This is a genomic window from Mycobacterium sp. 1245805.9, from assembly GCF_001672915.1.
Classification (GTDB): domain Bacteria; phylum Actinomycetota; class Actinomycetes; order Mycobacteriales; family Mycobacteriaceae; genus Mycobacterium.
The window spans coordinates 1-57,671 of sequence record NZ_LZKR01000117.1 but is presented as its reverse complement, the minus strand read 5'-3'; the positions used below and the strand labels follow the sequence as shown (position 1 = coordinate 57,671).

At 67.7% G+C, this 57,671-nt stretch carries 47 protein-coding genes, 2 tRNA genes and 1 pseudogene (1 of these 50 running past the window's edge); 31 read left to right on the top strand and 19 right to left on the bottom strand.

From position 1 onward, the window contains the following. The 3 genes and pseudogenes from A9X00_RS16305 to A9X00_RS16295 all read left to right on the top strand — a co-directional run. Positions 1-1,934 carry the final stretch of a type I polyketide synthase gene (locus A9X00_RS16305; protein ID WP_067155316.1) on the top strand. It extends 7,297 nt beyond the left edge of the window, so 1,934 of the gene's 9,231 nt are visible here — the last part of the coding sequence; the start codon falls outside the window, past its left edge; it ends in the stop codon at positions 1,932-1,934. A gap of 28 nt (positions 1,935-1,962) precedes the next feature. Continuing rightward, a complete protein-coding gene (locus A9X00_RS16300; RefSeq protein ID WP_067155313.1) occupies positions 1,963-2,355 on the top strand; it encodes a holo-ACP synthase in 393 nt (130 codons plus the stop codon). Between the two features lie 30 nt (positions 2,356-2,385). Then, positions 2,386-3,782: pseudogene (locus tag A9X00_RS16295) on the top strand (dipeptidase). A gap of 4 nt (positions 3,783-3,786) precedes the next feature. Here A9X00_RS16295 and A9X00_RS16290 read toward each other — a convergent pair. After that, positions 3,787-4,320, bottom strand: coding sequence for a DUF3060 domain-containing protein (locus A9X00_RS16290; protein WP_067155307.1), 534 nt, complete (start codon positions 4,318-4,320; stop codon positions 3,787-3,789). Positions 4,321-4,480: 160 nt separating this feature from the next. On the opposite strand from A9X00_RS16290, the gene A9X00_RS16285 reads away from it, so the two are divergent. Beyond that, positions 4,481-4,840, top strand: a complete 360-nt coding sequence (locus A9X00_RS16285) for an MmpS family transport accessory protein (RefSeq protein ID WP_156772124.1) — start codon at positions 4,481-4,483, stop codon at positions 4,838-4,840. 34 nt (positions 4,841-4,874) lie between these two features. Here the strand turns inward: A9X00_RS16285 and A9X00_RS16280 are convergent, their stop codons facing one another. Continuing rightward, the gene (locus A9X00_RS16280; RefSeq protein ID WP_067155301.1) at positions 4,875-5,660 is read right to left on the bottom strand and encodes a DUF4239 domain-containing protein; all 786 of its coding nucleotides are present in this window, start codon (positions 5,658-5,660) and stop codon (positions 4,875-4,877) included. A 123-nt stretch (positions 5,661-5,783) separates the two neighbouring features. Beyond that, entirely contained in the window at positions 5,784-6,257 is a 474-nt protein-coding gene (bcp, locus tag A9X00_RS16275; protein WP_067155298.1) for a thioredoxin-dependent thiol peroxidase, read from the bottom strand. A 104-nt stretch (positions 6,258-6,361) separates the two neighbouring features. Between bcp and A9X00_RS16270 the strand changes: the two genes are divergently transcribed. Beyond that, complete coding sequence (locus A9X00_RS16270) at positions 6,362-6,589, top strand: DUF3618 domain-containing protein (RefSeq protein WP_067155295.1); 228 nt, start codon at positions 6,362-6,364, stop codon at positions 6,587-6,589. Positions 6,590-6,632: 43 nt separating this feature from the next. On the opposite strand, the gene A9X00_RS29970 is transcribed toward A9X00_RS16270, so the two are convergent. Continuing rightward, positions 6,633-6,857 (bottom strand): ferric uptake regulation protein, encoded by a 225-nt coding sequence (locus A9X00_RS29970; protein WP_082975332.1) that lies wholly within the window; start codon positions 6,855-6,857, stop codon positions 6,633-6,635. A gap of 484 nt (positions 6,858-7,341) precedes the next feature. Between A9X00_RS29970 and A9X00_RS16265 the strand changes: the two genes are divergently transcribed. Together A9X00_RS16265 and A9X00_RS16260 are read left to right on the top strand one after the other, a co-directional pair. Then, positions 7,342-7,764, top strand: a complete 423-nt coding sequence (locus tag A9X00_RS16265; protein ID WP_193376413.1) for an MmpS family transport accessory protein — start codon at positions 7,342-7,344, stop codon at positions 7,762-7,764. Then, a complete protein-coding gene (locus A9X00_RS16260) occupies positions 7,761-10,718 on the top strand; it encodes an RND family transporter (protein WP_067155290.1) in 2,958 nt (985 codons plus the stop codon). Before A9X00_RS16265 ends, A9X00_RS16260 begins: the two co-directional genes overlap by 4 nt. Positions 10,719-10,746: 28 nt before the next feature. Here A9X00_RS16260 and A9X00_RS16255 read toward each other — a convergent pair. Then, positions 10,747-10,819, bottom strand: a tRNA-Lys gene (locus A9X00_RS16255). A gap of 145 nt (positions 10,820-10,964) precedes the next feature. Beyond that, on the bottom strand, positions 10,965-12,203 hold the full coding sequence (locus A9X00_RS16250; protein ID WP_067155287.1) for a GNAT family N-acetyltransferase: 1,239 nt from the start codon (positions 12,201-12,203) through the stop codon (positions 10,965-10,967). A gap of 150 nt (positions 12,204-12,353) precedes the next feature. Here A9X00_RS16250 and A9X00_RS16245 point away from each other — a divergent pair, with 150 nt between their 5' ends. The 4 genes from A9X00_RS16245 (at position 12,354) to A9X00_RS16230 (ending at position 17,320) form a co-directional block, all read left to right on the top strand. Next, entirely contained in the window at positions 12,354-14,714 is a 2,361-nt protein-coding gene (locus tag A9X00_RS16245; RefSeq protein WP_067155284.1) for an MMPL family transporter, read from the top strand. Then, the gene (locus tag A9X00_RS16240; protein WP_067155281.1) at positions 14,707-15,600 is read left to right on the top strand and encodes a DMT family transporter; all 894 of its coding nucleotides are present in this window, start codon (positions 14,707-14,709) and stop codon (positions 15,598-15,600) included. The genes A9X00_RS16245 and A9X00_RS16240 overlap by 8 nt, the downstream gene beginning before the upstream one ends. A 118-nt stretch (positions 15,601-15,718) precedes the next feature. Continuing rightward, the gene (locus A9X00_RS16235) at positions 15,719-16,942 is read left to right on the top strand and encodes an Ig-like domain-containing protein (protein WP_156772123.1); all 1,224 of its coding nucleotides are present in this window, start codon (positions 15,719-15,721) and stop codon (positions 16,940-16,942) included. Between the two features lie 87 nt (positions 16,943-17,029). Next, complete coding sequence (locus A9X00_RS16230; protein ID WP_067155278.1) at positions 17,030-17,320, top strand: hypothetical protein; 291 nt, start codon at positions 17,030-17,032, stop codon at positions 17,318-17,320. Positions 17,321-17,367: 47 nt separating this feature from the next. Here the strand turns inward: A9X00_RS16230 and A9X00_RS16225 are convergent. Together A9X00_RS16225 and orn are read right to left on the bottom strand one after the other, a co-directional pair. Further along, positions 17,368-17,443: transfer RNA gene (locus A9X00_RS16225), tRNA-His, on the bottom strand. 53 nt (positions 17,444-17,496) lie between these two features. Next, a complete protein-coding gene (gene orn / locus A9X00_RS16220; RefSeq protein ID WP_067155274.1) occupies positions 17,497-18,144 on the bottom strand; it encodes an oligoribonuclease in 648 nt (215 codons plus the stop codon). Between the two features lie 100 nt (positions 18,145-18,244). Between orn and A9X00_RS16215 the strand changes: the two genes are divergently transcribed. Further along, complete coding sequence (locus A9X00_RS16215) at positions 18,245-19,807, top strand: helicase HerA-like domain-containing protein (RefSeq protein WP_067155272.1); 1,563 nt, start codon at positions 18,245-18,247, stop codon at positions 19,805-19,807. 113 nt (positions 19,808-19,920) lie between these two features. Here the strand turns inward: A9X00_RS16215 and A9X00_RS16210 are convergent, their stop codons facing one another. From A9X00_RS16210 to cmrA, 3 genes are all read right to left on the bottom strand, one after another. Continuing rightward, on the bottom strand, positions 19,921-21,030 hold the full coding sequence (locus tag A9X00_RS16210; protein ID WP_067155269.1) for a hypothetical protein: 1,110 nt from the start codon (positions 21,028-21,030) through the stop codon (positions 19,921-19,923). Positions 21,031-21,155: 125 nt separating this feature from the next. Beyond that, positions 21,156-22,514 carry a helix-turn-helix domain-containing protein gene (locus A9X00_RS29965; protein ID WP_197515187.1) on the bottom strand — a complete coding sequence of 453 codons (1,359 nt, stop codon included), beginning with the start codon at positions 22,512-22,514 and terminating at the stop codon, positions 21,156-21,158. Between the two features lie 286 nt (positions 22,515-22,800). Then, on the bottom strand, positions 22,801-23,607 hold the full coding sequence (gene cmrA / locus A9X00_RS16200) for a mycolate reductase (RefSeq protein ID WP_067155392.1): 807 nt from the start codon (positions 23,605-23,607) through the stop codon (positions 22,801-22,803). Positions 23,608-23,650: 43 nt separating this feature from the next. Between cmrA and A9X00_RS16195 the strand changes: the two genes are divergently transcribed. Continuing rightward, complete coding sequence (locus A9X00_RS16195; RefSeq protein WP_067155263.1) at positions 23,651-24,976, top strand: MFS transporter; 1,326 nt, start codon at positions 23,651-23,653, stop codon at positions 24,974-24,976. On the opposite strand, the gene A9X00_RS16190 is transcribed toward A9X00_RS16195, so the two are convergent. Both A9X00_RS16190 and A9X00_RS16185 read right to left on the bottom strand, forming a co-directional pair. Continuing rightward, positions 24,973-25,758, bottom strand: a complete 786-nt coding sequence (locus A9X00_RS16190) for an MmpS family transport accessory protein (RefSeq protein ID WP_067155389.1) — start codon at positions 25,756-25,758, stop codon at positions 24,973-24,975. The two genes, A9X00_RS16195 and A9X00_RS16190, sit on opposite strands and share 4 nt — an antisense overlap. 67 nt (positions 25,759-25,825) lie before the next feature. Next, the gene (locus A9X00_RS16185; RefSeq protein ID WP_082975329.1) at positions 25,826-26,473 is read right to left on the bottom strand and encodes a TetR/AcrR family transcriptional regulator; all 648 of its coding nucleotides are present in this window, start codon (positions 26,471-26,473) and stop codon (positions 25,826-25,828) included. Positions 26,474-26,546: 73 nt separating this feature from the next. On the opposite strand from A9X00_RS16185, the gene A9X00_RS16180 reads away from it, so the two are divergent. The 12 genes from A9X00_RS16180 (at position 26,547) to A9X00_RS29960 (ending at position 39,735) form a co-directional block, all read left to right on the top strand. Beyond that, entirely contained in the window at positions 26,547-28,214 is a 1,668-nt protein-coding gene (locus tag A9X00_RS16180; RefSeq protein WP_067155258.1) for an AMP-binding protein, read from the top strand. Positions 28,215-28,308: 94 nt separating this feature from the next. Next, positions 28,309-29,064, top strand: coding sequence for a CoA transferase subunit A (locus A9X00_RS16175; RefSeq protein ID WP_067155255.1), 756 nt, complete (start codon positions 28,309-28,311; stop codon positions 29,062-29,064). A 49-nt stretch (positions 29,065-29,113) separates the two neighbouring features. Beyond that, positions 29,114-29,764: a CoA transferase subunit B gene (locus A9X00_RS16170; protein ID WP_067155252.1), complete on the top strand. Its 651-nt coding sequence runs from the start codon at positions 29,114-29,116 to the stop codon at positions 29,762-29,764. After that, positions 29,761-31,347, top strand: a complete 1,587-nt coding sequence (locus A9X00_RS16165; protein WP_067155249.1) for a carboxyl transferase domain-containing protein — start codon at positions 29,761-29,763, stop codon at positions 31,345-31,347. Before A9X00_RS16170 ends, A9X00_RS16165 begins: the two co-directional genes overlap by 4 nt. 6 nt (positions 31,348-31,353) lie before the next feature. Further along, positions 31,354-33,327, top strand: coding sequence for an acetyl/propionyl/methylcrotonyl-CoA carboxylase subunit alpha (locus tag A9X00_RS16160; protein WP_067155247.1), 1,974 nt, complete (start codon positions 31,354-31,356; stop codon positions 33,325-33,327). Beyond that, complete coding sequence (locus A9X00_RS16155; protein WP_067155244.1) at positions 33,324-34,490, top strand: acyl-CoA dehydrogenase family protein; 1,167 nt, start codon at positions 33,324-33,326, stop codon at positions 34,488-34,490. The genes A9X00_RS16160 and A9X00_RS16155 overlap by 4 nt, the downstream gene beginning before the upstream one ends. Continuing rightward, positions 34,472-34,981, top strand: a complete 510-nt coding sequence (locus A9X00_RS16150; protein WP_369830759.1) for a MaoC family dehydratase — start codon at positions 34,472-34,474, stop codon at positions 34,979-34,981. The genes A9X00_RS16155 and A9X00_RS16150 overlap by 19 nt, the downstream gene beginning before the upstream one ends. After that, positions 34,981-35,802, top strand: coding sequence for a CoA ester lyase (locus A9X00_RS16145; RefSeq protein ID WP_067155235.1), 822 nt, complete (start codon positions 34,981-34,983; stop codon positions 35,800-35,802). Before A9X00_RS16150 ends, A9X00_RS16145 begins: the two co-directional genes overlap by 1 nt. Positions 35,803-35,930: 128 nt before the next feature. Beyond that, positions 35,931-37,022, top strand: coding sequence for a pyruvate dehydrogenase (acetyl-transferring) E1 component subunit alpha (gene pdhA / locus A9X00_RS16140; RefSeq protein ID WP_067155232.1), 1,092 nt, complete (start codon positions 35,931-35,933; stop codon positions 37,020-37,022). Continuing rightward, positions 37,019-38,050, top strand: a complete 1,032-nt coding sequence (bkdB, locus tag A9X00_RS16135; RefSeq protein ID WP_067155229.1) for a 3-methyl-2-oxobutanoate dehydrogenase subunit beta — start codon at positions 37,019-37,021, stop codon at positions 38,048-38,050. The genes pdhA and bkdB overlap by 4 nt, the downstream gene beginning before the upstream one ends. Continuing rightward, entirely contained in the window at positions 38,047-39,207 is a 1,161-nt protein-coding gene (locus tag A9X00_RS16130) for a dihydrolipoamide acetyltransferase family protein (protein ID WP_067155226.1), read from the top strand. The genes bkdB and A9X00_RS16130 overlap by 4 nt, the downstream gene beginning before the upstream one ends. Positions 39,208-39,357: 150 nt before the next feature. Next, positions 39,358-39,735, top strand: a complete 378-nt coding sequence (locus A9X00_RS29960) for a DUF4189 domain-containing protein (protein WP_082975328.1) — start codon at positions 39,358-39,360, stop codon at positions 39,733-39,735. An 81-nt stretch (positions 39,736-39,816) separates the two neighbouring features. Here A9X00_RS29960 and A9X00_RS16120 read toward each other — a convergent pair whose 3' ends face one another. Next, a complete protein-coding gene (locus A9X00_RS16120) occupies positions 39,817-40,587 on the bottom strand; it encodes an enoyl-CoA hydratase (RefSeq protein ID WP_067155220.1) in 771 nt (256 codons plus the stop codon). A gap of 131 nt (positions 40,588-40,718) precedes the next feature. Here A9X00_RS16120 and A9X00_RS16115 point away from each other — a divergent pair, with 131 nt between their 5' ends. After that, positions 40,719-40,967 (top strand): hypothetical protein, encoded by a 249-nt coding sequence (locus A9X00_RS16115; protein ID WP_067155217.1) that lies wholly within the window; start codon positions 40,719-40,721, stop codon positions 40,965-40,967. Positions 40,968-40,970: 3 nt separating this feature from the next. Here the strand turns inward: A9X00_RS16115 and A9X00_RS16110 are convergent, their stop codons facing one another. Then, entirely contained in the window at positions 40,971-41,396 is a 426-nt protein-coding gene (locus A9X00_RS16110; RefSeq protein ID WP_067155214.1) for a nitroreductase/quinone reductase family protein, read from the bottom strand. Between the two features lie 65 nt (positions 41,397-41,461). Here A9X00_RS16110 and A9X00_RS16105 point away from each other — a divergent pair, with 65 nt between their 5' ends. From A9X00_RS16105 to A9X00_RS16095, 3 genes are all read left to right on the top strand, one after another. Then, complete coding sequence (locus A9X00_RS16105; protein ID WP_067155211.1) at positions 41,462-42,025, top strand: TetR/AcrR family transcriptional regulator; 564 nt, start codon at positions 41,462-41,464, stop codon at positions 42,023-42,025. 108 nt (positions 42,026-42,133) lie between these two features. Further along, a complete protein-coding gene (locus A9X00_RS16100) occupies positions 42,134-51,754 on the top strand; it encodes a type I polyketide synthase (RefSeq protein ID WP_067155208.1) in 9,621 nt (3,206 codons plus the stop codon). Between the two features lie 342 nt (positions 51,755-52,096). Further along, positions 52,097-52,846: a DUF732 domain-containing protein gene (locus tag A9X00_RS16095; protein WP_369830758.1), complete on the top strand. Its 750-nt coding sequence runs from the start codon at positions 52,097-52,099 to the stop codon at positions 52,844-52,846. A 20-nt stretch (positions 52,847-52,866) separates the two neighbouring features. On the opposite strand, the gene A9X00_RS16090 is transcribed toward A9X00_RS16095, so the two are convergent. The 4 genes from A9X00_RS16090 to A9X00_RS16075 form a co-directional block, all read right to left on the bottom strand. Then, positions 52,867-53,553 (bottom strand): cutinase family protein, encoded by a 687-nt coding sequence (locus A9X00_RS16090; protein WP_197515186.1) that lies wholly within the window; start codon positions 53,551-53,553, stop codon positions 52,867-52,869. A 97-nt stretch (positions 53,554-53,650) separates the two neighbouring features. Beyond that, positions 53,651-54,082, bottom strand: a complete 432-nt coding sequence (locus A9X00_RS16085) for an Hsp20/alpha crystallin family protein (protein WP_067155199.1) — start codon at positions 54,080-54,082, stop codon at positions 53,651-53,653. Positions 54,083-54,254: 172 nt separating this feature from the next. Further along, positions 54,255-54,557 carry a hypothetical protein gene (locus tag A9X00_RS16080; protein WP_067155196.1) on the bottom strand — a complete coding sequence of 101 codons (303 nt, stop codon included), beginning with the start codon at positions 54,555-54,557 and terminating at the stop codon, positions 54,255-54,257. 204 nt (positions 54,558-54,761) lie between these two features. Continuing rightward, positions 54,762-55,049: a hypothetical protein gene (locus A9X00_RS16075; RefSeq protein ID WP_067155193.1), complete on the bottom strand. Its 288-nt coding sequence runs from the start codon at positions 55,047-55,049 to the stop codon at positions 54,762-54,764. Between the two features lie 191 nt (positions 55,050-55,240). Here A9X00_RS16075 and A9X00_RS16070 point away from each other — a divergent pair, with 191 nt between their 5' ends. Together A9X00_RS16070 and A9X00_RS30805 are read left to right on the top strand one after the other, a co-directional pair. Continuing rightward, on the top strand, positions 55,241-55,549 hold the full coding sequence (locus A9X00_RS16070) for a hypothetical protein (protein ID WP_067155190.1): 309 nt from the start codon (positions 55,241-55,243) through the stop codon (positions 55,547-55,549). 239 nt (positions 55,550-55,788) lie between these two features. Beyond that, positions 55,789-57,671: PE family protein (locus A9X00_RS30805; protein WP_156772121.1), on the top strand; the 1,883-nt coding region annotated here is incomplete at its 3' end.

The following is a 57,671-nucleotide window of genomic DNA, read 5'->3' as shown; positions in this document are numbered from 1 at the left end:
AATGGGCCGACCTCGACGTCGACCCCGCCGAGCTGGTGGTGATCGTCGGCGGCGCCGAGCTCGGACCGTACGGCTCGTCGCGCACCCGGTTCGAGATGGAGGTCGACAACGAGCTGTCGGCGGCCGGTGTGCTCGAGCTGGCCTGGACCACCGGGCTGATCCGTTGGGAAGACGACCCCCAACCCGGTTGGTACGACACCGAATCCGGCGACCTGGTCGACGAGTCCGAGCTGGTCGAGCGCTACCACGACACCGTGGTGGAACGATGCGGCATCCGTGAGTTCGTCGACGACGGCGCCATCGATCCCGATCACGCGTCCCCGCTGCTGGTTTCGGTGTTCCTGGAGAAGGACTTCGCGTTCGTGGTGTCCTCGGAAGCCGACGCGCGCGCCTTCGCCGAGTTCGACCCGGAGCACACGATCATCCGCCCGGTGCCCGACTCGAGTGACTGGCAGGTCATCCGCAAGGCCGGCACCGAGATCCGGGTGCCGCGCAAGACCAAGCTGTCCCGGGTCGTCGGCGGCCAGGTGCCGACCGGGTTCGACCCGACGGTGTGGGGTATCAGCCCCGACATGGCGAGTTCCATTGACCGGCTTGCCGTGTGGAACATCGTGGCGACCGTCGACGCGTTCCTGTCCGCCGGCTTCAGCCCGGCCGAGGTGATGCGCTACGTGCACCCGAGCATGGTGGCCAACACCATGGGTACCGGCATGGGCGGTGGCACGTCGATGCAGACGATGTACCACGGCAACCTGTTGGGCCGTAACAAGCCGAACGACATCTTCCAAGAGGTGCTGCCCAATATCGTTGCCGCACACGTGGTTCAGTCCTACATCGGCAGCTACGGCGCGATGATCCACCCCGTCGCCGCTTGCGCGACCGCCGCCGTGTCGATGGAGGAGGGCCTCGACAAGATCCGGCTGGGCAAGGCCGAGATGGTGGTCGCCGGCGGCATCGACGACCTGACGCTCGAGGGCATCATCGGCTTCGGCGACATGGCCGCGACCGCGGATACCGGCATGATGCGCGGCCGCGGGATCCACGACTCGAAGTTCTCCCGGCCCAACGACCGGCGCCGGCTGGGCTTCGTCGAGGCGCAGGGTGGCGGCACCATCCTGATGGCGCGCGGCGACCTGGCGCTGAAGATGGGCCTGCCGGTCCTCGCCGTGGTCGCGTTCGCGCAGTCGTTCGGCGACGGCGTGCACACCTCGATCCCGGCCCCGGGCCTGGGTGCGCTGGGCGCGGGCCGCGGCGGCAAGGACTCGCCGCTGGCGCGGGCGCTGGCCAAGCTGGGCGTCGGCGCCGACGACATCGCCGTGATCTCCAAGCACGACACGTCGACGCTGGCCAACGATCCCAACGAGACCGAGCTGCACGAGCGGCTGGCCGACTCGCTGGGCCGCTCGCCGGGCGCCCCGTTGTTCGTGGTATCGCAGAAGAGCCTCACCGGCCACGCCAAGGGCGGTGCCGCGGTCTTCCAGACGATGGGCCTGTGCCAGATGCTGCGCGACGGGGTCATCCCGCCCAACCGCAGCCTGGATTGCGTCGACGACGAACTGGCGGGCTCCTCGCACTTCGTCTGGGTGCGCGACACGCTGCGGCTCGGTGAGAAATTCCCGCTCAAGGCGGGGATGCTGACCAGCCTCGGGTTCGGCCACGTGTCCGGGCTCGTCGCGCTGGTGCACCCCCAGGCGTTCATCGCCGCGCTGGACCCGGATCAGCGCGCCGACTACCAGCGGCGTGCGGACGCCCGCCTGCTGGCCGGCCAGCGCCGACTCGTGTCGGCCATCGCCGGTGGCCCGCCGATGTACCAGCGGCCCCCGGACCGTCGCTTCGACCACGAGGTGGCGGAGAAGCGGCAGGAGGCGGCGATGCTGTTGAATCCGGCCGCCCGTCTGGGCGACGACGACGCCTACCAGGTCCCTGCCGGGTGACGCCGTCCATCGGTTAACCTGGCCAGCCATGGGCATTGTCGGTGTGGGGATCGATCTCGTCTCCATCCCTGATTTCGCCGAGCAGGTCGACCAACCGGGAACGACATTCTCCGAAACGTTCACCCCGGGTGAGCGGCGCGACGCCTCGGACAAGAGTTCGTCGGCGGCGCGCCACCTGGCGGCCCGCTGGGCGGCGAAGGAGGCGGTGATCAAGGCCTGGTCGGTGTCGCGGTTCGCGCAGCGGCCCGTGTTGCCGGAGGACATCCACCGTGACATCGAGGTGGTCACCGACATGTGGGGCCGACCCCGGGTGCGGCTGACCGGGGACATCGCCAAGCATCTGGCCGACGTGACGATCCACGTGTCGCTGACGCACGAAGGGGATACCGCCGCCGCCGTCGCGATCCTGGAGACTCCTTGAGCGCGAGCCCTCATCCGCGAGCGTGCGTGTTTGTCCGCGACACGCCGCCGGTTGAGGGCATTCTGTGCACGCTCGCGGGATGAAGGGGAGGCATGAGCGATCTGACTGAGCGCGTCCGCGAGGTGTTGCCGTCGGTGCGCCGCGACCTCGAGGACTTGGTGCGGATCGAATCGGTGTGGGCCGACCCGGCCCGGCGCGACGAGGTGCACCGCAGCGCGCAGGCGGTGGCGGACCTGTTGTCGCAGGCCGGTTTTGGCGACGTGCGCATCGTCAGCGAGGGCGGGGCGCCGGCCGTCATCGCGCGGCATCCGGCGCCGCCGGGAGCGCCCACCGTGTTGCTGTACGCGCACCACGACGTGCAGCCCGAGGGCGACCACGGCCAGTGGGTATCGCCGCCCTTCGAGCCCACCGAGCGCGACGGCCGGCTGTACGGCCGCGGCAGCGCCGACGACAAGGCCGGTGTGGCAACGCATTTGGCGGCATTTCGCGCACACGGCGGCCAGCCGCCGGTCGGCGTGACGGTCTTCGTCGAGGGCGAGGAGGAATCCGGCTCGCCGTCGCTGGGCCGACTGCTCCGCGCCGACCGCGACGCGCTGACCGCCGACGTGATCGTCATCGCGGACTCGGACAACTGGAGCACCGACACCCCCGCGCTCACGGTTTCGCTGCGCGGGCTGGTCGACTGCGTGGTCGAGGTGGCCACGCTCGACCACGGGCTGCACTCGGGCCTGTGGGGCGGGGTGGTTCCCGACGCGCTGAGCGCCCTGGTGCGGGTGCTGGCCAGTCTGCACGACGACGACGGCAACGTCGCCGTGGCCGGGCTGCACGAAACCGACATCAGCTCACTGAACTACCCCGACTATCCGCCCGGGCGGGTGCGCGCCGATTCCGGTGTGCTGGACGGGGTGTCCGAGATCGGTTCCGGTTCGGTGCCCCAGCGGCTGTGGGCCAAACCGGCGATCACCGTGATCGGCATCGACACGACACCCGTTGCGGCAGCGTCGAATACGCTCATCCCGCGGGCCGGGGCCAAGGTCAGCATGCGGATAGCTCCCGGCGGCGACGCCGAGGCGCACCTGGACGCGTTGACGTCACATCTGCAGCGGCACGCCCCGTGGGGGGCGCGGGTCAGCGTCACGCGCGGCGACAAGGGCGAGCCCTACGCCATCGACGCCAGCGGCCCGGTTTATGACGCGGCGCGGGCGGCCTTTCGGCAGGCCTGGGGCGCCGAGCCGATCGATATGGGGATGGGTGGCTCGATCCCGTTCATCGCCGAGTTCGCGGCGGCGTTCCCGCAGGCGAAGATCCTCGTCACCGGCGTCGAGGACCCGGCGACCCAGGCGCACAGCATCAACGAAAGCCTGCACCTTGGCGTGCTGGAGCGCGCGGCGATCGCCGAGGCCCTGCTGCTGGCCAACCTGGGCTAGGTTCTCAACGGTTGCTCAGACGTTCGGCGACGATATCGTTGCTTCCCGTCTTGTTGATCGTCGGTGCGCCGGAGTGGTAGATCACCACGTTGTCGTCGCCGATGATCCCGATGGTGTCGGCGCTGTCGACGGTGACTTTATTTGCGCTACCTCGGATGTCGAGCCGCTGGCAGTGGCCGGTGACTGTGTACGTGTTGTTGCCCCCGTCCAGCTCGAGGTTTCCGTTGTTGCAGTCGATCGTGCCCGTCGTACCAGCGTTGATCATGATGAGGTGTCCGTGCACGGTGTCCTTGCTGTAATGCGTCGCCACGTAGCATCCGATGGCGATCAGGGCCGCGACCCCACAGATCAGTAGGAACCTTTTTCGCGGATTCGTCGCCAGCTCGGCCACGCTGGGAAACCGCCGCCGCGAGGCCTCCGCGGGTACCGCCCGACTTCCCGAGTCGGTGCCGAACGGCCGGGGCGGGGTCACCGGCGTCTGGCCGACACCGCTTTCCAGGTCGCGGATGTACTGCTCGGGGTCTTCTTGGTCCCTCATCGTCGACTCCTTACGCGTCTCCATCTAGGCGCGCGAACAGTCTGCCCCATAACGCTTGCGAGATCCTTGTGCGCGACCGGACCGGCGTTGCGTCTACGAGTTGCTGATACGCGCGAGCGGGCGCAAAGTACCCGTGAGCGGGGGCGACAAAGGAGCACTGATGAAGGCACGGTTTGCCCTAGCCCCCGCGCTATCGGTCGGGGTGTTGCTGACAGCGGCGCCGGTCGCGGCCGGCGCGCCGGGCGATGTGGTGGTGTACACCGTGACGTCGGATGCCCCGTTGGCGGCGGTGTCCTATTACGACGCGACCGGTGTCCTGCAGGTTCTGAACAATCAGCCGGTCCCGTGGTCGGTCTCGTTCACCAGCAAGGACACCAGCCCGTCGGCGGTGCTGAGCGTCGCCGCGAATCCGACGGGTCAGAAGACGACGTGCACGATCACCGTCAACGGGACCGTGAAGGACACCCAGTCCAAGACCGAGTCGGGCGAAGCCAACCTGGTGCAGTGCATCTCAACGTAATCGGAACTCACTATTCGAACCCGCTCGACAATCCTCACGTTCCGCGGTCGACCTCGTCAAAAACCGCAACCGCGTGGGCAAATGGTTGCGAGGTGACGCCTAGTGGGCCGAAAGGATGGTCGAGGACGAAGACGAGGAATAGCAGTAAGCCGAGCAGGACGGCGACCGTGCTCGTCAGGACCATGTGACCACGGTTGCTCGTCAGGCGCAAAAAGCCGGTGAGGGTGATCAGCACCAACCCGCCGAAGATCAAAGAACACCACAGCAGCGGCGGTATTCGTGGCTTGGCATCCAGGATGCGGGTGCTGCGTTCGGATGCCAAGGCGGACAGCCGGCCTAGAAAATCTTGGCTGATGGGGCTCGACGCGGCATTGGACTGCTGACCGCCGACGATGCGATACATTGCCGTGATCGCGGCCCGCCCACGATTGCTGATGCGTCCGAAATCCTGCTTGCCCCACTCCGGGCCCTGCGTCCCATCCGCGTACTGGCGCAGCTGTTCGCGGATCTGCGATTGCTCGGGCTGCGGCATGGCGACGGTCTGGCGGTACATCGTCGTCAATGTCGATGCCTCGTTGGAAACATTGACCTCGGCGGACAGGAATTCCTGCCAGCCGACCACAACGGTGAAACCGAGGAGAGCGCCGTAGACCAGTCCCACAACCGTCACGTACGGCGAAAGCGCCGAGTTGTGTTCCGGGCCGGTGTCATCGGAAAGGACCCGGCTGCCCAGCTGGACGGTGCTCACCGCTATCAGTACGGCGCCGACGATGACGACGGCCAACAACAGCCACGCGCCGATTGACCCGAAGTCCCCCATCAATCAATCAGGATGCCAACAAGCGCCAGCCATCCCGCGAAGCGCGACCGACGTGTCGCCGAATAACTTCGCGGGTTGTCCACCAGATGAGTGCTGCTGTCTGGTGGGATCTTCAATCCTCGACTACACCGAGAGGTCGCGCCGCAGCTTGGCGACGTGGCCGGTGGCCTTGACGTTGTACTGCGCGACCGCGATCTTGCCCTTCTCGTCGACCACGAAGGTCGACCGGATCACCCCGGTGACGGTCTTGCCGTACATCTGCTTCTCGCCGTAGGCGCCCCATGCCGTCAGCACCTTGCGGTCGGGATCGGACAGCAGGGGGAACGTCAGCTTCTCGGCGTCGCGGAACTTCGCCAGCTTCTCGGGCTTGTCCGGCGAAATGCCCACCACGTCCAGCCCGGCCTCGTTGAGCTCGCGCAGGTTGTCGCGAAAGTCGCACGCCTGTTTGGTGCATCCCGGCGTCGAGGCGGCCGGATAGAAATAGACGACCACTCGGCGTCCCTTGTAGTCGGCCAGCGACACCGTGTTGCCGTCGGCGTCGGGCAGGCTGAAGGCGGGCGCCTTGTCGCCCGGGGCGAGCCGGGTGGTCTCGGTCAACGTGGGTCCTTTCTCTTCACCGGCGCGATGGGGTTGTCGCCGGCTGATCTAGGGTAGTGCGGGCGGGTGTATCACCTGAAGACTGGGACTTGGAGGACAGACACGTGGCGGACCGGGACCCCGAGGCCATCAAGCGGGACATCGACGTCGCCCGCGACCAGCTGGCGGCCACCGTCGACTCACTCGCCGAGCGCGCCAACCCCCGCCGTCTCGCCGACGACATCAAGGCCCGCGCGGTCGAATTCGTGAAGAAGCCCGTGGTGATCGCCTCGCTGGTGGGGATCTCTTCGGTCGTCGTGATCGTGGTGGTGCGCAGGATCAGGGACCGCTGACCATCGCGGAAAGTGGCGAGTTCGCTATTTGGGGAAGCGTCGTTTATCGCGCGGCTTTGGCGGCTTCGCGACGAGCCTTTTCTTTCGCGCGGGTCGAGCAGCAATGTCCCATATCGCAATGGAACCGGTCGGCGCATTCTTGCGAACAATAAACTGAGGCGGCCGGAAGCCAGTCGGGATCGGACAGGTCATGCGGTCGATCGTTCGGATCGAACGTATGGCCGCAATGTACGCAGGTCTTGAGCTTGACCTTGGCCTTGGTAGCCATGTCGATCAGCGTACGCGCTGTGGCCTTAAAACTGTGCTGGTTTCAACCCGTGACAACAATGGACGTCTTGTAACAAATTTGCGCCGGCGAATCGGCTATTTCCGGACACTGATTTTCGGCACGACCGCGTGGCCATCCCGATGGCAACGACGCCTGAGGCCGACACCATAAATCAGCGCCTCACAGTGAAATCGCTTCTAGCGCAAGATGTTCCACACCCCCGACTCCAACACCGTCGTGCGTGTCCCTTGTTGAGCGTCTCTTGTTGCTGTGCGCGCGCGAGTAGCTCACCCTGCCGTTGGTCGTCGCCCTCCAAACTGGCCGGGTGGAGTGCGACGAGCGGTGCGGTTGCCGCGCGGCTCGGAGGCGGCCGCGCACCACGCAGGAATTAACTCGACCGTCATGGCGTTGGCTAGCGTTTGCGCGGGTGACGAGATGCCTAAACACTGAGCCCGTCGCGCTTTCCTAGTCGGAGGGGACGGTGTTGAGGCTTCTCAAGCGGGCATGGGTTGCGTTGGTCGTTGTCGTGGCGGTGGTCATCGGCGGCGTTGCGGTGCAGCGCCTCAGCGGCGTCTTTCCAGGGCCCGGCCTGCCCAAACCCGACCCGCGCGATGCGACCCCGCCGTATGCGGCCAAGACCGCCATCTACGAAATCCTGGGACCACCCGGGACAACGGGCGTCGTCAACTGGATGGATGCCGACGCGCAACCGCAGAAGGCCAACTTCACCACGTTGCCGTGGTCGCAGACGATCGTCGCGGAAATGCCCGGCATCTTCGCCTACGTCGTCGCTCAGGGCGACGGCCCTTCGATCGGCTGCCGGATCACCGTCGACGGCAAATTGGTCGATCAGCAACAGGTCAACACGCGTGATGCGCAGGTTTCCTGCTTGGACAAATCCGCGTGACCGACAACTCGAGCGACACCGACGAGATACCCGTCGCGCGACCTGCCGAAGTCGAGCACAAGCCGCGTCTGGCGCGCACCGTCCGCGTGCTGGCGTTCCCGATCGTGGTGATCTGGCTGTTGATCGCGGTGGGCGTCAACGTCTTCGTCCCCCAGTTGGAGAAAGTGGCCGAGGACGTCTCGGTGCCGCTCTCGCCATCCGACGCGCCCTCGGTGACCGGGATGAAGCACATCGGGGAGAAGTTCAAGGAATACGACTCGGACAACCTCGTCCTGGTGACCCTGGTCGGTGACCAGCCGCTCGGCCAGGACGCCCACCGCTATTACGACGATCTGGTCAAGAAGCTCAAGCAGGACACCAAGCACGTCGAGCACACGCTCGACTTCTGGGGCCAGCGATTCACGGCATCGGGTGTCGAGAGCTACGACCACAAGTCCGCCTACGTCCAGGTGAACCTGCGCGGTGACCAGGGCGGCGCGGTCGGGGACAAGTCGGTCGACGCGGTTCGCAAGATCGTCGCGGACTCGACGCCCCCGCCGGGGGTGAAGGCCTACGTCGCGGGTCAGGGAGCTTTGACCGACGACACGATCGTCGTGGGTAACGCGAGCCTGTTCAAGATGACGATCATCACCGTCATCATCATCGCGATCATGCTGATGTTCGTCTATCGGTCCATCGGCACCGTGCTGCTGACGATGGTGATCCTGTTCGTCGGACTGGCCACCGGCCGCGGCGTGGTGGCGCTGCTGGGCGACACCGGCATCATGGGGCTGTCGACGTTTGCCGTCAACTTGCTGACGGCACTGGCCATTGCGGCCGGCACCGACTACGCGATCTTCATGGTGGGCCGGTACCAGGAGGGTCGCGAACGGGGACTGGACCGCGAAGCCGCGTATTACGACACCTTCGCCGGGGTCACCAAGGTGGTTTTGGGTTCGGGTTTGACGATCGTCGGGGCGTTGGCCTGTTTGCATTTCACGCGGCTGCCCTACTTCAATTCGCTGGCGTACCCGTGCGCGATCGGTCTGCTGGTGGTGGTGGCCGCCGGGGTGACCCTGACGCCGGCGCTGATCGCGTTCGCAAGCGGCTTCGGCCTTTTCGACCCGAAGCGCAAGTTCAACTACACCCGGTGGCGGCGCCTGGCGACGGCCATCGTGCGGTGGCCGGCGCCCATCCTCGCGACCTCGGTCATCCTGGCGATCGTCGGCGCCATCGGCTTGGCGGGCTTCAACCCGCGCTACAACGACCTGTACTACCTGCCCAAGAGTGCGGCCTCGGTTCAGGCGTACGACGCGGCCGATCGACACTTCACCCAGGCCCGGCTGAATCCGGACCTGCTGATGATCGAATCCGACCACGATCTGCGCAATCCCACCGACATGCTGGTGCTGGACAAGATCGCCGGAGCCATCTTCCGGGTGCCCGGCATCGAACGGGTGCAGAGCATCACCAGACCCCTGGGGCCGCCGATCCAGGATGGGTCCGTCCCGTTCCAGCTCAGCGTGCAAACCGCGCCGATCCGCAGCAACCTGAACTACCTGAAGGACCGCGTCGCCGACATCAAGAAGATCACCGGTTTCCTCGACACCCAGATCGCCCTGCTGGAGCGCCAGTACGAGGTGACCAAGAAGCTCGCGGCCGCCGCGGAGGACAGCTCGAAAACGACGGGGGAGACAGCGGCGATCACGGACGAGATCCGGGACCACATCGCGGATTTCGACGACTTCTGGAGACCGATTCGCAGTTACTTCTACTGGGAGAAGCACTGCTACGACATCCCGATCTGCTGGTCGCTGCGATCGCTGTTCGACGCGCTGGACGGATTCGATCAGCTGGCCGAAAAGTTCCACGCCCTCACCGGCGATCTTTCCGACACGGCTAAGGCCACCCGCGAGCTGCTGGCGATCATTCCGGAGAATATCGCTACCTCGAAGGCGATCAGGGACACCACCCTGACCATCTACAGCACGTTCGACAACCTCGTCGATCAATTCGATCGGCTGACCGACACGAACGCCGTAATGGGCAAGTCCTTCAACGACTCTCAGATTGAGAGCCTGTTCTACCTGCCGCCCGAGATCTTCAAGAACCCGGACTTTCAGCTGGGGTTGAGCTTGATGGTGTCGCCGGACGGGAAGGCCGCTCGCTTCATCATCACCCACGCCGTGGATCCGGCGACGACGAAGGGAATCGCGTCGGTCGAGCAGGAGCGTCAGGCGGCCAAGGAGGCGATCAAACTCACCTCGCTGCAGAACGCCGACATCTATCTAGGCGGTACTGCGGCGACGTTCAACGACATCGCCCATGGCGCCAAGTTCGACCTGATGATCGCCGGGGTGGCCTCGATTGTGCTCATCTTCATCATCATGGTGATCGTCACCCGTGCTCTGGTCGCTGCGGGCGTCATCGTCGGCACGATCGTGTTGTCGCTGGGGGCCGCCTTCGGATTCTCGACACTCATCTGGCAGCACCTCCTTAATTTCGAATTGCACTGGGTGGCAACCGAATTCGCGTTGATCGTGCTCTTGGCGGTGGGGTCGGACTACAACCTGATGCTGGTGTCGCGAATCGAGGAGGAGATCGGAGCAGGCCTGAAAACGGGTCTCATCCGCGGCATGGGTCTCACCGGCCCCGTGGTGACCGCCGCCGGTCTGGTGTTCGCGGTCACCATGGCCACCATGATCACCAGTGACCTCCGGGCGATCGGCCAGTTCGGCACGACGATCGGGCTCGGCCTGATGTTCGACACCTTCGTCGTCCGATCGCTCATCACGCCGTCGATCATGACGGTGATGGGACGCTGGTTCTGGTGGCCGAAGCGGGTACGGGTCCGCCCGGCCAGCCAAATGCTTCGGTCCGTCGGGCCGCGCCCGCTGGTTCGCGCGCTGCTGTACCAGCCGCGGCACGCGGATGTGCAGAGTAGCTCCCGGGAGAGCGCGCCGGTTGGAGGTTGAGGCGCCATTGAGACGCGTCCGGTCAAAGTGCGCCGTCAGGGTTTCGAACCCCGGACCCGCTGATTAAGAGTCAGCTGCTCTACCAACTGAGCTAACGGCGCCGTGTACGGCCGAGACCGCGTAGGCGACAATAACAGGCGTCCTGCCGCCAAGCGAAATCCCGATGTCCCCCAGGATACCGGTTGAGTCGCGAGTGGGCGGTGCCCTGCCCGGTGGCGCAGGAAAGGTCTTGTTCGCCAAGAACTATCAAAACAGCGTCCCGCAATAGGGCGCCCGCTCGGTGCTGAACGCGGCATCCAGCTCGCCGATGGCACCCGGACGCAGTTCGGTGAGGCGGTCGGCACGCACCAGCTCGGAGGGGCGATGCGCCCCCATGTAGATGGTCGATAATTCGGCCAGGCCGATTTCGACGTCGGCCGGCCCCTCGTGTGGCGTGCATTTGCCGGCGCCGTCACGGGTCTGCAGCAGGAATCGGCCTCCGGCGAGGTTGAGCGGGTCTGTGACCTCCAGCACCACGTCGGTGTCGGCGGAGTACTCGCGTGCGCCAAGCACTTCGGGCACGTCGTTGATCCGCACCCACAGGAAATCGCTCATCCCGGTGGTCTGCGCGGTGCGCTGGTCGCGTAGTTTCAGCCGAAGCGGATCATCCACGGGCACGTCGATCTCGATGTTGTCGAACATCTCCAAGACCAGCACTGTCTGCAGCAGCTCGGTGTGAGCTTCGTCGGTGATGGGGCAGAAGTCCTCGACGAGAACGGAGCCGAACGGCGGCCGGAAGGCGTGTTTGCCGGCACCGACGACGCGATACGCCAGGAAGCCGTCCGGATGGATCGTGAAGTTCAGCGCAGATCCGTTGCCCCGCTGCGTCGGCCGGTCCTCCAGGAAGTCGGCCCACCACGCGCTGTCGCGCTCCACCGCCCCATTGGTTGCGGCACACCATCGTTCGTAGATTTCGGGCAATAGGTCCTTCGCCTCGGCGGCGTTGACCTCGCGAGCCCGGCTGCCGTTCGGCGCGTCTCGGAGCTTCGCGAAGCGGCGATCGATCGAGTAGGAGTGGGTGTAGCTGGCCACGCCGGCGCCGAAGCCGTCGTACATCGCGGTCTGGGTCGGAACGCCACACACGATCGGGTAGCCGCGCTCGAGGAGCTTTCCCAGCCCCTGCGCACTGAGCTGCGCCCAAATTCCCGTTCCCTGGTGCGTCGACGCGACCGCGATCATGGTCAGCCACGCGGCCCGCAGGCTGCCGCCACCGGGCACGGTGAGCCGGGCGCGATAGATGATCGATGTCCCTACCAGGGTCGGACGCTTGGGATCCGAGACATCCTCGGCCACCAGGATGTCCTCGAGCTCGACGCGGCGTTTCCAGGCTTCCACGGCGCGCGGGTCCACCGGATCCCCGAAAGTGCGGGCCTGGTTCTCATAGACCTCCTGCCAGTCATTTTCGGTGGGATGCCTGATTATGATGGCGTCGTCGGGTTTGTTCATCGCTCATCCAATCCGCTTTCAGCCCAGCCAAATCGGCGCTCCACATGCCGAATCCATAGGCCTGGGCCCGCTCTCGTTCGATACCCGGGTGTATTGGACCGTCAAACGCCGTGGTGGGTCAGACGGCCTCGTTTGGGTAAGCGATACCCCATGCTGCAAGGAATCACGCGGCTCGCCATTGCCGCGCCGCGTCGCATCATCGCGGCCACCCTCTTGATCCTGGTAGGCGCCGCCGTCTTCGGAATACCGGTGGTCAACCGCCTGTCGGGCGGCGGCTTCCAGGACCCGACGTCGGAGTCGGCGCGGGCGACGGCCCTGCTCAGGGACCGATTCAACCAAACCGATCAGCAGATACTGATCGCGGTGACCGATCCCGCCGGCGCCGAAAGCGGCCCGGCGCGCCAGGTCGCCACCGACATCGTCGACCACCTCGAACGGTCCCCGTGGGTGCTGAACGTGTCCTCGGCGTGGACGTCGCCCCCGCAGGTCGCCACCCAGCTGGTCAGCAAGGACAAGTCGTCCGGGCTGATCGTGGCCGGGCTGAAAGGCGGGGAGAACGACGCACAGAACTACGCCAGCATCCTCACCCGCGAGCTGGTGCACGACCGCGGCGGCGTCACCGTGCGCGCCGGCGGCATGGCCGTGGCGTATGCGCAGATCAACGACCAGAACGCGCGTGACCTGCTGTTGATGGAGTCCATCGCGATCCCGCTGAGCTTCGCGGTGCTGGTCTGGGTGCTCGGCGGCGTGGTCGCCGCGGCGCTGCCGATCGGCGTGGGCGGGCTGGTGATCGTCTGCACGATGTCGGTGTTGCGGCTGATCAGCTTCGCGACCGACGTGTCGACGTACGCCCTGGACCTGAGCATTGCGATGGGTCTCGCCCTGGCGATCGACTACAACCTGCTGATCATCAGCCGTTACCGCGAGGAGCTCGCACGATCCGGCGAACGGGACCGGGCGCTGTTTCGGACGATGGCCACCGCCGGCCGCACCGTGCTCTTCTCGGCGACCACCGTCGGGTTGTCGATGGCGGTGATGGCGCTGTTTCCGATGTACTTCTTGAAATCGTCGGCCTACACCATCGTGGCCACCGCCGCCAGCCCGGCGATCGCCGCGGTCGCGGTGACGCCGGCGGCGATCGCGCTGCTGGGTCCGCGGCTGGACGCGCTCGACGTGCGCCGGTGGTTCGCGCGCCGGGTGCCGTCGCGCGCAAAGTCGTGGCGCGATCACGCGCACAAGCCGGTCTATTCGCTGTTCTGGTACCGGTCGACGAAGTTCGTGTTGCGCCACGCCCTGCCGGTCGGCCTGGCCGTCGTCGCGCTGCTGCTGTTGCTGGGCGCCCCGTTTTTGGGGGTGAAGTGGGGCTTTCCGGATGAGCGCGTGTTGCCCCGTTCGGCCTCGGCGCGCCAGGTGGCGGACATGCTCGACAACGATTTCGGCAACGGGTTGGGGACGTCGGTGTCCGTCGTCCTTCCCGACGCCCGCGGGGTGACGACCGCCGAGCTGGAGGGCTACGCCGCCGCGCTGTCGCGGGTACCCGACGTGTCCGCGGTCACGGCGCCCACCGCGACGTTCGTGGCCGGATCGCCGGCGGGGCCGCCCGCCGCGGCCACCGGCCTGGCCAACGGCAGCGCGTTCCTCACCGTGGCCACCACCGCGCCGCTGTATTCGCAGGCGTCGAACACCCAGCTCGACCGGTTGCACGCGGTTAGCAGGCCGGACGGGCGATCGGTGGAGATGACCGGGCTGGCGCAGATCAACCGCGACAGCGTCGACGTGATCACCCAGCGGCTGCCGGCCGTGCTGGCGCTCATCGCCGCCATCACGTTCGCGCTGCTGTTTCTGCTCACCGGCAGCGTTGTGCTGCCGCTGCAGGCGCTGGTGTGCAATGTGTTGTCGTTGACGGCGGCGTTCGGCGCCATGGTGTGGATCTTCCAGAACGGACACCTCGGCGCATTCGGGACCACACCCAACGGGACGTTGAACGCCAACATCCCAGTGTTGTTGTTCTGCATCGCATTTGGGCTCGCTATGGATTACGAGGTGTTCCTGGTTTCGCGGATCCACGAGTACTGGCTGGCCTCTCCGGTCGCCCGCGAGGAGCGACCGAACCCCGCCGAGGCGCATGCGGTCACGGACGAGAGCACGGCGCTGGGCCTGGCCGGCATCGGCCGGGTCGTCACCACCGCCGCGCTGGTGATGTCGATCTCGTTTGCCGCGCTGATCCCCGCGCACGTCTCGTTCATGCGAATGCTCGGTGTCGGCCTGACGCTCGCCGTGCTGGCCGATGCCACCCTGGTGCGGATGGTCCTGGTTCCGGCCTTCATCCATCTGCTCGGCCGGTGGACGTGGTGGGCGCCCGGGCCGTTGGTTCGGCTGCGCGAACGGTTGGCGACGGGTGAGGCCGACGCCGCCAAGGTTGGTCGGCGCCGTTGGGCCGCCGACGCCCGCGAACCGGGGCAGCCCCGGATCAGGAGGTGGCCCAGCCGGGCCATGACGGAGCGTGGTTAGCGCCGCCGTCCTGGCGTTGAGCTCGGCGCTCTGCATCGCCATCGGCGACGTGCTGCAGCAACGGGCGGCGCACTGCATCGACGACCGGTCGATCGGCAACATCGCGTTGGTCGCCACCCTGCTGCGCGACCTGCGGTGGTGGTGGGGCGCGTTGTTCCTCATCGCGAGCATCGCGTTGCAGGCGGCCGCCCTGGGCAGGGGGTCGGTGCTGCTGGTGCAGGCGTTGCTCATGCTGTCGCTACTGTTCGCGCTGCCCATCAACGCCCGGTTGTGGCACCGCAGGGTGACCGGCGGCGAGTGGATCTGGGGCGGCTTGCTGACCGCCGCGGTGGTCGTGGTCGTTGTCGTTGGCAACCCGCGGGCCGGTCGCTCGAGCGCCCCGCTGGGAACCTGGGCGGCTGTGGCTGTCGTGCTTGCGCCGCTGCTGGTGGCGTGCGTCGTGGCCGGCCGGATGCGGGGTGGTGCCCTGGCCGCGGCTCTCTTCGCTTTCGTGTCGGGGTCGCTGTGGGGTGTCTTCGGGGTGCTGACCAAGGAGGTCGTCGGCCGGCTCGGCGACGGCGGCTGGGCGGTGGCCCGAACCCCCGAGCTGTATGCCTGCGTCCTGGCCGCGGCGGGCGGCGTGGTCTGGAGTCAGGCGGCGTTTCGGGCCGGGCCCCTGACCGCGTCGATGCCCACCCTGCAGATGTCGCAGCCGGTGGTGGCGGCGGCGCTGGGCGTCGTCGTCCTGGGCGAGACGCTGAGCGCGGGTCGCGCCGGGATAGTCGCCCTGGTGGTCGCGGGCGTGGTGATGACGGCGGCGATCTTCAAGCTGGCGCGAGTCGAGGCCGTCGTGACCCGTGAGCGGGTCGAGGACGGTCACCGACGCCGGCTCCGTCAACCGGCATAATTGCCTGCGCTGCGATCCGCGGGTTGCACAGCGGGAGTGCGCAATCCGTTCGCAAGACGCATTGTGGCCGGCCAAAAACCCATTACAATGCTTCCACTCTGGTCAGCGGTGACCGAATATGCCGATCAAATTGAAAGGTCGCTCGATGACGCCTTTGCGCAGACGTCGATCATGGCTGGCCGCAGCCATGGTGGTGTTTGCTGTCGTCACCGTTGCCTGCAGCACCAGTCACCCCGCCGCGCCGGCGAAGGTCATCTTCGACAAGGGCACACCGTTCGCCGACCTGCTGGTCCCCAAGCTCACCAGCTCGGTGACCGACGGCGCCGTCGGCGTCACCGTGGACGCGCCGGTGACGGTGAGCGTGGCCGACGGCGTCATCGGGTCGGTCACGATGGTCAACGAGAACGGCAAGACGGTCAACGGTCAACTCAGCCCGGACGGGCTCCGCTGGTCGACGACCGACCAGCTCGGCTACAACAGGCGCTACACGCTGAGCGTGAAGGCGATGGGGCTCGGTGGGGCCGCGACCCGCCAGATGACCTTCCAGACCAGTTCACCGGCCCACCTGACGATGCCCTACGTGGCCCCCGGCGACGGCGAGGTGGTCGGCATCGGTGAGCCGGTGGCCATCCGCTTCGACGAGAACATCGCCAACCGCGCCGCGGCGCAGAAGGCGATCGTCATCACCACCAACCCGCCCGTCGAGGGCGCGTTCTACTGGCTGAACAACCGCGAGGTCCGTTGGCGCCCAGAGCATTTCTGGAAGCCGGGCACCGCCATCGATGTGGCGGTCAACACCTACGGTGTCGACCTGGGTGACGGGATGTTCGGCGAGGACAACGTCAAGACTCACTTCACCATCGGCGACGAGGTCATCTCGACGGCGGACGACAACACCAAGATGGTCACCGTGCGCGTCAACGGCGAAGTCGTCAAGACGATGCCGACGTCGATGGGCAAGGACAGCACCCCCACGGCGAACGGCTTTTATATCGTCGGCGGCCGGTACAAGCACATCATCATGGACTCCTCGACCTACGGCGTTCCGGTCAACTCGCCCAACGGGTATCGCACCGATGTCGACTGGGCCACCCAGATTTCGTATAGCGGTGTCTTCGTGCATTCCGCGCCGTGGTCGGTCGGCGCGCAGGGCCACACGAACACCAGCCATGGCTGTCTGAACGTGAGCCCGAGCAACGCCGAGTGGTTCTACGACCACAGCAAGAGCGGCGACATCGTCGAGGTGGTGCACACCGTGGGGTCGACGCTGCCGGGCACCGAGGGGCTGGGCGATTGGAACGTTCCGTGGCCGGTGTGGCAGGCCGGTAACGCCAACACCTAGCCCGGCGGCGGGGTTCGGCTGCTCGGCAATGCGTCTTTCACGTTTCATTCATTCGTCTGCGACCTGAACGTTGTAGGGTGCCGGGCCATGAGCACCCCTTCCCCCGGGCCCGGTTGGTGGCTGGCGTCGGACGGCAATTGGTACCCGCAGCGCTGGGAGACCACCTTCGTCCATTACACGAATGAGTCTCTGGACGCCGTGATCGAAGAGGCGGCGCGCCAGTCGAAGGTCTACGGCGAACAGGGCTGGGAGATCGTGGGCTCGTCGGTGCAACGCGTTCAGGTCGCCCGCCACTTCAGCGACTACGACAAGGGCGGCGACCACTATTTCGAGTGGAGCATCGTCTGCACGCTGAAACGGCCGCTGGCGCCGGGATAACCGCACCCTTGCAAAAAGGCCGGAGGGCGAAATGCCCTCCGGCCTGTTGGGGTGGCTGACGGGACTCGAACCCGCGACACCCAGGATCACAACCTGGTGCTCTACCAACTGAACTACAGCCACCATGGCCGCGAGCCGGCATCCATACCTGGGCCAACCAGCGGCGACCCTCGATACTAGCCGCTCGGTGGCTCGGTCTCCGAATCGATTGTTTGAGTTGGGTTCTCTCCGTCCTGGAGATCGGCGACCACCATCTCGATTTCGCTGGTAGACGGCCCCGGCAGGGGCACGAACGCGGTCCGCCGGTAGTACTGCAGCTCGCGGATGGATTCGTGGATGTCGGCCAGCGCCCGGTGCGTGAGCCCCTTGGCGGGCTGACCGTAATAGATGCGCGGATACCACCGCCGGCACAGTTCCTTGATGGAGCTGACGTCGATCATCCGGTAGTGCAGGTAGGAGTCCAGCTTTGGCATGTCGCGGGCGATGAACGAGCGGTCCGTGGCGATCGAGTTGCCCGCCAGTGGCGCCGTCTTGGGCTGCTTGACGTGCGTGGTGATGTAGTCCAGCACCATCGCCTCGGCGGTCGCCAGGTCGACGGTGGACGCCTTCACCTCGTCGATGAGCCCCGAACGCGAATGCATTTCGGCAACCACGTCGATCATCGACGACAGCGCGGCGTCGTCGGCGTGGATCACCACGTCGACCCCGTCGCCCAGGACGTTCAGCTCGGCGTCGGTGACCAGCACCGCGATCTCGATCAACTTGTCCGAGGCCAGGTCGAGCCCGGTCATCTCGCAGTCGATCCACACCAATTCGTCGCGCACAGCGCTCAGCGTATGCGCATTTGAGCTCTGCCTCTGCCGGGGCCTGGGAAGTAGTGTGAGTGTGCCGGCTGGGGGCGACTCGGGAAGAGGGGCGAGGACGATGACCACCGAATCAGCGGCGACACCCGCGCAGCGGATCGCCAGCGGCTATGCCGTCCACGGCCAGGCTTTGGAATTGGGCACGGTCGTCGTCGACGGGGCGGCGGATCCGACCGCGCAGATCCGCATCCCGCTGGCCACCATCAACCGTCACGGCCTGGTGGCCGGGGCGACGGGAACCGGCAAAACCAAGACGCTGCAACTGATCGCCGAACAGCTCAGCGCCGCGGGGGTGCCCGTGCTGATGGCCGATGTGAAGGGCGACCTGTCCGGGCTGTCTCGGCCCGGGGAAGCCAACGACAAGACCGCCGCGCGTGCGAAAGACACCGGCGACAACTGGGCGGGGACGGCCTACCCGGTGGAGTTCCTGTCGTTGGGCACCAAGGGAATCGGTGTGCCGATACGCGCGACGGTCGACAGCTTCGGCCCCGTGCTGTTGTCAAAGGTGTTGGGGCTCAATGCTACCCAGGAGTCCACGCTCGGGTTGATCTTCCATTGGGCGAAGGGCCGAGACTGGCGGCTGGTCACCACCGACGATCTGCGCGGCGCCATCAGCTACTTGACCAGTGACGCGGGCAAGGAAGACCTGAAATCCCTGGGCGGCGTGTCGGCGACGACGGCGGGCGTCATCCTTCGGGCGCTGGTGAACCTCGACGCGGAGGGTGGCGACACGTTTTTCGGCGAGCCCAAGCTCGACCCGAACGATCTGCTGCGCGTCGACGACGGGCACGGCATCATCTCGCTGCTGGAGTTCACCGGCCAGTCGGTGCGTCCGGTCATCTTCTCCACCTTCCTCATGTGGCTGCTCGCCGACCTGTACACCAAACTGCCCGAGATCGGCGACGTCGACAGGCCCAAGTTGGTGTTCTTCTTCGACGAGGCGCACCTGCTTTTCGCCGACGCGTCCAAGGCGTTCCTCGAACAGGTCGAACAAACCGTCAAGCTGATCCGCTCCAAGGGTGTCGGCGTCTTCTTCTGCACCCAGCTACCGACGGACATACCCAATGACGTGCTATCTCAGCTGGGTGCTCGGGTGCAGCACGCCCTGCGGGCGTTCACTCCCGACGATCAGCAGGCTCTGTCCAAGACCGTGCGCACCTACCCGAAAACCGATGTCTACGACCTGGAGTCGGCGCTGACGTCGCTGGGCATCGGCGAGGCCGTCGTGACCGTGCTGTCCGAAAAGGGCGCACCGACTCCCGTCGCGTGGACGCGCATGCGGGTGCCCCGCTCGCTGATGGCGTCGATCGGCACCGATGCGATCTCCGCAGCGGCGAAAAATAGTCCGCTGCAAGCGAAGTACGGTCAAACGGTTCAACAATCTCAGCAGCTTCCGCCGACCCCGCAAACCCAGCCCGGGCCGCCGTCGCCGCAAGTCCAGTCCGACCAGCCGCCAGTCCCGGCGAATGAGCCGGTTCCGCCGATGCCGGAGCCCTTCGAGCCAAAGGGCCCGGCGATGTGGGAAGAAGTGCTGCAGAACCCGACGGTGAAAAGCGGCATCAATACGGCGATACGCGAAGCGGTCAAAGCCATCTTCGGGACCAGCGGACGCCGCCGGAAGTAACGGGTTCACGCAGAAACCGCCTGCGCTAGATATGAGGCTCGCCGAGTCGCGCTCACCGTCACTACCCGATGCGCCGCCACTCAGAACAACGACGGCGCTTGCGGGTAGCTCGGTTAGCCTTGTTGGCGAGCCTGAACCCACTTGGTTAACGCATCTTCGAGGGCTGCATCGGTCCCTAACCCGACTGCTGCAGCAGTCTGCTCGAATAGGCTCCTGAGAGCGATCGGCACCTGGCCCTTGACGGAGGTCCGGTTGGGTTTGTCCTTGGGTACCGGGGGCTGTGCGAGTAGATCTAGCTCGGACTGCAGCGCTTTGAACAGCTGTTCGTAGTTCGCTCCCGTTGGGATCATAGAATCGCCCTGTTCAAACCATCTAAGCCGTTTATTCTTTGCTTGCTTCGCTGTTGCCCAGCCCCGATTGTGCACGTAGTCTTGGCGCATTTTGTTCAAGTCAGCGAACAGGTCCGAGGCAACATCGATCTTCTCGCACCCATGCAGCGCAGCAAGATTGGGCCTGTAGTGCTCATCCCAGAGAGTAGTCATGTGTGTGACCCATTGTGCTGCAAAGTATTTAAGAATCGGAGCTCTCTCGGCTTCTGGGTCGCCGTGCAGGTACTCCTCAAGGGTCATCACTCCCGGATCAGCCATGGCTCGAATATCGGAGTAACTCATGGTGCGATAGTTTGAGGTCTCCGTTGCCTCGAGCCTTAGCAGGTCAAGATTTGGCGCGGGTGGAGATTCTTCGCGACGGGCTGCGCGGCCGGCGTCCACGATGCGTCGGTCGATAAGTTGCAAGATGCCGTTATGTCCCAGGCGCGCCACGAGCACCGCGAGCTTGAAATCAAGCTCAAGATCTCGGAGGACACTTTCGAGGGTGAAATTCTCGGGGCCCATCCCCGCTATCCGGTCACGCGCCTGCCGCACCAGCTCGATGTACTCAACAAATTGGCCTAGCTCTGTCGAGGACAGGTTAATCGACTTCGCCGCTGCGTAGGCAGGGCCTATCCATTCCGACAGCTCGGATCCTTTTGGAGGTGGATCGGCATCCCACGCCGCGGTAAGGGGCTCAATCAGCATCAGTGCGGCGACACCGACGGCTTGAGTGTGAGGGAATGGCCGACTGGCCTCGGCGAGCATCCGCACCGCAGACATTGGACTGTCGTACGGAATGAGGATCCGGTCGAACACCTGACCCCACCGCTGCAATTCATTTTCGGTCGCCATGGCGCGAATCGTAACGATTAATCACGACGGCCCGGCGCTGCCAACACGTCATCGCGGTGCGGTCGGCTGCTGCCGAACTGAGACGTCCGGGGTTCCGTTAGCGTTGCATGCAGTGGGTAAGTTCCTCAGTTCGCAACCGTCATATTGTGCGATGAACCCCACCTGTTGAGCACTTCGTTTAGGGGAAAGCTCACATTCTTCACATCGAGTGACCCGTCTGGGCGAAGAATCATCGGTTCCACGATTCCGAACTCGCCTAGGATGTCTGCCGCCAGCGCATGTGATGCAACTACTGCAGCCTCCGGGCTAACTGATGTGAGTTCCTCCAGAGAAGCAGTTAAAGCCGCGGGACGAGTCTGGTTGCCACTTAGGACAAGTGAGTCCTCTGGAGGGTAGTACGTGGTGTCGGTCCTTCCGGCGATGAGGCGTTCCGGGGCGAACACTCTGGTTCGCATCGCCGGATCCGAGCGGCCTGTCTGCTGGGCCAAAAGCTGCTGCGCCTTTAGGAGGCATTCCCCCGAGGCGCCGCAGTCAACCGCATGGTGGCTCAGGAACAATACGAAATCCAACAAGACGAATTCCATCAGGTCTTGTTTGATCTGGTCGGGCCCACCCGTGGCCTTGCGTGTTTCTGGCGCAGGTGATGCGAAGTTGGATGCTGCGAATCCTCCTCCGTCGTAATGCAGTTCAGCATGCGGCTCCGTGGATCTGCCCTGGTACGTTTGCACCTGGGTTGCAATCGCTCGGCGTACGCCGGGTATCAGCCGCGTGTTGCCTTCGCCGAAGGTTGGTTCGGGAGGAGCTAGGTCCAAGTCTGGCCACCGACGGAGGAAGCTCCGCTCGGCCAGTATCGCGGTTGACCCGACACCTCGTTCGCCGGTAATTCGCGGAGCCAGCGAAACCGTGAGCCAGGGCGAAGTCCACGTCGTGATGTGTGACTGACCGTCCCGATGAACCTCTTCCACACGGCTGACAACCTGCGACTGACTGGCATAGCGGTCGCGGTAGCGGGCGGCGACCTCGTACTCACGCAAGTGGTGGGTGACGCGGCCCAATCGGATTGGATAGTGCAGGCCGCTTCCCCTCTGCTGATCCCGAACGGCATGAGGGGCATCCGGGCTGCGCGGCACTACGATCAGCAGATAACCCAAATCATCACCCGCGGGTATCTCGCGGACCTCAATGCCGTGGAGCAATGGGCTGACCCTGCTCCCGAGAATGCTGATAACGCGCTCGGCGGCGCCAGTCGGAACATCGAATGGTCTAGGCTCCGTGGCTCGGCCGGCGCCGTCTTCCCGGACCCCGATGACAATGATGCCGCCGATCGTGTTCGCGAAGGCGGTCACGTCCTTCGCGAGTTCAAAGCCTTCGTTTCTCGGGTAGTCAGCTTCCTTCCAGTCGAGGTCAAGGTCCTCGCTCTCGTTGCGATCAATCGCGGCTTGGATCACCGTTGAGTTGAGGTTAGCCATGTCAGTGCCGAACACTGACGCCAAGCGTGCGAACGGAGGCATGTAACCAGCTTTCCACGGCGCGCACGGCTTCCGTGCGAACAGCTATCAGAACAGTCCTGCGGAACATGGTCCGTGCGGCGAGTAAGGCGGATATCTGAAACCCGCTGCCTCGTCATCGCTGCGTTGCGGGTGATTAGCCTGTCGCCCTTGGCGACAAAACCCTCGAAGGGAGTCAGGCTGGGGAGTAGCAACTGCCCGCCGAGGCTCAACTAACGATTCAGAGCTCCGGCACCATGCCAACGAACTTGAGAGCTAACCCCTACCCGCCGCCGAGCTTCTTGTAGAAGCTGCCCACGATCGGCGCCACGATCGCGCGGGGGGCGTACCCGCTCGCCACCGACATCGCCTTGGACGTCAGGCCCGGCACGACGCGCATCTTGTTGCGCTCCAAGGCATCCAGCGATACCCGGGCCGTGTGCTCCGTCGAGATCCACAGGAAATCGGGCACCAGCCTTTCGACCAGTGACCTTTCGGCCTCGTCGGGCAGGTCGGTGCGGACCGGTCCCGGCGCCAACAGCGTGACGTGCACACCGGTGCGGCGCAGTTCGCCTCGCAGCGATTCGCTGAAGGTGTTGGCGAACGCCTTGGTGGCCGCGTAGGTGGCGTTGTAGGGGATCGGCGAATTGCCCGCCGTCGAACCGGAAATCAGGATGCCGCCGGCCTTGCGTTCGACCATGCCGGGCAGCACCGCCAATGTAAGGTCGTGCACGGCAATGGCATTCAGCTGCACCTGTGCCTTCTCGCCGGCCGGGTCTAGGCCCGCGACCGGACCGAACGTCGCCGTTCCCGCGTTGGCGCACAGGATCGAGATGGCGCGGGCGGCGAGTTCGTCGCACAGTTTCGCCCGTTCCGTCGGGTCGGCCAGGTCGGCGGGGCGCACCTCGACGACGACGCCGTACTTGTCGGTCAGCCGGGCGGCTAAGTCGTTGAGCAGGTCCTCGCGGCGCGCGGTGACGATCAGGTTGTGTCCGCGGGCGGCGAGTTCGGTGGCCAGCGCCGCGCCGATGTTTTGCGAAGCCCCGGTGACAACGGCGCGCGCGTCGGGACTGGGAGCTGGCACCGGCATGCGGCCCATGGTAGACAGCCTCGCACCCAATAGAGTGCCGGGCATGAGTCAGCGAGGGCCGGCCGCCGCCGGGCCCGTGCCGTCGCAAGTGGTGGCGTGGGCCCTGTGGGACTGCGGCTCCCTCGGCATGAACGCGATCGTGGCGACCTTCGTCTTCTCCGTCTACCTGACCGGCAGCGTCGGGGCGGGAATGTCCGGTGGCACCTCACCGGCGAGTTGGCTCGGCCGCTCGCTGGCGGTCGCGGGCTTGACCATCGCGGTGCTGGCGCCGGTGGTGGGGGTATGGGTGGAGGCCCCGCACCGTCGGCGGGTGGTGTTGACGGTCTTGAGCGGTCTCGCCGTCGCGTCGACCAGCTCGATGTTCCTGATCCGCGACGACCCCAGCTATCTGTGGGCGGGCCTGGTGCTGCTGTCGGCCACGGCCGCGTGCGGTGATCTCGCCGGCGTTCCCTACAACGCCATGCTGCGTCAGGTCTCGACGCCGCAGACGGCGGGGCGCATCTCCGGCCTCGGCGCGGCCTCCGGGTTCACCGGCAGCGTGCTCCTGCTGCTACTGGTCTATTTCGGGTTCATCGCCGGGACCGGCCCGACGCGCGGGCTGCTGCACGTGCCCGTCCACGACGGGCTATATGTCCGGGCGGCGATGCTGCTGACCGCGGCGTGGTTCGCCGTGCTGGCACTGCCGCTGCTGTTCGTCGCGCACCGGCTCCCGGACTCCGGCGAAACGTCGCGCCCGACCGGCATGCTGGGCGGCTACCGCAAGCTGTGGGCAGAGGTGCGCACGGAATGGCGCCGCAACCGCAACCTGGTCTATTTCCTGGGGGCCAGCGCGCTGTTCCGGGACGGGCTGGCGGCCATCTTCGGCTTCGGCGCCGTGCTCGGCGTCAACGTGTACGGCCTGTCCCAGGCCGATGTGTTGGTGTTCGGCGTGGCGGCCAGCGTGGTGGCCGCGATCGGCGCGATGACCGGCGGGTTCGTCGACCACCGGATCGGATCCAAACCGGTCATCGTCGGGTCGCTGGTCGCGCTCATCGCCGTGTCGGCCACCATGATGGCGGTCTCCGGCCCGCACGCGTTCTGGCTGTGCGGACTGCTGCTGGCCATGTTCGTGGGTCCTTCGCTGGCGTCGTCGCGCGCCCTGTTGCTGCAGCTGGCGAAGGACGGCGGGGAGGGCGTCGCGTTCGGGCTCTACACGATGACCGGACGGGCCGTCGCGTTCGTGGCGCCATGGCTGTTCTCCGTCTTCGTCGACGTCTTCGGCGCCGTGCGCGCCGGCATCGCCGGGATCTGCCTGGTGCTGACCGCCGGACTGGTGGCGATGCTGGTGGTTCGGGTTCCGGCGCGCGCCGAACAGCCCGCGCAGGCCTAGCCTCGCGCGTCGCAGACCGTCAGGCCCGCCCCTTCGCGCTGGCTCACCTGAACCCCGCCGATGGTCAGCGAGCAGGTGACGTTGTGCCCGAAGTTGACGACCGTGACGTTCGGCGGGTGGGCGGCCGACTTGGACAGGCTGACCTGTTTGCTCCACGGCAGCGCGACGTTGAACTCGGTCTGCAGCATGTCGCCGGTGCCGATGTAGACGATGCTGAGCGCGCGGCCCTCGCCGGTGACGTTGTAGACGACGTCTTGCATCTCGACCGGGCCGGTCGTCTCGGGGGGCGTGCCCGACGCCGTCGGCGGCGGCAACGGCCGGAAGGTGCGCGACGGCGGGGTCGTTCGCGTCGACGGGGTCGGCGTCGGCGTCTCCTCGGTGGACCCGGGCATCGCCGGCAGCGGCGGAACCACCGTCTGGTTCTTGATCGCGTCATTGACCAGCACCAGCGCGATCACCAGCGCGACCGCCAGCAGCACCGCCACACCGGCGCCGATCCACAGCCAGCGCGGCGGCTTCCGGCCCGGCGGCGGGGGTGCGGTCCCGTCGGGCGGCGCCTCACCCGACGGCGGCAGCTCCTGCTGCCAGTAGCCGGGCAACTGCTTGGTGTCGTTCAGACTCGGCGCCCATTGCGGGCCGTACCCGCCGTAGGTGGGCGAGTAGGGCCCCGCCTGGTCGGCGTATGCGGGGTCGACGGGCGGATACGGGTAACCCTGCCGCCCGGTCGGTCCTGACCCCGGTAGAGGGGGACTAAACCGCTCGGATCGACGTGGATCGTTCATGTCCACCTCATGGCTTGCAGGGTACCTGTGCCACGCGGTTCGGCGGTGCGTCTCCGGATTACCCCGCTCAGGGGCAGGAATTGCCGGCGTTCAGCGCGGCGACCGTCATCGCCCGCATGACCGCGCGCGACCGCGTCGCGCGAGCGGGTCGCGACCGCGTATCGTCCGGCGACTTCATGCTGTGCGGTGTCGAGTTCAGCAGGCCGAACACCGCGTGGGCGGTCAGCCGGGCGTCGGCCTCGGCCAGCTTGGGATTGAGCTCGCGCAGCACCCCCACCCAGACCTCGACATATTGGCGCTGCGCCTTGCGGACCTGCTTTTCGGCGGCCTCGGGCAGGTGCGCCAGGTCGCGGTCCTGGATCCGAATCAGGTCGGGTTCACCGAGGGCGAAGTCGAGGTGGAAGTCGATCAGCTCGTCCAACGCGGCCGTCGCTTCGGCGTTGCGGGCTCGCGCGCTCCGGGCGCCGGCGAGCAGCCGGGTGCTGATCCCCACCAACAACTCGACCAGCAGCGACTCCTTGTTGGGGAAGTGGCGATAGATCGCCGGGCCGCTGACGCCCGCGGCGGCGCCGATGTCTTCGAGCCGCACCGCGAGGAAGCCGCGTTCGGCGAAGAGCCGTTCGGCTGCCGACAGGAGTTGCAGGCGCCGGTCGGACTTCAACTGGCTCCGGCGGTTTGGGGCGTCGGCCTGGCCCTCTGGCGCGGATGCTGTCACCGCGGGACTCCGTCCACAACTCGTGCCTTCGGTTAATCGTCACTAACTTAGCACGGGCGTGGCCCCGTTACAGATGTCCGAGAAAGGTTTACCTTTGGTAACCGAACCAGCCGGAGGAGCCGTGGCACACCTTTCATACGACCGGGGGCCCAGCGATCCGCCGTTGCTCGAAACGACGATCGGGGCCAACCTCGCCGCCACGGTCGCCGAGCATCCGCACCGCGACGCACTGGTCGACGTGGCCGCCGGTCGACGCTGGAGCTACGCCGAATTGCTGGCCTCCGTGCGCAGGTTGGCAACGGGATTTGTACGGGCCGGGATCCGCCCGGGCGATCGCGTCGGCATTTGGGCGCCCAACCGGTGGGAGTGGGTGCTCGTCCAGTACGCAACTGCGGAGATCGGCGCGACGCTGGTCACCATCAACCCGGCCTACCAGGCACGCGAATTAGATTATGCGTTAAGGCAATCCGGGGTCGCGATGGTGATCGCCGCCCGGGAATTCAAGGCCACCGACTACGCCGCCATGCTGCGCGAGGTGGCACCACACTGCCCGGACCTGAGCGACGTGGTGCTGCTGGACGGCGAGCGCTGGGACGAGCTGACCGCCGCCGAAACCGACCCGGCAAAGCTCGCGGACATCGCGGCCGCGCTGAATTGCCGCCAGCCGATCAACATCCAATACACCTCCGGCACAACGGGATACCCGAAGGCGGCGACGCTGACCCACCGCAGCATCCTGAACAACGGCTACCTGGTGGGCGAGCTGCTCGAGTACACCACGCGGGATCGGATCTGCATCCCGGTGCCCTTCTATCACTGCTTCGGCATGGTGATGGGCAACCTGGCGGCCACCAGTCACGGCGCGTGCATGGTGATTCCGGCGCCGGGGTTCGACCCCGCCGCCACCCTGCGGGCGGTGCAGGCCGAACGCTGCACCAGCCTTTACGGCGTGCCGACCATGTTCATCGCCGAGCTCGGCCTGCCGGATTTCGACGACTACGAACTGGACAGCCTGCGCACCGGGATCATGGCCGGCTCGCCGTGCCCGGTCGAGGTGATGCGCAAGGTGATCGAGCGCATGCACATGCCGGGCGTCTCCATCTGCTATGGCATGACCGAAACATCGCCGGTGTCAACGCAGACGCGCACCGACGATTCATTGGAGCGCCGGGTCGCGACGGTTGGCCGGGTGGGTCCGCACCTGGAGGTCAAAGTGGTGGACGCGGCGGGCGGGCGCACCGTGCCGCGCGGGAGCGCGGGCGAGTTGTGCACGCGCGGATATTCGGTGATGGCCGGGTATTGGAACGATCCGGAGCGGACCGCCGAGGTCATCGACGCGGACGGCTGGATGCACACCGGGGACCTGGCCGTCATGGACGAATGCGGCTATATCCAGATCACCGGCCGCATCAAGGACCTCATCGTCCGCGGCGGCGAGAACATCTCGCCGCGCGAGATCGAGGAGTTCCTGCACACCCACCCCGACATCGTCGACGCACAGGTCATCGGGGTGCCCGACGAGCGCTATGGCGAGGAGGTCATGGCGGTGGTGATGCTGCGCGCCGGCGCCCCCGCGCTGACCATCGAAGGCCTGCGCGAATTCTGCGCCGGGCGGATCGCGCACTTCAAGATCCCGCGCTACCTCCGGATCGTCGACGAATTCCCCATGACCGTCACCGGCAAGGTGCGCAAGACCGAGATGCGCGAGCAGGCGATCGAGTACCTGCGTGACCAGGGCTGAGCGGCTTCTTGCCTCCCTGGACGCGGCGTGCTCGGCGATGGTATTCTCACGCCAGTTAATGAGGATTAACTGAAATCGGGAGGCTGCGGCGGCGATGGACAAGGTGGTCACCTCACCTACGGCGGCTGCCGACGCCGTGGCCGACATAACCGACGGGTCGTCCCTGGCGGTCGGGGGATTCGGGTTCTGCGGCATCCCGGAGGCGCTGATCTCGGCGCTGCTCGACTCCGGCGTGCGCGAGCTGGAGACGGTGTCCAACAACTGCGGCGGGTACGGAGTCGGGCTGGAAGCGCTGTTGCGGCACAAGCGAATTCGTCGGGCCGTCGCCTCCTACGTCGGTGACAACAAGGAGTTCGCCCGTCAGTTCCTCGCCGGCGAGATCGAGGTCGAGCTGACGCCGCAGGGCACGTTGGCGGAGCGGCTGCGCGCCGGCGGGATGGGAATTCCGGCCTTCTATACGCCCGCGGGGGTCGGCACCGCGGTCGCCGACGGCGGCCTGCCGTGGCGCTACGACGCATCCGGTGGCGTGGCGGTGATATCGCCGCCCAAGGAGACCCGCGAGTTCGACGGCGTCACCTACGTTCTGGAGCGGGCGATCCGCACCGACTTCGCGCTGGTGCATGCCTGGAAGGGCGACCGGCACGGCAATCTCGTCTACCGCGCGGCCGCCGCCAACTTCAACCCGGACTGCGCGACGGCTGGCAGGATCACCATCGCCGAGGTCGAACACCTCGTCGAGCCCGGGGAGATCGACCCCGCCGCGGTGCACACCCCCGGCGTCTTCGTGCACCGGGTCGTCCACGTGCCCGACCCCGCCAAACCGATCGAGAAGGTCACGGTGCGCCCGTGAGCGCGCCGACGACGATGCAGAGCGCAGCGATGAGGAGGAGCGGCGCCATATGACGTGGACGAGGGAGGGTCTGGCCGCGCGGGTGGCCGCCGAATTGGAGGACGGCCAGTACGTCAACCTCGGCATCGGCCTGCCGACCCTGATTCCCAACCACATCCCCGACGGGGTCACCGTCGTCATCCACTCGGAGAACGGGATACTCGGTGTCGGGCCGTACCCCCGGCCCGACGACGTCGACGCGGATCTGATCAACGCGGGCAAGGAAACGGTCACCACGATGCCGGGCGCGGCGTTTTTCGGCTCCTCGACATCGTTCGGCATCATCCGCGGCGGGCACCTCGACGTCGCGGTGCTCGGCGCCATGCAGGTTTCGGCGACCGGCGACCTGGCCAACTGGATGATTCCGGGAAAGCTGGTCAAGGGCATGGGCGGCGCGATGGACCTGGTGCACGGCGCCCGCAAGGTGATCGTGATGATGGAACACACCGCCAGGGACGGCAGCCCGAAAGTCGTTGAGCGGTGCACCCTTCCGCTGACTGGTGTGGGCTGCGTCGACCGCATCATCACCGACCTCGCCGTCATCGACGTGCACGACGACGGCCTGCACCTCGTCGAGACCGCCCCCGAGGTCGCGGTCGACGAGGTGATCGCCAAAACCGAACCGCCCCTTATGCTGGCGACTACCGGGAGGCCCACATGAGCACCGCCGTCACCACCGCGCCGTCGTTCGCCGACGAACATCGGCGACTGGTAGACGAATTGAACGCCAAGTTGGCGGCCGCGGCGCTGGGCGGCAACGAACGCGCGCGGGAACGCCACATCAGCCGCGGCAAGCTGCTGCCCCGCGAAAGGGTGGACCGCCTGCTCGATCCGGGCAGCCCGTTTTTGGAGCTGGCCCCGCTGGCGGCCGGCGGCATGTACGACGACGAGTCGCCGGGAGCGGGGATCATCACCGGGATCGGCCGGGTGTCCGAGCGCGAGTGCGTGATCGTCGCCAACGACGCGACCGTCAAGGGCGGCACCTACTACCCGATGACAGTCAAGAAGCACCTGCGCGCACAGGAAGTCGCGTTGCAGAACCGGCTGCCGTGCATCTACCTGGTCGACTCCGGCGGGGCGTTCCTGCCGCGCCAGGACGAGGTCTTTCCCGACCGCGAGCACTTCGGCCGGATCTTCTACAACCAGGCGACCATGAGCGCCAAGGGGATTCCGCAGGTGGCCGCCGTGTTGGGGTCCTGCACGGCGGGCGGCGCCTACGTGCCGGCGATGAGCGACGAGGCCGTCATCGTGCGTGAGCAGGGCACCATCTTTCTCGGCGGGCCGCCGCTGGTCAAAGCCGCCACGGGCGAGATCGTCTCGGCCGAGGAACTCGGCGGCGGCGACCTGCATTCGCGGGTCTCCGGCGTCACCGACCACCTCGCCGACGACGACGAACACGCGCTGCGCATCGTCCGCGAAATCGCGGCGACGTTCGGTCCGCGCGAGCCCGCCCAGTGGGAGGTGCAACCGTCGGTCGAGCCCAAGCACGCGCAAACGGAGCTCTACGACGCAGTGCCCCCGGATCCCCGCGTGCCCTACGACGTGCACGAGGTCATCGTGCGCCTCGTCGATGGCAGCGAATTCAGCGAGTTCAAGGCCAATTACGGCAAGACGCTGGTGACGGCGTTCGCACGCATCCAGGGTCACCCCGTCGGGATCGTCGCCAACAACGGGGTGTTGTTCAGCGAATCGGCTTTGAAGGGCGCGCATTTCATCGAGCTGTGCGACAAGCGCAGGATTCCGCTGCTGTTTCTGCAGAACATCGCCGGGTTCATGGTCGGCCGCGACTACGAGGCCGGCGGCATCGCCAAGCACGGCGCCAAGATGGTCACGGCCGTGGCCTGCGCCCGGGTGCCCAAGCTGACCGTCGTCATCGGCGGGTCCTACGGGGCGGGCAACTACTCGATGTGCGGGCGCGCGTATTCGCCCCGTTTCCTGTGGATGTGGCCCAACGCCCGCATCTCGGTGATGGGCGGCGAGCAGGCCGCGTCGGTGCTCGCGACCGTGCGCGGCGAACAGCTCAGCGCGGCGGGCACGCCGTGGTCGGCCGACGACGAGGAGGCGTTCAAGGCGCCGATCCGGGCGCAGTACGAGGATCAGGGCAACCCGTACTACTCCACGGCGCGATTGTGGGACGACGGCATCATCGACCCGGCCGACACCAGAACGGTTCTTGGGCTTGCCCTTTCGGCGTGTGCCCATGCGCCGCTGGAACCGGTCTCCTACGGCGTCTTTCGGATGTGACCTGCAATGTTTGACACCGTACTTGTGGCCAACCGCGGCGAGATCGCTGTGCGGGTGATCCGCACGTTGCGCCGGCTGGACATCCGGTCGGTCGCCGTGTACAGCGACCCGGACGCCGCCGCGCGGCACGTGCTCGAGGCGGACACGGCCGTGCGCCTGGGCCCCGCTGCGGCGCGCGAAAGTTACCTGGACATCGAGAAGGTCGTCGACGCCGCGGTGCGCACCGGGTCCCAGGCGATCCATCCGGGCTACGGGTTCCTCTCGGAGAACGCGCATTTCGCCGCGGCCTGCGAACGCGCCGGCGTGGTCTTCCTGGGCCCGCCGCCGCGCGCGATCGAGGTAATGGGCGACAAGATCACCGCGAAGAACGCCGTGGCCGCGTTCGACGTTCCGGTGGTGCCGGGCGTCGCGAAGCCGGGCCTGACCGATGACGAGCTCGTCGCCGCCGCCGACGAGATCGGCTACCCGGTGTTGATCAAGCCGTCGGCCGGCGGCGGCGGCAAGGGCATGCGGCTGGTCGAGGACCCCGCGCGGCTGCGCGAGGCGCTCGTGGGCGCGCGACGGGAGGCCGCCTCCTCGTTCGGCGACGACACGCTGTTCCTGGAGCGGTTTGTGTTGCGGCCCAGGCATATCGAGGTGCAGGTGCTCGCCGACACGCACGGCAACGTGGTCCATCTGGGCGAGCGCGAGTGCAGCCTGCAGCGGCGCCACCAGAAGGTCATCGAGGAGGCGCCCTCGCCGCTGCTGGATCCCGCGACGCGGGCGCGAATCGGCGCCGCGGCCTGCAACACCGCCCGCAGCGTGGATTACGTCGGCGCCGGGACGGTGGAGTTCATCGTCTCCGCGGATCGTCCCGACGAGTTCTTCTTCATGGAGATGAACACCCGCCTGCAGGTGGAGCACCCGGTCACCGAGGCGGTCACCGGCCTGGACCTGGTGGAGTGGCAGCTGCGGGTGGCCGCCGGCGAGAAGCTGGGGTTCGCGCAGGACGACATCGAATTGCGCGGGCACGCGATCGAGGCCCGCGTGTACGCGGAAGACCCGGCGCGCGGGTTCCTGCCCACGGGCGGCGAGGTGCTGGCGGTGTCCGAACCGTCGGGTGCCGGCGTGCGGGTGGACTCGTCGCTGCGGGCCGGCACGCTGGTCGGCAGCGACTACGACCCGATGCTGAGCAAGGTGATCGCCCACGGCGACGACCGCGAGGAGGCGCTCGCGAAACTCGATCGGGCACTGGGGCAAACCGTGATCCTCGGCGTGCAGACCAACGTCGAGTTCCTCCGCTTCCTGCTGGCCGACGAGCGCGTGCGTGCCGGTGATCTGGACACCGCGCTGCTCGACGAGCGGCTGGCGGACTTCGCGCCGGCGCCGGCGCCCGACGACGTGCTCGCCGCCGGCGGGCTCTACCGCCAGTGGGTTCTGGCGCGCCGCGGCCGGGGCAACCCGTGGGCGGTGCCGACGGGCTGGCGGGTCGGCGGTGGCGCCGCGCCCGTACGCACCGCGATGCGCACCCCGCTGCGCAGCGAGACTGTGTCGGTGTGGGGAACCCCCGAGGCCGCCCGGGTTCAGGTCGGCGACGGCGAGATCGTGCCCGCCAGTGCGGAACTCGACGGTGCGCGGATGAGCGCGACGCTGGCAGGGCAGCGCCGCGACTACTGGTGGGCCGAGGCCGACCGGCACCTGTGGATCGCCGACGAGCGCGGAACCTGGCACCTGCGCGAGGCCGAGGAGCACAAGATTCACCGCGCGGTGGGCGAGCGGCCGGCCGAGGTCGTCAGCCCAATGCCCGGCAACGTGATCGCCGTGCAGGTCGGCTCCGGCGACGAGGTCTCCGAGGGCGACGTGATCGTCGTCGTCGAGGCGATGAAAATGGAACATTCTCTGCCCGCGCCGGTTTCGGGTCGAGCGGAGCTGATGGTGGCGGTCGGCGATCAGGTGAAAGTCGATCAGGTGCTGGCTCGGATCAAGGATCAGGAATCATGACGACAACAATTACCGCGGGAACGTTACCCAAGGAATACGAGGACCTTCGCGACACCGTCGCCGACTTCGCGCGGACCGTGGTCGCGCCGGTGTCGGCCAAACACGATGAGGAACACAGCTTCCCGTACGAGGTCGTCGCCAAGATGGCCGAGATGGGCCTGTTCGGGCTGCCCTTCCCCGAGGAGTACGGCGGCATGGGCGGCGACTACTTCGCGCTGGCGCTGGCCCTCGAGGAACTCGGCAAGGTCGACCAGTCGGTGGCCATCACGCTGGAGGCCGGTGTTGGGCTCGGCGCGATGCCGATCTACCGGTTCGGCACCGAGGAGCAGAAGCAGAAATGGCTGCCGGACCTGACCGCCGGCCTGCCGGTGGCCGGCTTCGGGCTCACCGAGCCCGGCGCCGGCTCCGACGCGGGCGCCACCCGCACCACCGCCCGCCTCGACGACGGCGAGTGGGTCATCAACGGCAGCAAGCAATTCATCACCAACTCCGGCACCGATATCACGTCGCTGGTGACCGTCACCGCGGTCACCGGAACACTTGCGGGCGATAAGAAGGAGATCTCGACGATCATCGTGCCCAGCGGCACACCGGGATTCACCGTCGAACCGGTCTACAACAAGGTCGGCTGGAACGCGTCGGACACCCACCCGCTGAGCTTCGCCGACGCCCGCGTCCCGGAGGAGAACCTGTTGGGCGCCCGCGGAACCGGCTACGCGAACTTCCTGTCCATCCTGGACGAGGGCCGCATCGCGATCGCCGCGCTGGCAACCGGGGTCGCGCAGGGGTGCGTCGACGAAAGCGTCAAGTACGCCAAGGAACGCCAGTCGTTCGGCCAGCCGATCGGGTCGTATCAGGCGATCAGCTTCAAGATCGCGCGGATGGAGGCGCGCGCGCATGTGGCCCGCACGGCATACTACGAGGCCGCCGCGAAGATGTTGGCGGGCAAGCCCTTCAAGAAGGAGGCGGCGATCGCGAAGATGGTCTCCTCCGAGGCCGCAATGGACAACGCCCGCGACGCCACCCAGATCCACGGCGGCTACGGCTTCATGAACGAGTATCCGGTGGCGCGCCATTACCGCGACAGCAAGATCCTCGAGATCGGTGAAGGGACCACCGAGGTGCAGCTGATGCTCATCGCGCGATCGCTGGGGCTGTCGTGAGCGAAGGTAAGTCAGTTATCCAGCGGGGCTTGTGGTTTGAGGAGTTCGAGGTCGGCACGACGTACCTGCACCGGCCCGGCCGCACCGTCACCGAGGCGGACAACGTGTTGTTCACCACGCTGACGATGAACACCCAGTCGCTGCACCTGGACGCGGCGTGGGCCGCCGAACAGCAGGGCTTCCGCGGCGAGCGGCTGGTGAACTCGATGTTCACCCTCTCCACGCTGGTCGGGCTGTCGGTGGCGCAGCTGACGCTCGGCACCATCGTCGCCAACCTCGGCTTCTCCGAGGTGTCGTTCCCCAAGCCCGTCTTCCACGGCGACACCCTGTACGCCGAGACCGTGTGCACCGACAAGCGCGAGTCGAAGAGCCGGCCCGGCGAGGGCATCGTCACCCTCGAGCACACCGGTCGCAACCAGCACGGCGACGTCGTGGCGCGGGCGGTGCGCACCACCTTGGTACAAAAGCGGCCAGACACAGAGGAGTCGTGATGGACCTGCGCGCCGCCGGCCCGGCCTGGTTGTTCTGCCCGGCCGACCGTCCCGAGCGTTTCGCCAAGGCCGCCGCCGCGGCCGACGTGGTGATCCTCGACCTCGAGGACGGCGTGGCCGAAGCCGACAAGCCCAGCGCCCGCAAGACGCTGCGGGAAACCCCGCTAGACCCCGAGCGCACCGTGGTGCGGATCAACGCCGCCGGCACCGACGAGTACGCCCGCGACCTGGAGGCCCTGGCCGAGACCGCCTATACGACGGTGATGCTGTCCAAGACTGAATCGGCCGCGCAGGTGACCGCGCTGGCGCCGCGCGAGGTGGTCGCGCTGATCGAGACGCCGCGCGGCGCGGTGTTCGTCGCCGAAATCGCCGCGGCCGAGGGCACCGCCGCCGTGATGTGGGGTGCCGAGGACCTGGTCGCCACCCTCGGCGGCAGCTCCAGCCGGCTGGCCGACGGCACCTATCGCGACGTCGCCCGGCACGTACGCTCGGCGGCCCTGCTCGCGGCGTCCGCGTTCGGCCGGATCGCGCTCGACGCCGTCCATTTGGACATCCGCGACCTCGAGGGCCTGCGGGCCGAGGCCGACGACGCCGTCGCCGTCGGTTTCGACGCGACCGTCTGCATCCACCCCAGCCAGGTCGCGGTCGTGCGGGAGGCCTACCGACCCAGCGAGGAGAAGCTCGACTGGGCGCGGCGGGTGACGGCAGCGGCGCGCTCCGAGCGCGGCGTGTTCGCCTTCGAAGGACAGATGGTCGACTCGCCGGTGCTCAAGCACGCGGCGATGTTGCTGCGCCGGGCCGGAGAGCCCGCGCCCAGCTAGGCCGCGACACGTTTGCGCCTCGGCCGTGATCAACGCGGCGTCTTCGTATTTGGGCGCATAATGGGGGATACGCCAGTCTCGCGGCGAGCGGAGACCTTCGGGTAGCTGGCGGTCGCCAAGGAGGCGGTATGGCGGATAAGTCTCAGACGCCGATGACCGTCGACCTCGAGCCGGTGCAACTCATTGCCGCGGACGGCACGCCGACGGCCGAACGGCGCTACGGCCGCGAGCTTCCGCCGGAGACGCTGTGCTGGCTCTACGAGATGATGGTCGTCACCCGCGAGCTGGACACCGAGTTCGTCAACCTGAAGCGCCAAGGGCAACTGGCGCTGTTCGCGTCCTGCCGCGGTCAGGAAGCCGCCCAGGTCGGCGCCGCGGCGTGCCTGCGCAAGACCGACTGGCTGTTTCCGCAATACCGTGAGCTCGGCGCCTACCTGGTGCGCGGCATCCCACCCGGGCACGTGGGAGCGGCGTGGCGGGGAACGTGGCATGGCGGCCTGGATTTCACCAAGAAATGCTGCGCCCCAATGTCGATCGCGATCGGCACCCAGACCCTGCACGCCGTCGGCGCGGCGATGGCCGCGCAACGCCTGGGGGAGGATTCGGTGACGGTGGCCTTCCTCGGCGACGGCGCCACCAGCGAGGGCGACGTGCACGAGGCGCTGAACTTCGCCGCCGTCTTCGCGACACCCTGCGTGTTCTACGTGCAGAACAACCAGTGGGCGATCTCGGTGCCGGTCTCCAAGCAGACGGCCGCACCTTCCATCGCGCACAAGGCAATTGGCTACGGAATGCCCGGGATCCGGGTGGACGGCAACGACGTCCTGGCGTGCTATGCGGTGACGGCCGAGGCCGCCGCCCGGGCCCGGACCGGTGGCGGCCCCACATTGATCGAGGCGGTCACGTACCGGCTCGGCCCGCACACCACCTCCGACGACCCGAGTCGATACCGCACCCAGGACGAAGTGGACCGCTGGGCGGCGCTGGACCCGATCCCGCGCTACCGCACGTACTTACAGGGCCAGAACCTGTGGTCGCAACGGCTGGAGGAGCGGGTCGCCGCGCGTGGAAAGCGGATGCGGTCCGAACTGCGCGACGCGGTGTTCGACGCGCCCGACATCGACGTCGACGAGGTGTTCACCACGGTGTACGCCGAGATCACGCCGGGACTGGAGGCGCAGCGCCAACAGCTGCGGGCCGAACTGGGGAGGCTCGAATGACGCAGCTCGCCGAGCCTCGAGGCCTGCCCGCCCTTGATGCGGCGATCGGCGCGCAACTGACCATGGTCCAGGCGCTCAACCGCGCGCTGCACGACGCGATGGCCGCCGACGATCGCGTCCTGGTGTTCGGCGAGGACGTCTCCGTCGAGGGCGGGGTCTTCCGGGTGACCGAGGGGCTCGCCGAAACCTTCGGCGAGAACCGGTGTTTCGACACGCCGCTGGCGGAGTCGGCCATCATCGGGATAGCGGTCGGCTTGGCGCTGCGCGGCTTTGTCCCGGTGCCGGAGATCCAGTTCGACGGGTTCTCCTACCCGGCCTTCGATCAGGTGGTCAGCCACCTGGCCAAGTACCGCACGCGCACCCGCGGCGAGATCAACATGCCGGTCACCGTCCGGATCCCGTCGTTCGGCGGAATCGGTGCGGCCGAGCATCATTCGGATTCCACCGAGTCCTACTGGGCGCACACCGCCGGGTTGAAGGTGGTGGTGCCGTCCAGTCCGGCCGACGCCTACTGGCTGCTTCGCCATGCCATCGCCTGCCCGGACCCGGTGATGTACCTGGAGCCGAAGCGGCGCTACCAGGGCCGCGGCGCGGTCGACCTGAGCCGGCCGGAACCGCCCATCGGGCGGGCCATGGTGCGCCGCCCGGGCCGCGACGTGACCGTCGTAACCTACGGCAGCCTGGTGAGCACCGCCGTGGCCACCGCGGAAGATGCCCAGCGCCAACGCGGTTGGAGCATGGAGGTCATCGATCTGCGGTCACTGGTCCCGCTGGACTTCGACACCATCGCCGCATCGACCCATCGGACGGGCCGGTGCGTGGTGCTCCACGAAGGACCGCGAAGCCTGGGCTACGGGGCCGGTCTGGCCGCCCGCATCCAGGAGGAGATGTTCTACGAGCTGGAGGCACCGGTGTTGCGCGCCTGTGGTTTTGACACGCCCTATCCGCCGGCGCGCTTGGAAAGGCTGTGGTTGCCCGGCCCCGACCGGCTGCTGGACTGCGTCGAGCGCGCGCTGGGCCTGCCGTGAGCACCGACGAGCGCGTCAAGCCGTTCCGGGTTCCCGACCTCGGCGAGGGGCTGGAAGAGGTGACGGTGTCGTGCTGGTACGTCGCGGCCGGCGACGAGGTCGAGCTCAACCAGGTCTTGTGTTCGGTGGAGACCGCCAAGGCCGAGGTGGAAATCCCGAGCCCGTACGCCGGGCGAATCGTCGAGACCAACGGGGCCGAGGGCGATGTACTCAAGGTCGGCGCCGTCCTCGTCCGCATCGACACCGCTCCGAGTGCCGACGCCAACGGCGAGGCCGCGGTGCCCACGCTGGTCGGCTACGGCGCCGACGCGGCCATCGACACCAGCCGGCGGGCCGGCCGACCGCTCGCCGCCCCGCCCGTGCGCAAACTGGCCAAGGAACTCTCGGTCGACCTCGCCTCGATCCGGCACGACGCGGGTGAGATCATCACCCGCGCCGACGTGCTGGCGGCCGCCCAGGGGACGGGGACCGACATTCGGCCGGTCCGCGGCGTGCAGGCCAGGATGGCCGAGAAGATGGCGCTGTCCCACCAGGAAATCCCGGCCGCCAAGGTCAGCGTCGACGTGGACTGCAGCGCGCTGCTCCGGCTGCGCGACCGCTGCCGGGCCGCGCACCCGGAGATCACCCCGTTCGTGCTGACGCTGCGGCTTCTCGTTATCGCCTTGGGCCGCAACATGATTCTCAACTCGACCTGGGTCGACTCGCCCGAAGGCCCCCAGGTGCAGGTCCATCGCGGCGTGCACCTCGGGTTCGGCGTGGCCACCGAGCGCGGGCTGCTGGTCCCGGTGATCACCGATGCGCAGAACAAGACGACGCGTGAATTGGCCAGCCGGACGGCGGAATTGATCGCGGGTGCGCGCGAGGGCAGCCTGATGCCCGCCGAACTGTTGGGATCGACGTTCACCGTCTCGAACTTCGGGGCCCTCGGCGTGGACGACGGAGTGCCGGTGATCAACCATCCCGAGGCGGCCATCCTGGGCATGGGAGCGATCAGGCCACGCCCGGTGGTCATCGGCGACGAGCTTGCCGTCCGGTCAACGATGAGCCTGACATGCGTGTTCGATCACCGCGTCGCGGACGGCGCCCAGGTGGCGCGGTTCCTCTGCGAGCTGAGGGACCTTATCGAGTCGCCCGAGACCGCCCTGCTCGACCTGTAGCGGGTCCTCGGCTCCACGCGGCAAACGCGCAGGTCAGCGCGGCGGTCGAGTGCCTGCTCTCGCGCCGGAGGCCGCGACGGGGGAGAATCGTTTACTCGCGTTTACCTGCGTCACTTCGGCGCAACGCAACGGACAAGGGCGGGGAGCGCCATGAAGAAACCAGCAGTGGCAGCGATCGCGATCGGCATGGCATTCGCAGCGACGCCGCTCGCGCATGCCGACGACCCGTGGATCGCCATGGCGATCTCGGACTCCACGGGCAGGATCAATTTCTCCGTTGGAGGAAAAAGCCAAGCCGATATAGAGAAGACGGTGATGTCGGCCTGTCGCAATACGATCAGCGACTGTCGTCTTTTGGCCAGCGGGCAGGGCGGGTGCGTGGCGATTGCGATGCCTCCGGCGCACACCAGATACTTTGGCGGCTGGGGTGCCACACGTGCCGATGCGGAGGCGGCCGCCGTGGCAAACTCCGGCGGCGGAACGGTTCTGCCAGACCACACCCACTGCGCCGGAGAGCCCGGGAGCTAACGGCTCGCCCAAACTTAAGTGACGGCGACGCGCGTCGGCGTGTCGTGTACGGGATTAAAGTGTCGCGCGTAATGCGCTAGGTTAGCGCTGCCGCGCCGCGGCCAATCTGCTTGCGAATTCCGGTGATTGGATGGAGAACGCCTGCGGGCCGAGCTCCGTGCGCATGGCGAGGTCGTGCTGCTCGGTGTCCACCGATCCCGGGTTGATCGTGGCGCGCATCGTCGCCTTGGTCGCCAGCACCACATCACGGGGAGCCGCCGCGGGACCCGCGGCCAGCTCCAGCGCCGCGGCGACGGGGTCGTCGGCGACGCTGAGCGCCAGCCCGTGCCGCACGGCGGACTCGGCGTCGAAGCGCATCCCGAACAGCAGGGCCGCGCGCGCCACCTGGGGACCCACCGCGCGTTGCAGCATCCAGGTCGCACCGCCGCCGGGATGCAGCCCGAGCTTTTGGAAACGGGCGTCGAACAACGCGCCGGGTCCCGCGATGCGCACGTCGGCGGCCAGCGCCAGGTTCAGGCCGGCGCCGACAGCCGCCCCGTTGACGGCGGCGATCGTGGGCAACCGGCAGTTGCCGACGGCCATGAAGCCGTCGTAGATGCGCCGCAGCCCGGACTCCGCCGCGCCCGCGCCGGCGGCGCTCAGGGCGCTGAGGTCGGCGCCGGCGCAAAACGCCTTGCCGGCGCCGGTGACCACGACGGCGTGCACGTCGGGATCGGCTTCGGCGCGCTGCACCGCGTCGCGCAGTCGCGCCGACATCTCGTCGGTGAAGGCGTTGCGCCGATCGGGGTCGTTGACGGTGATGAGCGCGACGCGGGCGTCGACGCTGTACAGGACGGGGTCGGACTGGCTCACCCGGGTAACGGTACTTGGCGCGCTGACCGGCCCAAACGCCCGCCAAGAATCCATTGAGGATCCCTCAAGCCCTCCCGCCGATGCTCAGTTCACGACCTACAACGATCCGGCATCTGACGGGAGGAGCAGCCATGCGCACCACGGCGGAGAAGAAGGCGAACAGGAAACTCGGATTCCTCCGGTTGGCGATGGTCTCTTCGGCCACCGCGATCATCATCGCGATCGGCATGGCGGTCGCCTACTTCAACCTCCCGGCCGCGGGCCACCCGTGCTCCGTGCGGAACGCCACCGCCCGCGACGCCGCCGGGCGCACGATGTGGTGCAACCCGACGATGGCGGCGGGCCACGACGCGGTGTGGCAGTACGCGCCGGGCGCGTAGTAACTAGGTGAAGTCGATCCGGACGGACACGGGCGTCGTTTCCAGCGCCTTGACCATTTTGGCCGCCAGCCGTCCGAACTTGCGGGCGCGTGCGACGACGTCGTCGTCCGGCCGGAATGTCGCGACCCCGGTGCGCCACCGATTGCCCAGTCGCAGACGGACCTTCGGGTTGTCGGCGATGTTTTTGCCCCAGCCGGAGCGGCTGCCGTGCTGGCAGATCACCCACGCGCCGTCGTCGTCGAATTGGGCCGACACCGGAACCCGGCGCGCTTGGCCGGTCTTGCGGCCGATGGTTTCCAGTTCGGTGGCCATGGCGGTGCGCACCCCGAGCGCGCTCAACCCCTTCACCGCGGGGTTGAGCAGATAGCGTCCGATCGCCCGTTCCCTGCGGAACTTGCGCAGCGTCTTTTGCTCGTTGGTGCTCGTCATGGCGTTCAGGCTAGTAGACCGATTGGTATAGTTCAAGCCTGAGGTGCGACGAAAGGCGGCGAAAGATGTCGGCGCGGGATGCTCTGATCGCCAGCGTCACGGGGTTGGTGCGACGGCGGGGGGTTGCCGGAACCGGCCTCAACGCGCTGCTGGAGGACAGCGGAGTCGCCCGCAGGACGGTCTACCTGAACTTCCCCGGCGGCAAGGCCGAGCTCGTCGCCGAGGCCACCCGCCTGGCGGGGGCGGAATTGACCGCGCTGATCCGGTCGGGGGACGACGGCGGCGATCCCGCCCAGGCGGTCCAGACCTTCATCGACGCGTGGAAGGCGCAGCTGACCGCGACGCAGCTCCAAGCGGGCTGCCCGATCGTTGCGGCGGTCCTCGGTCGTTCCGAAGCACCGGCGGCCGCGGAGGCCGCCCGCGAGGCGTTTAGCGACTGGCAGACGATCCTCGCCGAGCGGCTGGTCAGGTCCGGCGCCGATCCAAACAACGCGCGCTCGCTGGCGACCCTCGCGGTCGCCGCCATCGAAGGCGCCGTCATCCTCGCGATCGCGACGCAGTCGACTGCCGCGCTCGACGACGTCGGACGCCACCTGATCGAGGTCATGAGGCTGCACCTGCCCGCGTAACGGCGGCGCGCCGAGGCGAAAACGCACGTGCTCAACCGCGTGTCCGCGGCTTTGTCCGGGCTGGACGGTTTCGCCGACGCCCCGTGCGTTCATCGGTATCGTCAAGCTGTGCTTGAGCATTCCATTCCCGAGGTCCTGCGGGAGCGTGCCAGTTCGCGGCCCGACGATCTGGCGTTCACGTATGTCGATTACGAGAACGACTGGGAGGGCGTTGCGGAAAGCCTGACGTGGTCGCAGCTGTATCGCCGCACGCTGAACCTCGCACGGGAACTCCAAGCCTGCGGGTCGACGGGCGACCGCGCCGTGATCCTGGCACCGCAGGGGCTCGAATACGTCGTCGGTTTTCTCGGCGCGCTACAGGCCGGCCAGATCGCGGTTCCGCTGTCGATGCCGGTGGGTGGCGCCAGCGACGAGCGGGTCAGCGCCGTCCTGCATGACGCGTCACCTACGACGATTTTGACCACATCCGCTGCCGTGGACATCATCGCCGAGTACGCGAAGTCGGAGCCCGGCGCGCCATCGGTCGTCGAGGTCGATCGGCTGGATCTTGACTCTCGCCTAGCCGCCGCCGACACCGATGGCCAGACGAGCATCGCGCACCTGCAATACACCTCCGGGTCGACCCGCACCCCAGCGGGAGTTGTCGTCTCGCACAAGAACATTCAGGTCAACTGCGAGCAGATCATGGCCATGTACTACGAGGCCGACGGCGGGATGGCCCCACCGGACACCACCGTGGTGTCGTGGCTGCCGCTGTTTCATGACATGGGCCTGATCCTGGGCATCGCCTTCCCGGTCCTGTGGGGATTCCCCACCGTGCTCACCAGCCCGCCGTCCTTTTTGCAGCGACCGGCGCGATGGATGCAAATGCTGGCCGGCAATCCGCACGCCTTCTCCGCGGCGCCCAACATCGCGTTCGAACTGGCGACCCGAAAGACCTCGGACGACGACCTGGCCGGGCTTGACCTCGGCGGCGTGCACACCATCCTCAACGGCGCCGAACGCGTGAACCCGCCGACGCTGTGGCGCTTCGCGGACAGGTTTGCCCGCTTCAACTTCCGCCCCGAGGCGTTGCGTCCCTCCTACGGACTCGCGGAAGCCACGCTCGTGGTGGCGACGCGCGAATCGGGCCACCCGCCGGTGACCGTGTCTTTCGATTCGGAGCAGATGACCGCCGGCCGTGGCGAGCGGTGCGCCGACGGTGCCGGCATCCCGCTGGTCAGTTACGGGATGCCGAAGTGGCCGATCGTGCGGATCGTCGACCCCGAGACGAGCATGGAATGCCCGGAGGGAACGGTCGGTGAGATCTGGACGACCGGCGAGAACGTCTGCTCAGGCTATTGGCAGAAACCCGAAGAGACAGAACGTGTCTTCGGCAGAACGATCGTCGGCGCGTCGGACGGCACCCCGGAGGGGCCCTGGCTGCGGACGGGGGACCTGGGCTTCTACTCCGAAGGCGAGATGTTCATCGTTGGCCGGATCAAGGATCTCTTGATCGTCTACGGGCGCAACCATTCTCCCGACGACATCGAGGCGACGATCCAGGAGATCACCCGCGGCCGCTGCGTGGCGATCGCGGTTTCCGATGATGACGGTCCCGAGAAACTCGTCACCATCGTCGAACTCAAGCCCGGCGGCGATTCCGAAGAGGACGCGCAACGGTTGATCGCCACCCGGCGTGAAATCATCGCGGCGATATCGAGGACGCACGAACTGAGCGTCGCGGATCTCGTTCTGGTGCCCCCACATTCGATTCCCCTCACCACAAGCGGCAAGGTGAGGCGACGGGATTGCTCAAAGCTCTATCAGCAGGGCGCCTTCACCCGTTTGGACGCGCATATCGGCCCGTCAAAGCCGCGCGCGGTCGAGGACATCGCCGCGGACGCCGCGGCCGACTCGGGATTGGCCCAACGTGTTCGCACGCTAAGCCAGCAGCAACGTGACCTGCTGGTGGGGATGGTCTGCGCGCAGGCGGCGGCGGTGTTGGGGCGTCCGAGCCCGGACGACATCGACCCAGGGTCGGCGTTCAGGGACCTGGGTTTGGACTCGGTGAAAGCCACCGAATTGCTCGACCGGCTCAAGACCGAAACCGAGCTGCCGTTGCCGCCGACGCTGGCGTTCGACTATCCCACCCCCGACGAGTTGGCCGCCCACCTGGCCCAGCTGCTGGTCGGGCCCGTCGCGGCGGCCTCGCCGGTGGAATCGCAGGTGGCGGTGGACGAGCCAATTGCTGTGGTGGGCATGGCATGTCGGTTCCCGGGTGGGGTGGATTCGCCGGCGGCGTTGTGGGATTTGGTGGCCACCGGCACCGACGCCGTCGGGAGTTTTCCGGTCGACCGTGGCTGGAATCTGGGGGAGTTGTTCGATCCGGATCCCGACGCGGTGGGCAAGACCTACACCCGCGCCGGCGGGTTCTTGGCGGATGCGGCCGGGTTCGACGCGGAGTTCTTCGGGATCTCGGGGCGCGAGGCCCAAACCATGGATCCTCAGCAGCGGCAGCTGCTGGAAGTGTGCTGGGAAGCGTTGGAAACGGCCCGAATTGACCCGGCCGGGTTGGTGCGTACCGAGACCGGCGTGTTCGTCGGCGCGTGGTCACAGTCCTACGGCGGGGGCGGCTCGGAAGGTGTGGAGGGCTACGCGCTGACCGGCCTGTCGCCAAGCGTGGCGTCCGGGCGAATCGCTTATGCGCTGGGTTTGCAGGGCCCCGCGATCACCGTCGACACCGCCTGTTCGTCGTCGTTGGTGGCCACGCATTTGGCGTGTCAGTCGCTGCGCAATGGTGAGTCGGTGTTGGCTCTTGCCGGTGGGGTGACGGTGATGACGACCCCGTCGGTGTTCACCGAGTTCGCCCGCCAGCGCGGGCTGGCCGCCGACGGGCGCTGTAAAGCGTTCTCCGCCAACGCCGATGGCACCGGCTGGGGCGAGGGCGCGGCGGTGCTGGTCCTCGAACGGCTCAGCGACGCGCAACGTAATGGGCATCCGGTGGTGGCGGTGATCGCGGGATCGGCGATCAACCAGGACGGCGCCTCGAACGGATTGACGGCCCCGAACGGGCCCTCTCAACAACGCGTCATCACCCAGGCCGCGGCCAACGCGGGTGTCGCGCTTGATCAGGTCGATGTGGTCGAGGCGCACGGCACCGGCACCACTCTTGGCGACCCGATCGAGGCGGGCGCCCTGATCGCCACCTACGGCACGGCCCGCTCGGCGGAACACCCGTTGTGGCTGGGCTCGATCAAGTCGAACATCGGTCATACTCAGGCCGCCGCGGGGGTGGCGGGGTTGATCAAGATGATCGAGGCGCTCAATCACGACAGTTTGCCGCCGACGCTGAACGTGGATCAGCCCAGCCCACATGTGGATTGGTCGGCCGGCACGGTGCGCCTGCTGACCGAGGCGGTGCCCTGGCCCGAGACTGATCATCCCCGCACCGCGGCGGTGTCCTCCTTTGGAATCAGCGGCACCAACGCGCATGTGATCGTCCAACAGGCCCCGGCCGCGCCGGTCGAGCCGGCCGAAGAACCCGAGGGTGTCGACTTCGGGCTGCGGGTATGGCCGGTGTCGGCGCGCACACCCGCGGCGTTGCGCGCGCAGGCCGACCGGCTACACCAACACTTGCTCGCTCGTCCGGACCTGGATCTCGCCGACGTGGCCTACAGCCTCGGTGCCACCCGCACCCACCACTCCTATCGGGCGGTGATCACCGGAGCGGTCGACAGCGCCGATCCTCGCGAAGACCTGCTGGCCGCGTTAGACGCGATGCGTGACGGCCACGCCCACCCGCAGCTCGCCCAGCACCACTACCTGGCCCAGGTTCGCGGCAAGACCGTGTTCGTCCTGCCCGGGCAGGGCGGCCAATATGCCGGGATGGGCCGCGAGTTGTACGAACGTCACCGCGTTTTCGCGGCGATGGTCGACGACTGCGACGAGGCATTGCGCCCATTCACCGGCTGGTCGGTGCGCGAGGTCCTGCTGCAGGCGCCGGGGGCTCCCGCGCTGGAGCGTGTCGATGTGGTTCAGCCGGTGCTGTTTACGATGATGGTCTCGCTGGCCGAGTTACTGGGCTTTTACGGCATCACACCGGACGCGGTCATCGGACACTCGCAGGGCGAGATCGCCGCGGCCTACATCGCCGGGGTGTTTTCGTTGCCCGAGGCGGCCCAGATTGTGGCGCGGCGCAGCCAGGCGCTGGGCGAACTGTGTGGGGCGGGTGCGATGGCCTCGGTGCTGTTGGGCGCCGAGCAACTCGAGCCCCTGCTGCAACCGTGGGGTGCGGCGTTGAGTGTTTCGGCGATCAACGGCCCGTCGCACACCATCATCAGCGGCGAGCCTTCCGCGATGGAGCAGTTCGGCGCGGCGTGTGAGCGCGACGGCATTCAGTTCCGTCAGATCGCAGTGGATTACGCCTCGCACTGCGCCCAGGTCGAGGCGGTGCGCGAGCGGCTCCTGTCCGAGCTCGGTGAGCTGAGCCCGGCCCTAGCCCGCGTCCCGCTGTATTCCACGGTGGGACAGGCGGTTTCGGGTGGTCCGTTGGACACCACCACGATGGACGCCGACTACTGGTATCGCAATCTGCGTGAGCCGGTGCGCTTTTATGACCGGGTGGCCGAGCGGCTGGCCGCGGGAGAGTGCACGTTTGTCGAGCTGTCCCCGCACCCGGTGTTGGCGCCGGCGTTGACCGACACGCTGGCCCAGACCCCGGGGCGGGCCCAGTCGACGGTCGTCGTCACGCTGCACCGGGAACGTCCGGATCACGACAGCCTGGCAATGGCGTTGGCGCAGTTGCACACTCACGGCCACAGCCCCTCCTGGCCAGCGCTGTACCCGCACGCCCGCGCCGTCGCGCTGCCCACCTACCCCTTCGACCACCGCCGCTACTGGCTCGCCCCCACGCCGGTCGACGACGCCGCCGCCCTCGGCCTGGACCGCGCCGACCACCCCCTGCTGGGTGCGGTCGCCGAATTGGCCGACGAAGACCAGATCATGGTCAGCGGGCGGTTGTCGCCCGGCACCGAGGAGTGGCTGGGCGGGCATCGGGTCAACGACACGATCTTGTTCCCGGCGACCGGGTCCATCGAGGTGATCCTGCGGGCCGGGGAGCTGGCCGGCGCCCCGACGATCGACGAGCTGATCCTGCACGCCCCACTGACGCTGTCGGAGCAGGCGCCGACAGATCTGCAGGTCCTGGTGCACCCGCTCGACGAGCTGGGCCGGCGCCCGTTCAGCGTGCACTCCCGCGCCGGCGGCCAGCAACATGCCGCGTGGACGCTGCATGCCAGCGGCGCGCTCACCACCCGCCAGCCGGCCGCCGGCTCCCCGCCGCCGGCGGTGGGCGCGGAAGCGATCGATCAGGACGATTTCTACGACCGGCTGGCCCTGCAGGGCTATAACTACGGCGGTCCGTTCCGATCGGTCCGGGCCATCGGCACCGACCCGGCCCGGCCCGACGTCGTCTACGCCGAGGTGGCGCTGCCCGCCGGCACCGATGTCGCCGGCTACGGCATCCACCCCGCCCTCCTCGACGCGGCGCTACACCCGTTGGCTGCCGCGTCCGACTCGGCCGACCCTGGCTCGCCGCGGATCCCGTACGCGCTCAACGGAATCAGCTTGTACGCCACCGCGGCCACCCAGCTGCACGTCCACCTCACCCGGACCGGCGAGGACACGTTCACGCTGCACGCCACCGACCCCACCGGCGCGCCGGTGATCACCATCGGCGCGGTGGCGTTGCGCGCCATGTCCGACCAGATCGGCCGGCCCGCTTCGATCGCCGGGCTCTCCGACAGCATGTTCGAGCTGACCTGGCCGGCGGCGCCCGATCTGGCCGTGCCGTCGGGCGCCCAACCACCGGCGTGGGCGGTGTGCACCGACAACGACCTCGCCTCGGTGACCGCGCCCCCGGAGTTGGTGATCTGGCCGCTGCCACACGCCGCCGACGCCGATCCGCTGCGGCGAGTGCACGCCCTGACCCGCGATGTCTTGGCCCAGCTCCAGGGCTGGCTCACCCGTCCGGACACCGCCAACGCCCACCTGGTGATCGTCACCCGTCGCGCGGTCAGCGTCGGTGCGCATGACGGTGTCCCGGATTTGGCGCACGCCGCGGCCTGGGCGCTGATCCACACCGCTCAGAACGAGCACCCCCACCGCATCACCCTGATCGACAACGACGACACCTCCCTGGACAGCCTGGTCGCCATCGCCTCTACGCGCCCGGCGGGCGAGCCGGAGTTGGCCGTGCGCAACGGTGTTGCCCACATCGCGCGCGTGGCCCGCATCCCGACCCTCACCCCACCGGACGGTGCCGACTGGCGGGTGGGCACCACCGGCAAGGGTGACCTGAGCAACCTGGCCCTGCTCCCCACCGATGCGCCAAACACCCTGGCGCCGGGCCAGATTCGCGTTCAGGTACGGGCGGCCGGGCTGAACTTCCGTGACGTGGTCGTCGCACTGGGCGCGATCGCCGACGACGGAATGGGCAGCGAGGCAGCGGGGGTCGTCGTCGACGCCGCCCCCGGCGCATCGCTGCGTCCCGGTGACGCGGTGATGGGGCTTTTCCCGCATAACGCGTTCGCGCCCACCGCGATCGCCGACGAGCGCATGGTGGTGCCCGTCCCGGCCGGATGGTCGTTCACCCAGGCCGCGTCCGCGCCGATCGTGTTTCTCACCGCCTACGCCGCTCTGGTCGAGATCGCCGGGCTCAAGGCCGGCCAACGGGTGCTCATCCACGCCGGCGCCGGAGGCGTCGGTCAGGCCGCCATCCAGATCGCCCACCACCTCGGTGCGGAGGTGTTCGCCACCGCCCACCCGACCAAACACCACGTGCTTCACGAGCTGGGGCTCGACCCCCCGCACATCGCGTCGTCGCGCACGTTGGATTTCGTCGACACCTTCAAGGCCGCCACCGACGGCCAGGGCATGGACGTCGTGCTCAACAGCCTGGCCGGCGAGTTCGTCGACGCGTCGCTGCAATTGCTGCCCCGCGGAGGCACTTTCGTCGAAATCGGCAAGACCGACATCCGCCGGGCCAAAGACATCGCCGCGTCCCATCCGGGGGTCGACTACCAGGTCTACGACCTGTCCAGCGCACCGCCGGGAGCCCTGCAGCCCGCATGGGCGGCCCTGACCGAAATGTTCGCTGCCGGCGTGCTCAAGCCGCTGCCCACCACGAGCTACGGCCTGCTGAACGCCCCGCAAGCCTTCCGCGACATGAGCCAAGCCCGCCACACCGGAAAAATCGTGCTGATCCCGCCCGCGGTGTTGGATCCCCAAGGCACGGTGCTGATCACGGGCGGCACCGGGATGCTGGGCGCGCTCTTCGCCGAACACCTGATCACCCGCCACGGCGTCGAACACCTATTGCTGTTGTCGCGCAGCGGAATCGACGCTCCCGGCGCGGGCGACCTGCAAGAGCGCCTGGCCGGGCTCGGCGCCGAAGTCGCGATCACCGCGTGCGACACCAGCAACCCCGCCGACGTGGCCGCCGCACTCGACACGATCCCCGCCGACCACCCGTTGACCGCGGTGATCCACGCCGCCGGCGTGCTCGACGACGCGCTGGTGACCGACCTGAGCCCCGAACAGCTCGATGCGGTCTTGGCCGCCAAGGCCGACGCGGCCTGGCACCTGCACCACCTCACCGCCGACCGCGACCTGGCCGCGTTCGTCCTGTTCTCGTCCGCCGCGGGCATCCTGGGCAGCGCCGGGCAGGCCAACTATGCGGCCGCCAACGCGTTCCTGGACGCGCTGGCACACCACCGGCATCACACCCAACGCGAGGCCACCAGCCTGGCCTGGGGCTATTGGCAAACCCCGTCCGGGATGACCGCCCACCTCAGCACCAGCGACCTGACCCGCCTGAGCAGCACCGGGCTCACCCCCATCACCAACGAGCACGGGCTGGCACTCTTCGACGCTGCGCTCGCGAGTCAGCCGACCAACCTGCTGGCCAGCCCGTTTAACACCGCCGCGCTGGCCCGCCAGGCCCGCAACGGCACCCTGGACCCGATCCTGTCGGCCCTGACCACCAGCCGCCGTCAGGCCGCCACCGGCAGCCCGCGCACGCTGGCCACCACGCTGGCCAGCCAGACGCCGCAACAACGGCTGGACACCCTGACCGCGATGGTCACCGCGACCACCGCTGCCGTGCTGGCCCACCCCGACCCGGCCGCCCTCGATCCCGAGATTCCCTTCAAGGAGCTCGGCATCGACTCCCTGACAGCGCTGGAACTGCGCAACACGGTGAACCAGCGCACCGGCCTGGCGCTGCCGGCGACGCTGGCCTTCGATCACCCCACCCCGGCGAAGCTCGCCGGCCACCTCGCGGAGTTGCTGACCGACACCGCCGCGCCCGCCGCGCCGGCGGCTCAGGTCAGCACCCGCGGCGACGAGCCCGTGGACAATCGGCTCGCATACCTGGACCAGGCGGCGTTCCTCGCGTTGCGAGCGGTTCACGGCGCGCTCATTCAGGTCACCTGGATCTACGACCGCGCCATCGACGTCGAGGGGCTAAAGCGTTTCCACCGCAACCTTGGTCGCGGGTTGTTGGGGCGCAGGATCGAACGGTCCACATTGCCATTCGCGCGCGATCGCTGGGTGCAGGCACCGCCGCCGGAGGAGATCGACTTCGCCGCGACGCCGCGACCGCGTGCCGAGGTGAATGCGTGGGCCGACGAGCGGGCCCGCTTACCCATCGACCCGGAGTGGGGGCCGGCCTGGCATCTCGGGGTGCTTCCGCTCGAGGGCGGCGGCACCGCGGTAAGCCTGGTGGCCTCGCACACGATCGTCGACGCCATCGCGTTCGGCCAGGCGATCGAAGACGCCGCCGAGGGCCGGACGCGCGAGCTCGGCTATCCGCCCGCGGGATCGCGCACTCTCGGGCGCGCAGTGCGTGAGGATTTCCGGCAGACCGTCAAAGACCTGCCCGACATCGGGCACGCGTTGGCCGCCGTGGCTCGGCGGGCGCGGCGCGACCGCAAGGAACTCAACTCATCGTTCAAGGCGGCACCACCGTCGCCGCGGAGGTCGGCCGACGACCGGCCGGTGGAGGTGCCCGCCCTCACCGCATACATCGACCTGGCGGAATGGGATGCCCGCGCGAAAAGCCTTGGCGCAAGCAGCAACTCACTGGTCGCGGGAATCGCGTGCAGGCTCGCCGTACGGATGGGTCGGGTTCAGGACGACGGGACCGTCACCCTGCGATTCCTGGTGACGCTGCGGACCGAAGGCGATACCCGAGGCAACGCGCTCACCAGCGTCGACGTCCCGGTCGACCCGACGCACGCGGCCACGGACCTCGCCGACATGCAGGCCAAGATCACGCAAACGATCCTCCAGGCGATGGAAGACCCCGACAACGAGTGGCTGGCGCCGCTGCCGCTGGCCGCGTTGACGCCGGTATGGGCGGCCAGGAAGGTCGCGGGTATGGCGACGGGTGGCTCCACCCTGCCGGTCACGTGCTCCAACGTCGGTGACCTGTCCCCGTCGGCGAACCGCCCCGACGGCACCGACGCCGATTACGCGTACATGAGAAACCTCGAGCCCGATATCAAGAAAAGCACGCTCGAGGCCATGGGCGGACAACTGTTCCTGGGTTCGGGGCGGGGTCGCGGCAAGATGTTCATCCGAATCTCGGCGTATCTCCTCGGGCGGTCGAATACCAAAGAGGAGCTACGGGAAAGCGTGTCGCGCACCTTCGCCGAATTCGACCTGAATGTAGAGATCGACTGCTAATCGCGGCGCGCGGGGGCGGTTGCAACCGTCGGCGTCAGCGCAATCTCTTACCTTGTACCGCAACGTGTTTGAGCTGACCCGGCTCGGTTCGGAAAATCGGGTATTTACCGCGGAATCGCGGTGATTTATTATGAACAGAATGGTTAACAAAAGATGAACAAAAGGTGAACGGATTCAAGCTGTAGCAGCGTTGGTGCGTGCGCCGTGGAACCGGAGGGGCGGCGCGCGTACGTGGTCTAAATGGCAATTCGCCCGTCACGTGACGGCCCGACCAGAACGGAAATCCCTCCTATGTTCACCGGTACCTCCGTCCGCTCCGGTCCCCTGATTACGGCCATTGTGGTGCTGACTGGAGCTGCAATTGTGCGCGGCAGCGCGGCCATTGCCGACCCCAGCCAAGACGATCGGTTCCTGGCACTGCTCGATCAACAAGGCATTCCTGCGCTCCGGGGCGTCCCGAGCCTTATCGAAACGGGCCATGACGTGTGTCGCACGCTCGACGCCGGCATGCCGGCGGCCGGCTTGGTGGACGCGATGGTCAACAACGCGGTCGGCATCGATCCGAGCGAGCGCGATTTCGACCTCGGTCGCCTCGCGCGCACCGAGGCGCGCTTCATCACCGCCGCAGTGGGGGCCTACTGTCCCTACGATCGGGACAAAATCGCTTCCCTCAGAACGAACCCCAGCGGGTGGGCAGGGTCGGCGCACAGCGTCACACGGCCGGCGGTCGACGTGCGGAGCGATCCGCGGGAGCCTCCGTTGACCGTTCCCGTCGGAGAGATCGACGATCCGAACCCGCCGCAGCTTCCGGCGCCGCCGCCGACGGCCGCGCAGATCCAGACGCCACGCCTTCCGATAGCCGCGCCGTCCGCGCCGACCGCCCCGCCGCCCCCGCCGCAACAGGTGAAGCCCCCGCCGCAACAGCCGCCGCCTCCACCACAGCAGATGGAGCCCGCTGGCGGCCCACAGCCTGGCGGCGCCGGAGGCGGCGGCGGTAGCAGCGGTGGCGGCAACGGCGGCGGCAGCCCGGGCGGCGCCGGGGGTGGGGTCCCCGCGGATCCGTCGCCGGGCTTCGTCCGGCTCGCACCGTGAGGGGCTGAACGCCGCTGTGGCTAGAGGTGGCTAGCCACGAAACTAGCGGCCTGACTGGGCATCCCGGACTGCTGGTACGACAAGTGCTCCGGGGAGAACACCTGCTCGTGCGAAGGCAGCGACAGGCCGCCGCCAGAACACACCGGATCGCCGGGCGCGCACAAGTCGATGGCCTTGGCCCCATACCAGGGGCTGGCCTCGTTCATGGGCCCGACAACCCTGTCGGCCATATTCCCGAACACGGCGACGGCGGCCACGTGGGCTGCCTCGTCCGCCGACAGAGTGTCGGCATTGAAGCCCGCGATCGATGCTCGGGCGATGGTGATCAGATCTATCACCATCGCGCCTTGGGAATATCCGCCGAGCACCAGCTTGGTGTTGGGACAGGTCGCGACCATGGATTGAACGTGGGCGTTCGCGTCGACGGCGCCGGCGGATGCGGACGGAGGCCAATCCTCGGCGGCCGGGTAGTTGACGGCATACACGCCAAGGGACCGACCGCCGACCTGCGAACGTAGCGAGTCGATAAAAGCCTGCCCGACGCCGCCGACGCCCGGCGGCTCATCGGTGCCGCGGGCGAACGTCACCTCGACGTCAGGGCAGGGAGCGGCCGAGGCGGGGGGAGCGAGGATCGGTGCGCCAACGAGCGCCGCCCCGGTTGTCACCACCGCGGAAACGAGCAAACGAGCCAATTGGCGTGCGTTCACGATTCCAATGCTGACATATCGGGATCGAAGCGTTCCGCCCGCATCGCATCACCGGAGGGCGCGCCCGGGGACTCAGTGGCCGCCAGGCCGTCGGGAATTAGTCCCGATTTTCGACCTCGATGCGTTTGGCCGCCGGCGCGCCGTTGGGCACCGGTACCGAGATCGCGAGGATGCCCTTTTCGTAGGTCGCGTGGACATCATCGACGTCGGCTCCGGCGGGCAGCGGAACGGAGCGCGCGAAGGCCCCATAGCTGAATTCGGACCGACCGCGGGATTCGACGGCCTGGCTGCGCACGGCCTTGATGGTGAGCATCCCGTCGTGCACGGTGATGTCGATGTCCTTCGCGGGGTCGACACCGGGAATTTCGGCGCGAACCTCGTAGCGGCCGTCGTCCATCTCGTCCTCGACGCGCAGCAGGTTGCGGTCGAAGAGCGGGCGCAGGCCGGCCAATAGGGGAGTGCCACTGAAGAGGTCGGTGAGATCGGGCATCAGAGTTCTGGGTTGACGCTGGACCGGCAGAGTCGCCATGGATTCTCCTGAAATCGTTGCATCTCTTTCGATTTCGATCGAACCACTGCGCGGCCGCTGCTGCTAGACGGCGTCCGCCGATGTTGCCGAGAGATTCATTGCGCGTTCAACCGGGCGGTCCTGGACCGCTGGTCAAGGTGCACAACGGGTTTCGTTTGCCTGGCGCGACTTTCTAGCCGGGCCGGAGTGGCCGTTTCAGCGTGCAGACCATGCTCCATTCGAAGTACAACTCGCCGTCTTTGTCGTAACCCTTGAAGCGATGGGCGACCTGGGTGCGTTGCACCGAGGAGTTCACGATTTCCCAGCCCTGTTCCCCGTAGGTCTTCGACAGTTCGGCGACCTCCTCGACGACAGCTTGCAGGGACTCATTTGTGCGGTAGATGAAGCTGCTCTCCCACCGCTGGGGGTACCACTGGCCGTCGGATGCCAGCCACCACCCGGGCCCGGGCGAGGGGGTGCTGGTGGGAGCGCTCATGCCCGGCGATCCTAGGGCGCAGCGAGCTCCGTCAAAGCGATCTCCTGGTTAATTCTGAGGTAATTCCGTCGACGGCCCGCCGGCGATCTCTGCAAATATTCGGCATTCTCGGCCCGTTGGTTTGGGTCCATCGCCGCGCGCGAATGATCCGTCATTTCGCCGCTTTATTTGCGCGCAGCAATTGACGGCATGGTCTTCGCCCGCTCAGCCCACCTGCTTCAGCGTGTAGTGAGCATTCGTGCGCCTGGGGTCGTCGGCGAGCCTCTTCACCTCTTGGCGGATCGGATCCACCGCACCGCCGTAGACGCCGGGGCAGCCGTCAGGGCACCGGACTTCCCACCACGAGTCCGACGGGTGTTGCGGCCACGCCGCGAGCATTCCGCCTCTCGGCTGATAGCCGATCTCGGCCGCAAACTTCCTGAGGTTGCCGATGTGATGTTGGGCGGGGCAGAAGAGCAATACGTCGATACCGAGGTTCCCTGGTTCGTTCATGGCGCCATTCTCGCCTGTCCATGCGTCCCCGATCCCGCCTTTGCGACAGCCGGCCCGGCGAGGGCGTGACCACTATCACGGGCGCAGACACGAAGACCGCAGTTAGTCACTTGACTACAGGCCGAGAGCATGGTGTAGTCAAGTGACTAACCCCGGCCGAGCTGGCGCCCCAGACCCAAGGAGAACCGACCATGACCACAGCCCGATCGCGGGACCTTGCGGCACCCACCGGGGCCACCTGCGTCGACGAATGGGAGGGCTTCGGGGCGGCGTTCAGGGTGTTCGACGGCCCGGAGTGGCGGATCGAGCACGTCACCGACCACGGGCGATGCGCCGACGTCGGCGACATCGTCGTGTCAGTCATCGGGCGGCAGTACGTGGACGGACACGCCGAGCGCAAGATCATCATCGACGGCGCTCATACCCCCGTCATCACTCCGACCGAAGCGCGGAAGCTCGGCAGCGCGTTGATCGCGGCCGCAGACGCCGCCGACGGGTGACTTGCGGGCCGCAAAAAAGGCCAATGCCCCCGGCACGGCTCGAACGTGCGACTGAGGGATTAGCAATCGGTCGATCTTGATGGTTCCGCTGGCGCTCGTTACAAAAACATTAGGTGAAAAGGTCTATTTCCGATTAACCCTCCAGGGCCCCACATGCTGCTCTAAAGTGTCCCAGATCACTGGCCCATGGTCGGCCGAGATCACGACATCGGCGAGATCACGCAATGCGGAGGACTGCCATGTCATATGTGATCGCGGGCCCGGAGGCGGTAGCGGCGGCGGCTGGTGATTTGGACGCTCTCGGCTCGACGATCGAGGCCGCCGGGGCGGCGGCGTTGGCCCCGACGACGCAAATCCAGGAGGCGGCCGCTGATGAGGTATCGATGGCGATTTCGGCGCTGTTCGGCACGCACGCCCAGGAGTTCCAGGCGGACGCCGCGCGGGCGTCGACCTTCCACCAACAGTTCGTACAGGCGTTAAGCGGGGCTGCGGCATCGTATGAGGCCACGGAGGCGGCCGGCGCCGCTGCACTGGCGGCTGCGCCTTCACCAGCCGCGCTGTTCCAGACATTTGTCTACGGCCCGATTCACACCCTCGGCGAAGCGTGGATCAACAGCCCGTTCGGTCAGTTGGTGGACCCGGTTCTCAATACACCCACCAATGTGCTGTTGGGGCGTGCTCTGATCGGCAACGGTGCCGCTGGGACCGCGGCCCACCCGAATGGTGGTGCCGGCGGGTTGTGGTTCGGCGATGGCGGGGCCGGCTATACCCCGACCGGCGGTACGGGCCCGGTCGCCGGCGGTAACGGCGGGGCTGCCGGGCTGATCGGGAATGGCGGCTCCGGTGGGGGCGGCTTCGCGAGCGGGGCTGGCGGCAGCGGCGGCAGGGGCGGCTTGCTGATGGGTAACGGCGCGATGGGCGGCGCGGGCGGGACCGCCACCATGGTGGGTGTTGTCGGCGGAGCCGGTGGCGCTGGGGGCGCCGGCGGCTTCGTGTTCGGCCACGGGGGTGCCGGCGGTGCCGGCGGTCAGGGCGGCGACGGCATGCTGGGCGACACGCTCGCGTCCCACGACGGCGGCAGCGGTGCTGCCGGCGGGGCCGGCGGCGCGGGGGGTAAAGGCGGGCTGCTGTTCGGAGCCGGCGGCACCGGCGGCGAAGGCGGCCTGGGCGGTAACGGCGGCAATGGCGCCGTCGGCAGCAGCGGCGTAGATGCCAACGTTGCCGGCCAAGCTGGCGGAGACGGCGGCGCCGGCGGCAACGGCGGCCATGGCGGCGCCGGCGGCGCCGGCGGCAACGCGGGCCACGGCGGCTTCCTGGGCGCCAATGGCCACGGCGGCAACGGCGGGGCCGGCGGCGTCGGCGGCAACGGCGCGGCCGGCGGCAACGGTGGCGCTGGCGCCGGCGGCGATGCCCACACCCCTGACGGCGGCGCCGGAGGCAACGGTGGTGACCGGGGCACCTCTGGCGCTGGCGGCCACGGCGGCGCGGCCGGCAACGGGTCCGGCGGCATCGCCGGCGCGACCGGCGCGGACGGCCAAGCGGCCACCAGCGGCGGCAACGGCGGGGATGGCGGCAACGGCTACAACCCCGCGAGCCTCGGCGCGCCGGCCGGTGCCTCCGGCGGGGCCGGCGGGGCCGGCGGCAAGGGCGGCGATGTCGGTAACGGCGGCGACGGGGGGCGCGGCGGCAGCGGTGTGGCTGGCACCGACGGGCCCAACGGGGTCAACCCGGGCGACTCCGGCAGTGCCGGCATGGCCGGCGGTAGCGGCGGCAAGGGTGGTGCCGGCGGGCTAGGCGGTTCGATCTCGGGTAACGGCGGTAATGGCGGGGCCGGCGGCGCCGGTGCCCACGGCGGCAACGGCGGCACCGGCGGCAACGGGGCGGCCGCCACGACCCCCACGACCGGCGGGTCCGGCGGGTCCGGCGGGGCCGGCGGGTCCGGCGGCAACGGCGGCAACGGCGGCCTCGGTGGCGCGGTCACGAATGGCACCGCGGGCACCACCGGCGCCGGCGGCAACGCCGGTGACGGCGGTAACGGCGGGAGGCCGGGAGACGGCGGCCTCGGCGGCGCCGGCACCGCCACTCACATCGACGGCGGCACCGGCGGCGCCGGCGGCAACAC

Excerpts from the sequence above, each read along its gene's own strand:
- A9X00_RS16300 (WP_067155313.1), top strand. The coding sequence starts at position 1,963 with ATGGGCATTGTCGGTGTGGGGATCGATCTCGTCTCCATCCCTGATTTC.
- A9X00_RS16290 (WP_067155307.1), bottom strand. The coding sequence starts at position 4,320 with ATGAGGGACCAAGAAGACCCCGAGCAGTACATCCGCGACCTGGAAAGC.
- A9X00_RS16285 (WP_156772124.1), top strand. The coding sequence starts at position 4,481 with ATGAAGGCACGGTTTGCCCTAGCCCCCGCGCTATCGGTCGGGGTGTTG.
- A9X00_RS16280 (WP_067155301.1), bottom strand. The coding sequence starts at position 5,660 with ATGGGGGACTTCGGGTCAATCGGCGCGTGGCTGTTGTTGGCCGTCGTC.
- A9X00_RS29970 (WP_082975332.1), bottom strand. The coding sequence starts at position 6,857 with ATGGCTACCAAGGCCAAGGTCAAGCTCAAGACCTGCGTACATTGCGGC.
- A9X00_RS16250 (WP_067155287.1), bottom strand. The coding sequence starts at position 12,203 with ATGAACAAACCCGACGACGCCATCATAATCAGGCATCCCACCGAAAAT.
- A9X00_RS16245 (WP_067155284.1), top strand. The coding sequence starts at position 12,354 with ATGCTGCAAGGAATCACGCGGCTCGCCATTGCCGCGCCGCGTCGCATC.
- A9X00_RS16235 (WP_156772123.1), top strand. The coding sequence starts at position 15,719 with ATGCCGATCAAATTGAAAGGTCGCTCGATGACGCCTTTGCGCAGACGT.
- A9X00_RS16230 (WP_067155278.1), top strand. The coding sequence starts at position 17,030 with ATGAGCACCCCTTCCCCCGGGCCCGGTTGGTGGCTGGCGTCGGACGGC.
- A9X00_RS16215 (WP_067155272.1), top strand. The coding sequence starts at position 18,245 with ATGACCACCGAATCAGCGGCGACACCCGCGCAGCGGATCGCCAGCGGC.
- A9X00_RS16210 (WP_067155269.1), bottom strand. The coding sequence starts at position 21,030 with ATGGCGACCGAAAATGAATTGCAGCGGTGGGGTCAGGTGTTCGACCGG.
- cmrA (WP_067155392.1), bottom strand. The coding sequence starts at position 23,607 with ATGCCGGTGCCAGCTCCCAGTCCCGACGCGCGCGCCGTTGTCACCGGG.
- A9X00_RS16195 (WP_067155263.1), top strand. The coding sequence starts at position 23,651 with ATGAGTCAGCGAGGGCCGGCCGCCGCCGGGCCCGTGCCGTCGCAAGTG.
- A9X00_RS16190 (WP_067155389.1), bottom strand. The coding sequence starts at position 25,758 with ATGAACGATCCACGTCGATCCGAGCGGTTTAGTCCCCCTCTACCGGGG.
- A9X00_RS16180 (WP_067155258.1), top strand. The coding sequence starts at position 26,547 with ATGTCCGAGAAAGGTTTACCTTTGGTAACCGAACCAGCCGGAGGAGCC.
- A9X00_RS16175 (WP_067155255.1), top strand. The coding sequence starts at position 28,309 with ATGGACAAGGTGGTCACCTCACCTACGGCGGCTGCCGACGCCGTGGCC.
- A9X00_RS16170 (WP_067155252.1), top strand. The coding sequence starts at position 29,114 with ATGACGTGGACGAGGGAGGGTCTGGCCGCGCGGGTGGCCGCCGAATTG.
- A9X00_RS16165 (WP_067155249.1), top strand. The coding sequence starts at position 29,761 with ATGAGCACCGCCGTCACCACCGCGCCGTCGTTCGCCGACGAACATCGG.
- A9X00_RS16160 (WP_067155247.1), top strand. The coding sequence starts at position 31,354 with ATGTTTGACACCGTACTTGTGGCCAACCGCGGCGAGATCGCTGTGCGG.
- A9X00_RS16155 (WP_067155244.1), top strand. The coding sequence starts at position 33,324 with ATGACGACAACAATTACCGCGGGAACGTTACCCAAGGAATACGAGGAC.
- A9X00_RS16145 (WP_067155235.1), top strand. The coding sequence starts at position 34,981 with ATGGACCTGCGCGCCGCCGGCCCGGCCTGGTTGTTCTGCCCGGCCGAC.
- pdhA (WP_067155232.1), top strand. The coding sequence starts at position 35,931 with ATGGCGGATAAGTCTCAGACGCCGATGACCGTCGACCTCGAGCCGGTG.
- bkdB (WP_067155229.1), top strand. The coding sequence starts at position 37,019 with ATGACGCAGCTCGCCGAGCCTCGAGGCCTGCCCGCCCTTGATGCGGCG.
- A9X00_RS29960 (WP_082975328.1), top strand. The coding sequence starts at position 39,358 with ATGAAGAAACCAGCAGTGGCAGCGATCGCGATCGGCATGGCATTCGCA.
- A9X00_RS16115 (WP_067155217.1), top strand. The coding sequence starts at position 40,719 with ATGCGCACCACGGCGGAGAAGAAGGCGAACAGGAAACTCGGATTCCTC.
- A9X00_RS16110 (WP_067155214.1), bottom strand. The coding sequence starts at position 41,396 with ATGACGAGCACCAACGAGCAAAAGACGCTGCGCAAGTTCCGCAGGGAA.
- A9X00_RS16105 (WP_067155211.1), top strand. The coding sequence starts at position 41,462 with ATGTCGGCGCGGGATGCTCTGATCGCCAGCGTCACGGGGTTGGTGCGA.
- A9X00_RS16085 (WP_067155199.1), bottom strand. The coding sequence starts at position 54,082 with ATGGCGACTCTGCCGGTCCAGCGTCAACCCAGAACTCTGATGCCCGAT.
- A9X00_RS16080 (WP_067155196.1), bottom strand. The coding sequence starts at position 54,557 with ATGAGCGCTCCCACCAGCACCCCCTCGCCCGGGCCCGGGTGGTGGCTG.
- A9X00_RS16075 (WP_067155193.1), bottom strand. The coding sequence starts at position 55,049 with ATGAACGAACCAGGGAACCTCGGTATCGACGTATTGCTCTTCTGCCCC.
- A9X00_RS16070 (WP_067155190.1), top strand. The coding sequence starts at position 55,241 with ATGACCACAGCCCGATCGCGGGACCTTGCGGCACCCACCGGGGCCACC.